This window comes from Gimesia chilikensis (assembly GCF_007744075.1).
GTDB lineage: Bacteria > Planctomycetota > Planctomycetia > Planctomycetales > Planctomycetaceae > Gimesia > Gimesia chilikensis_A.
Genome location: NZ_CP036266.1, coordinates 2754104 through 2811774 on the forward strand (window position 1 = coordinate 2754104; position 57671 = coordinate 2811774).

Annotated in this window: 49 protein-coding genes (1 of these 49 cut by a window edge); 36 read left to right on the forward strand and 13 right to left on the reverse strand. The window is 52.6% G+C overall.

Going from position 1 to position 57671, the window contains the following annotated elements; genetic code table 11:
* The 8 genes from HG66A1_RS10350 to pheA all read right to left on the reverse strand — a co-directional run.
* Positions 1-272 carry the 5' portion of a phosphopantothenoylcysteine decarboxylase gene (locus HG66A1_RS10350; RefSeq protein ID WP_145183041.1) on the reverse strand. The gene continues 355 nt to the left of window position 1, outside the view, so the window shows 272 of its 627 coding nt (coding positions 1-272); the start codon lies at positions 270-272; its stop codon lies off the left edge, out of view.
* 49 nt (positions 273-321) lie between these two features.
* Entirely contained in the window at positions 322-861 is a 540-nt protein-coding gene (coaBC, locus tag HG66A1_RS10355; RefSeq protein WP_145183044.1) for a bifunctional phosphopantothenoylcysteine decarboxylase/phosphopantothenate--cysteine ligase CoaBC, read from the reverse strand.
* Between the two features lie 37 nt (positions 862-898).
* Positions 899-1177 carry a DNA-directed RNA polymerase subunit omega gene (locus HG66A1_RS10360; RefSeq protein ID WP_145039302.1) on the reverse strand — a complete coding sequence of 93 codons (279 nt, stop codon included), beginning with the start codon at positions 1175-1177 and terminating at the stop codon, positions 899-901.
* Positions 1161-1775 (reverse strand): guanylate kinase, encoded by a 615-nt coding sequence (gmk, locus tag HG66A1_RS10365; protein ID WP_145039304.1) that lies wholly within the window; start codon positions 1773-1775, stop codon positions 1161-1163. The genes HG66A1_RS10360 and gmk overlap by 17 nt, the downstream gene beginning before the upstream one ends.
* Before the next feature lie 67 nt (positions 1776-1842).
* Positions 1843-2727, reverse strand: coding sequence for a YicC/YloC family endoribonuclease (locus HG66A1_RS10370; protein WP_145183048.1), 885 nt, complete (start codon positions 2725-2727; stop codon positions 1843-1845).
* Positions 2728-2794: 67 nt separating this feature from the next.
* Complete coding sequence (gene secG / locus HG66A1_RS10375) at positions 2795-3388, reverse strand: preprotein translocase subunit SecG (protein WP_145183051.1); 594 nt, start codon at positions 3386-3388, stop codon at positions 2795-2797.
* Between the two features lie 154 nt (positions 3389-3542).
* A complete protein-coding gene (gene tpiA / locus HG66A1_RS10380) occupies positions 3543-4316 on the reverse strand; it encodes a triose-phosphate isomerase (protein WP_197993995.1) in 774 nt (257 codons plus the stop codon).
* Between the two features lie 284 nt (positions 4317-4600).
* Positions 4601-5764, reverse strand: a complete 1164-nt coding sequence (gene pheA / locus HG66A1_RS10385) for a prephenate dehydratase (protein ID WP_145039316.1) — start codon at positions 5762-5764, stop codon at positions 4601-4603.
* Between the two features lie 688 nt (positions 5765-6452).
* On the opposite strand from pheA, the gene dnaK reads away from it, so the two are divergent.
* Together dnaK and clpB are read left to right on the forward strand one after the other, a co-directional pair.
* On the forward strand, positions 6453-8363 hold the full coding sequence (dnaK, locus tag HG66A1_RS10390; protein ID WP_145183054.1) for a molecular chaperone DnaK: 1911 nt from the start codon (positions 6453-6455) through the stop codon (positions 8361-8363).
* A gap of 276 nt (positions 8364-8639) precedes the next feature.
* A complete protein-coding gene (gene clpB / locus HG66A1_RS10395) occupies positions 8640-11255 on the forward strand; it encodes an ATP-dependent chaperone ClpB (protein WP_145183057.1) in 2616 nt (871 codons plus the stop codon).
* A gap of 161 nt (positions 11256-11416) precedes the next feature.
* On the opposite strand, the gene HG66A1_RS31930 is transcribed toward clpB, so the two are convergent.
* Positions 11417-11587: a DUF6800 family protein gene (locus tag HG66A1_RS31930; RefSeq protein WP_197997086.1), complete on the reverse strand. Its 171-nt coding sequence runs from the start codon at positions 11585-11587 to the stop codon at positions 11417-11419.
* Between the two features lie 311 nt (positions 11588-11898).
* Here HG66A1_RS31930 and HG66A1_RS10400 point away from each other — a divergent pair, with 311 nt between their 5' ends.
* A complete protein-coding gene (locus HG66A1_RS10400; RefSeq protein ID WP_145183060.1) occupies positions 11899-12996 on the forward strand; it encodes a DUF6268 family outer membrane beta-barrel protein in 1098 nt (365 codons plus the stop codon).
* A 2-nt stretch (positions 12997-12998) separates the two neighbouring features.
* Here HG66A1_RS10400 and HG66A1_RS10405 read toward each other — a convergent pair whose 3' ends face one another.
* On the reverse strand, positions 12999-14102 hold the full coding sequence (locus tag HG66A1_RS10405; RefSeq protein ID WP_145183064.1) for a Gfo/Idh/MocA family protein: 1104 nt from the start codon (positions 14100-14102) through the stop codon (positions 12999-13001).
* 29 nt (positions 14103-14131) lie between these two features.
* Positions 14132-15403 carry a CCA tRNA nucleotidyltransferase gene (locus tag HG66A1_RS10410; RefSeq protein ID WP_145183067.1) on the reverse strand — a complete coding sequence of 424 codons (1272 nt, stop codon included), beginning with the start codon at positions 15401-15403 and terminating at the stop codon, positions 14132-14134.
* Between the two features lie 291 nt (positions 15404-15694).
* On the opposite strand from HG66A1_RS10410, the gene HG66A1_RS10415 reads away from it, so the two are divergent.
* The 8 genes from HG66A1_RS10415 to hemA all read left to right on the forward strand — a co-directional run bounded on the left by HG66A1_RS10415 (position 15695) and on the right by hemA (position 25993).
* Positions 15695-16066 carry a hypothetical protein gene (locus HG66A1_RS10415; protein WP_232106796.1) on the forward strand — a complete coding sequence of 124 codons (372 nt, stop codon included), beginning with the start codon at positions 15695-15697 and terminating at the stop codon, positions 16064-16066.
* A gap of 283 nt (positions 16067-16349) precedes the next feature.
* Positions 16350-17018, forward strand: coding sequence for a TetR/AcrR family transcriptional regulator (locus HG66A1_RS10420; RefSeq protein ID WP_145183070.1), 669 nt, complete (start codon positions 16350-16352; stop codon positions 17016-17018).
* A gap of 125 nt (positions 17019-17143) precedes the next feature.
* Entirely contained in the window at positions 17144-18592 is a 1449-nt protein-coding gene (locus tag HG66A1_RS10425) for an efflux RND transporter periplasmic adaptor subunit (RefSeq protein WP_145183073.1), read from the forward strand.
* Positions 18589-21822 carry an efflux RND transporter permease subunit gene (locus tag HG66A1_RS10430; protein WP_145183076.1) on the forward strand — a complete coding sequence of 1078 codons (3234 nt, stop codon included), beginning with the start codon at positions 18589-18591 and terminating at the stop codon, positions 21820-21822. The genes HG66A1_RS10425 and HG66A1_RS10430 overlap by 4 nt, the downstream gene beginning before the upstream one ends.
* 132 nt (positions 21823-21954) lie before the next feature.
* Positions 21955-22338, forward strand: coding sequence for an aspartate 1-decarboxylase (gene panD / locus HG66A1_RS10435; protein ID WP_145039340.1), 384 nt, complete (start codon positions 21955-21957; stop codon positions 22336-22338).
* Between the two features lie 315 nt (positions 22339-22653).
* Entirely contained in the window at positions 22654-23694 is a 1041-nt protein-coding gene (locus HG66A1_RS10440; protein WP_145039343.1) for a sigma-54 interaction domain-containing protein, read from the forward strand.
* Positions 23695-23807: 113 nt separating this feature from the next.
* The gene (gene ccsA / locus HG66A1_RS10445) at positions 23808-24716 is read left to right on the forward strand and encodes a cytochrome c biogenesis protein CcsA (RefSeq protein ID WP_145183079.1); all 909 of its coding nucleotides are present in this window, start codon (positions 23808-23810) and stop codon (positions 24714-24716) included.
* On the forward strand, positions 24713-25993 hold the full coding sequence (gene hemA / locus HG66A1_RS10450) for a glutamyl-tRNA reductase (protein WP_145183082.1): 1281 nt from the start codon (positions 24713-24715) through the stop codon (positions 25991-25993). The genes ccsA and hemA overlap by 4 nt, the downstream gene beginning before the upstream one ends.
* On the opposite strand, the gene HG66A1_RS10455 is transcribed toward hemA, so the two are convergent.
* A complete protein-coding gene (locus HG66A1_RS10455; RefSeq protein WP_145183085.1) occupies positions 25973-26473 on the reverse strand; it encodes a hypothetical protein in 501 nt (166 codons plus the stop codon). The genes hemA and HG66A1_RS10455 overlap by 21 nt on opposite strands.
* 358 nt (positions 26474-26831) lie before the next feature.
* Here HG66A1_RS10455 and HG66A1_RS10460 point away from each other — a divergent pair, with 358 nt between their 5' ends.
* A complete protein-coding gene (locus tag HG66A1_RS10460; RefSeq protein ID WP_145183088.1) occupies positions 26832-29891 on the forward strand; it encodes a PVC-type heme-binding CxxCH protein in 3060 nt (1019 codons plus the stop codon).
* Positions 29892-29902: 11 nt separating this feature from the next.
* Here the strand turns inward: HG66A1_RS10460 and queA are convergent, their stop codons facing one another.
* Complete coding sequence (gene queA, locus HG66A1_RS10465; RefSeq protein ID WP_145183091.1) at positions 29903-30958, reverse strand: tRNA preQ1(34) S-adenosylmethionine ribosyltransferase-isomerase QueA; 1056 nt, start codon at positions 30956-30958, stop codon at positions 29903-29905.
* A 230-nt stretch (positions 30959-31188) separates the two neighbouring features.
* On the opposite strand from queA, the gene HG66A1_RS10470 reads away from it, so the two are divergent.
* The 24 genes from HG66A1_RS10470 to HG66A1_RS10585 all read left to right on the forward strand — a co-directional run bounded on the left by HG66A1_RS10470 (position 31189) and on the right by HG66A1_RS10585 (position 57576).
* Entirely contained in the window at positions 31189-32310 is a 1122-nt protein-coding gene (locus HG66A1_RS10470) for a glycosyltransferase (RefSeq protein ID WP_145183095.1), read from the forward strand.
* A 202-nt stretch (positions 32311-32512) separates the two neighbouring features.
* The gene (locus HG66A1_RS10475) at positions 32513-32968 is read left to right on the forward strand and encodes a division/cell wall cluster transcriptional repressor MraZ (protein WP_145039363.1); all 456 of its coding nucleotides are present in this window, start codon (positions 32513-32515) and stop codon (positions 32966-32968) included.
* Between the two features lie 611 nt (positions 32969-33579).
* Positions 33580-34500 carry a 16S rRNA (cytosine(1402)-N(4))-methyltransferase RsmH gene (gene rsmH, locus HG66A1_RS10480; RefSeq protein WP_145183098.1) on the forward strand — a complete coding sequence of 307 codons (921 nt, stop codon included), beginning with the start codon at positions 33580-33582 and terminating at the stop codon, positions 34498-34500.
* An 88-nt stretch (positions 34501-34588) separates the two neighbouring features.
* Complete coding sequence (locus tag HG66A1_RS10485; protein ID WP_145183101.1) at positions 34589-36502, forward strand: LysM peptidoglycan-binding domain-containing protein; 1914 nt, start codon at positions 34589-34591, stop codon at positions 36500-36502.
* A gap of 98 nt (positions 36503-36600) precedes the next feature.
* Entirely contained in the window at positions 36601-36921 is a 321-nt protein-coding gene (locus HG66A1_RS10490) for a hypothetical protein (RefSeq protein WP_145183104.1), read from the forward strand.
* A gap of 38 nt (positions 36922-36959) precedes the next feature.
* Positions 36960-38744, forward strand: a complete 1785-nt coding sequence (locus tag HG66A1_RS10495) for a peptidoglycan D,D-transpeptidase FtsI family protein (protein ID WP_145183107.1) — start codon at positions 36960-36962, stop codon at positions 38742-38744.
* Positions 38745-39083: 339 nt separating this feature from the next.
* Positions 39084-41684 carry a tetratricopeptide repeat protein gene (locus HG66A1_RS10500; RefSeq protein ID WP_145183110.1) on the forward strand — a complete coding sequence of 867 codons (2601 nt, stop codon included), beginning with the start codon at positions 39084-39086 and terminating at the stop codon, positions 41682-41684.
* 91 nt (positions 41685-41775) lie between these two features.
* Positions 41776-42228 (forward strand): hypothetical protein, encoded by a 453-nt coding sequence (locus tag HG66A1_RS10505; protein WP_145183113.1) that lies wholly within the window; start codon positions 41776-41778, stop codon positions 42226-42228.
* Between the two features lie 65 nt (positions 42229-42293).
* A complete protein-coding gene (locus tag HG66A1_RS10510; protein WP_197997087.1) occupies positions 42294-43730 on the forward strand; it encodes a sigma-54-dependent transcriptional regulator in 1437 nt (478 codons plus the stop codon).
* 37 nt (positions 43731-43767) lie between these two features.
* A complete protein-coding gene (locus HG66A1_RS10515) occupies positions 43768-44232 on the forward strand; it encodes a flagellar basal body rod protein FlgB (RefSeq protein WP_145039387.1) in 465 nt (154 codons plus the stop codon).
* Positions 44233-44280: 48 nt separating this feature from the next.
* Positions 44281-44694, forward strand: a complete 414-nt coding sequence (gene flgC, locus HG66A1_RS10520) for a flagellar basal body rod protein FlgC (RefSeq protein WP_145039389.1) — start codon at positions 44281-44283, stop codon at positions 44692-44694.
* Between the two features lie 58 nt (positions 44695-44752).
* Positions 44753-45067, forward strand: coding sequence for a flagellar hook-basal body complex protein FliE (gene fliE / locus HG66A1_RS10525; RefSeq protein WP_145183119.1), 315 nt, complete (start codon positions 44753-44755; stop codon positions 45065-45067).
* Between the two features lie 116 nt (positions 45068-45183).
* Positions 45184-46749, forward strand: a complete 1566-nt coding sequence (locus tag HG66A1_RS10530; RefSeq protein ID WP_197997088.1) for a hypothetical protein — start codon at positions 45184-45186, stop codon at positions 46747-46749.
* A 54-nt stretch (positions 46750-46803) separates the two neighbouring features.
* Positions 46804-47799: a flagellar motor switch protein FliG gene (gene fliG, locus HG66A1_RS10535; protein WP_145183125.1), complete on the forward strand. Its 996-nt coding sequence runs from the start codon at positions 46804-46806 to the stop codon at positions 47797-47799.
* 80 nt (positions 47800-47879) lie between these two features.
* Positions 47880-48599: a FliH/SctL family protein gene (locus HG66A1_RS10540; RefSeq protein ID WP_145183127.1), complete on the forward strand. Its 720-nt coding sequence runs from the start codon at positions 47880-47882 to the stop codon at positions 48597-48599.
* A gap of 9 nt (positions 48600-48608) precedes the next feature.
* Complete coding sequence (locus HG66A1_RS10545; RefSeq protein WP_232106797.1) at positions 48609-49994, forward strand: FliI/YscN family ATPase; 1386 nt, start codon at positions 48609-48611, stop codon at positions 49992-49994.
* Positions 49995-50071: 77 nt separating this feature from the next.
* Positions 50072-50485, forward strand: a complete 414-nt coding sequence (locus tag HG66A1_RS10550) for a flagellar FliJ family protein (protein ID WP_197997089.1) — start codon at positions 50072-50074, stop codon at positions 50483-50485.
* Entirely contained in the window at positions 50482-51129 is a 648-nt protein-coding gene (locus tag HG66A1_RS10555) for a hypothetical protein (RefSeq protein WP_145183133.1), read from the forward strand. Before HG66A1_RS10550 ends, HG66A1_RS10555 begins: the two co-directional genes overlap by 4 nt.
* Before the next feature lie 239 nt (positions 51130-51368).
* Positions 51369-53291, forward strand: coding sequence for a flagellar hook-length control protein FliK (locus HG66A1_RS10560; RefSeq protein WP_145183136.1), 1923 nt, complete (start codon positions 51369-51371; stop codon positions 53289-53291).
* A gap of 42 nt (positions 53292-53333) precedes the next feature.
* Positions 53334-53771, forward strand: a complete 438-nt coding sequence (locus HG66A1_RS10565) for a flagellar hook assembly protein FlgD (protein ID WP_145183139.1) — start codon at positions 53334-53336, stop codon at positions 53769-53771.
* Between the two features lie 194 nt (positions 53772-53965).
* Positions 53966-55657, forward strand: a complete 1692-nt coding sequence (locus HG66A1_RS10570) for a flagellar hook-basal body complex protein (RefSeq protein WP_145183143.1) — start codon at positions 53966-53968, stop codon at positions 55655-55657.
* 66 nt (positions 55658-55723) lie between these two features.
* The gene (locus tag HG66A1_RS10575) at positions 55724-55918 is read left to right on the forward strand and encodes a flagellar FlbD family protein (RefSeq protein ID WP_145039414.1); all 195 of its coding nucleotides are present in this window, start codon (positions 55724-55726) and stop codon (positions 55916-55918) included.
* Positions 55919-56031: 113 nt separating this feature from the next.
* On the forward strand, positions 56032-56811 hold the full coding sequence (locus tag HG66A1_RS10580) for a motility protein A (protein ID WP_145183145.1): 780 nt from the start codon (positions 56032-56034) through the stop codon (positions 56809-56811).
* A gap of 36 nt (positions 56812-56847) precedes the next feature.
* A complete protein-coding gene (locus HG66A1_RS10585) occupies positions 56848-57576 on the forward strand; it encodes a flagellar motor protein MotB (protein ID WP_145183148.1) in 729 nt (242 codons plus the stop codon).
* Positions 57577-57671: the final 95 nt, after the last annotated feature.

Sequence of the window (57671 nt, forward strand, 5' to 3'; positions counted from 1 at the left end):
TCGCAGACCGCGGCGGTGCCGATCACACCATCACAGTCTTTGAAGAGTTGTTCGCACTGGGAGTACATCTCATCGGTTGTCTCGACCTGATACAGCTCACAGCCTTCGGGTGCGGGGATGGTGACCGGTCCTGAAACCAGGGCGACTTCATGACCTGCCTCCAAGGCAGCCCGGGCCAGTTCGTATCCCATCTGTCCGCTGCTGGCATTCGAAAGATAGCGGACGTCGTCCAGATATTCGCGAGTAGGACCTGCTGTGATGAGAATTCGCATGGAGATGGTTCGTATTCAGGGAGCTGCAGCCTGGCCTGGCTGACCAAACTCAGCCGAGTATTTCCTCTATCTGTTTTAAGATATCCGCGGGCTCTGCCATGCGTCCTTTGCCGACGATCCCACAACTCAGCCAGCCTTCGCCGGGGTCGACAATCTGGATTCCGTCTTCTCGGAGCTGGGCTAAATTCCGTTGTACGGAAGGCTTGGCCCACATATCGGCATTCATCGCGGGGGCCAGCAGAATGGGGGCAGTGCAGGTGAGGGTCAAAGTGGAGAGCAGATCGTCGGCGAAACCATGCGCAATTTGTGCGATGACATTGGCAGTCGCAGGGGCGATTACAAACAGTTCGGCCCGTCGGGCCAGACCGATGTGCTCGCCCTGAAAATGCTCCTGAGGCGTAAAGCTGCCCTGGTAAACAGGGCGTCCTGTGAGTGCTTCAAACGTGGTGGGACCAATAAACTTCTGGGCCGCCTGTGTCATGACAACACTGACGGCGGCCCCTTTCTGGACCAGTTTACTGGTGAGATCGGCCGTTTTGTAAGCGGCGATCCCTCCCGAGACACCAATAAGAATTTCCCGCCCCTGCATGATTAGAATCCTGTCAGGAATCGTTCTGGTCTAAGAATTAGACCAGATCTTCGAGAGTCGGGCCAGCGTCGTCGTACTCGAGTTCTTCGAGTGGGCTGCCATCATCGTTGATAGCGACTTCGCCTGACTGGTCGAGGTAGATTTTATCTTCCATGATTTCTTTAACCACGATTTCCATGTGGTTCTTGGTCTGCATTTCCACCAGGGGACGTGCACCCCGATTGAGGGCTACAATCCGTTTTTGAATCAATGAAGACAGTTTGAAACGACCGCCGACTTTGTTGACGATTTCTTCTTCTTTAAATTCTTCCAGCATTAAGTTCTTGCTCCCGTTGTTTCAGGATGGTGCCGATTTCAGCAACGGCTCGATCCAGTTCGTCATTGATAATGACATGATTATAGTGTTCGGCCAGTTCGAGTTCCTTGCGGATGGTCTCCAGCCGTTTTTCGATGACTTCTTCCGACTCGGTGCCTCGACTCCGGATGCGTTTTTCGTATTCTTCATCGGAGGAGGTTCTGACAAAGAGTGTGATCGTCTGCGGAAACTGCTCTTTAAGCTTCAGTGTGCCCTGAACATCGATTTCCAGAAAAGGCCAGCCCCCTTCCTGTTCGGCGCGAGCTACCTCTGATTTTAACGTTCCGTACCAGTATCCCAACCCATGTACCTGCTCACATTCGAGGAATTCGTCATTTTTCTGACGTTCTTCGAACTCTTCCTGAGTCAGGAAATAGTAGTCTTCGCCGTCAACTTCCCCTTTGCGGCGGGGGCGGGTCGTGGCGGAGATTGCCTTGATCAGTTTGACTGGAGACTCCTGCATCAACCGGTTCACGATCGTGGTTTTGCCACTGGCTGTGGGGCCGGAAAGGACCACGATCGGTGTATCTGGATGAAGATTGTCAGAGGATGCGGACACGTCTGCTGGCTCCGGGATTCAGGAGATTGTTCTGAAGGTTTCAGGTCTGAAGAATAGTATACCGGTTTTATTCTACGTTCTGGACGTTTTCTCTGATTTTTTCAACGGCCAGTTTCATCTCGATCACAGCGTGTGAAATTTCCACATCATTGGCTTTGGAGCCGATCGTATTGATTTCGCGAAACATTTCCTGAACCAGAAACTCGAGTTTTTTCCCTTGCGAGGTATCACTGTTCAGAATGGTGTCAAATTGCTCCAGGTGGCAGGTGAGTCGGCTGATCTCTTCGTTGATATCACAGCGGTCGGCAAACAGGCTTACTTCCCGGATCATGCTGTCCGGATCCAGTTCGACTTCCTGATCTTTGAGTAAATCGGTCAATCGCTGATGCAGGCGGTCGCGATAGCTGGTGACGACCTGAGGCGCTTTCTGTTTGACCGTTTCCAGTTGTTCGCCGATCGTCTTGTTGCTGGACTGCAGGTCTGCCTGGGCAGATTCACCTTCTTTCTGACGAAACTCGGTCAGTTCGATAAGAGCCCCTTTGATGGCCTCTTCGATCAGGGGCCAGTCCGATTCGGGAGTGTGTGTACGTGAATCATTATCGATTACGGCGCCAGGCAGAGTGAGTAGTCTGTCGAGACTGTCTGGCAGGGGAAGATGGCATTCCTCTGTCAGCTTTTTGAGCTGCTCCCAGTACTGCTGGACTACCTGATCGTCGAGCAGATAGACGCTTTTACGGTTCAGGTGATCGATTCGCAACGTCAGATTCACAGTGCCTCGCGTAATGGCACTGCGTAACAGTTTTTCGATCTGGCTGCCCAGCTTGGCATAGAAGTCGGGGTAGCGGGTCGAAATTTTCAGGTATCGATTATTGACAGTTCGTATTTCAGCCTGGACCGACAGGCGGTCATTTTCGGCGGTCGAACTTCCAAAACCAGTCATGCCCAGCAGCACAACGCACTCTTTTCTGAAATACAGGAATCAATGAGGTTACAGGAAACAGTTTCAGATCACTGAAGAACTATTCCGACTTAGGCTCTGTGGCAGGCTTTCCTGTTTCAGCAGGTGTTTCCGGTTTCTTCTCGGGGGCCGGTTTGGTTTCAGCAGGCTTGGCAGAATCCGTTTTGGGTTCTGACTTGGTTGCTTCCTCAGCGGGCTTGGCAGCTTTATCAGCAGCAGGCTTTGGTTCCGCATCAGGTTTAGCTGGTGCTTCCGGAATGTTGGTATTGAATTCCGACTTGGCATCTTCCTCAGCGGTAGCGGCTTCTGCGTCTTTTTCGGTCTTGTCGTTATTGACCATTTCTGGATCTTCCGGGGTCACAGCGGCGCCACCTTTGTATTTGCTGTTAGAGCTGGCGCGGGTGACGATCCCTGACACACCGGAAAGAATTACCCAGATGACTGCCATCACAATGGTGATTTTAGTGAAGACATCGCCGGCTTTAGTACCCAGGGCGCTCTGGCCGCCTGCACCACCGAAGGCTCCTGCCAGTCCACCGCCGCGACCCTTCTGCAGCAGGATGATGATGATCAGCATGACTCCGAAGAACATCAGCAGTGTCATCAAGAGGGTTGCAGGATCCGTGATGGCATCCAGAAAAGAAGCAAGAATCATTGTTTCATCCTAGGGGTAATAATGTCCTGTGAACGTATTTATACAGACCGGCTGTCGCTCAGACAGATTCGCTGAATCATACAGTAATCGAATACGATCTGTAAATCGTATCTATAGCTTGAGCTGCAGCGAATTCGAATAAAATGGCCTGTTTTCAGCTGGCGGCCAGTCCTGCGGCAGCCTGAATGATGGGAATGAACAGCTCTGGTTTGAGGCTGGCTCCCCCCACGAGGGCACCATCGACGTTTTCCTGCGAGAGCAGTTCCTGGGCGTTGTCCGGTTTGACACTGCCGCCATACAGAATGCGTGTCGCATCTGCGATTTCAGCAGAATACTTGTCTTTCAGCCAGTTACGCAGGTACTGATGTGCTGCTTCTGCCTGGTCGGGAGTGGCGGTCAGGCCGGTTCCAATCGCCCAGACCGGTTCGTAGGCAATCACGATCTGATCGAAAGCTGAAGCATCGACTCCGTCGAGTCCACCGGTCATCTGAGTGTCGAGGACGGCTTCTGTCTGATCGGCTTCCCGCTCGCTCTGCAGTTCACCAACGCACAGAATCACCTGCAGACCGGAGGCCAGGGCTTTTTTTACCTTGAGATTAATGTCCGCGTCGGTTTCTTTGAGAATGTGGCGGCGTTCGCTATGTCCCAGAATCACAGAGCGACAGCCGATATCCGTCAGCATTTCGGTTGCTGTTTCACCCGTAAAAGCGCCGGGAGCTTCGTGGTAGCAGTTCTGGGCCCCAAAACCGACACCCGAGCCGTTAACAACATCGCCGATCGAAGTCAGGTAAGGGAAGGGGGGGCAGACTAGTACTTCAACACCTGGATTTTCAGCAGGAACTTCTGCGACCAGTGCCTGAGCCAGCTGAGTACCCGATTCTCTGGTGGTGTTCATTTTCCAGTTACCGGCAACGAGATAACGACGCATGATAGATCCTGTATATTATCTAAAAATAGTGGGTTGAGGCTCGACTCAGAATCGGAACCCGTCAGACGGGTTTTGCGGGCAGATCGGAGCGAGAAATCAGTCGAATGCAAATGAAAGCTGGAATGCGAACAATACCAGCTTCCTCGGTGTGCTGGATAAGGTATTGAGTCCGGGCGACTGATTCAAGGAATCTCGCGCAAAATCCTGAAATGCAGCCTGTTTTGGCAGAATAATGCCGTTAAAAGGACGCTGCTGAGGCTCAATCACTTATTCCGGGGTCCGATTTACTCCAGAATGCCACTTCTGGGGTAGGAGCCCATGGTTTCGAGTCGCACAACCTTCTTGGATAAATCATTCAGCGTACGCTTGATATGGGGTTCTTCCACGTGACCTTCAAAATCAATGAAGAACAGGTAACCTGGCTCTTCACCACGCAGGGGGAAGGATTCGATCCAGGTCAGATTGATTTTGTTTTTCTTAAAGATCTGCAGGGTGTCTGCCAGAGAACCGGCTTTGTGGGCAATCTGGACCAGAATCGCAGTACGGTCTTTACCCGTTGGTTCACAGACCTCTTCACCAATCACAGCGAAACGGGTCACATTGTTGGCGTTGTCTTCGATCCCTTCCACGATGATCTGCAGATCGTATTCGACCGATGCCTGGTGGCTGGCGACCGCTGCGGCACCGGGCTTGGTGGCAGCCAGCTGGGCTGCGGTCGAGGTGCTGGTCACTTCGTGCAGGTGGGCCTGTGGCATGTTTCGGGAGAGCCATTCACGGCACTGCGAGAGGGCCTGAGGTTTGCTGTAGATTTCCGTGATTTCACTGCGTTCGCAGCGTGCCAGCAGATTATGGTGTACTGCAATCAGGACTTCACCGCAGATCCGCAGCGGAAGGCGGGTGAACATGTCCAGGGTATCAACGACGCGGCCGTCGGTGCTGTTTTCAATGGGGACAACGCCGAATTCGGTGTTCCCGCGATTGACCTCTTCAAATACAGATCCGATGGTGTTGACCGGCACCATGTCGGCCTCTTCGCCGAAACGTTCCAGGGCTGCCAGGTGCGTGTAGCTGTAAGCGGGGCCCAGGTAGGCGACGCGTTGCGGGTGTATCTGTCGACGGGCGGAACTGAGGATCTGCCGGAAGACGCCGCGGATGGACGCATTGGTCATGGGGCCGGGGGCATTGAGTTTTTCGATGGTCTCGCGAAGCTCTTCATCCGATTTGGGATCGAACATGGCCTTGCGCGGTTCCGGATCGGATTTGATCTGTTTGACCGTCATTGAGCAGCGTTTGTTGACCAGCTTGATGATTTCGCGATCGATCTTTTTTAACTCAGACTGGATCGATGCGGGGCTGCTTTTGCTGGTCTTGCGAACAACTTTTTTCTGTGGAGCTGACTTCGGTTTAGTCACGGAAGCTCGCTTTTTCACCGCTTTTTTCTTGGCCATCGGAATCTTTCAGGATGTGAGTCTCGTTTCTGTCTCTCAGAAAATGAACCGCAGCCAGATCACAGCCTTCCTGGATGTGTGGTCGATGCTCACTGCCAGTTTCACTATGGAATTTCAATCCCTTAAGAATTTCTTAACTCGGGGTTTCTCCCGAGTGCCTTCCTTGAAAAGACTATCTAAGGATTTGTAAAATAATCAGTTAGATAGATCGAGGCAGGCACACGTGAAGGACGTTTTGTCCATTGCTTGAGCAGAGGACAGAGTAGTCTTCAATTGTTCTAGTTTGTACCGCCGTATCTGGGGACTGTCAAGCGGTTGGGCCTTGCGTGTGAACTGTTTAGCCCGTATTTCAGCGGTCCGGCATCAGAGACTGCCAAAATGTCATTTTGGCTGTGGCGGGCTTGACTCGGGGGTGGTGTCAATATGGCAGTGTTGCTGCCTGTCTGCTAGATTTTCAGTAAGTGTGACGTCCTGTAAGGTTATTCATATAAATATCTTACGTTAAACGCTCTTTGTCGGGGATCTGTTGGCACGGTCCTTGCATACAGTGTCAACTGTCCCGTAATTGGGCTGAATTAAATCAAAATGGAAAACAAGCCCTGATCGATGTTTCATTTACGGCCATTATGAGGGGCTTTGAATCAGTCATCGATCTGCAATCTCGATATAGAAAGAGGGGAAACTCAAAATGTCGTCTCAAGGTGAAAAAATCATCGGAATCGATTTGGGAACCACCAACTCAGTGGTTTCAGTAATGGAGGGCGGGGAAGCCAAAGTGATCCCGAACCTCGAAGGGAACCGGATTACTCCCAGTGTTGTTGCTTTCACCGATAAAGGCGAGACACTGGTCGGCGAACCAGCCAAACGTCAGGCTGTGACCAACCCCAAGAACACCGTTTACTCAGTAAAACGGTTTATGGGACGTCGTCACAACGAAGTTCAGAACGAAGAAAAGATCGTGCCTTACACGATCGTTGGTGGTCCGGAAGACTATGTGAAAATTGAAGCGGGCAGCAAGACTCTCACACCTCCCGAAATTTCCGCATCAATTCTGCGGAAACTGAAGGAAGCTGCTGAAAGCTACCTGGGACACAAAGTCAATAAGGCTGTTGTGACCGTGCCGGCTTACTTTAACGACGCACAGCGTCAGGCAACCAAAGACGCTGGTCAGATTTCAGGTCTGGAAGTATCGCGTATTATCAACGAGCCGACCGCAGCTGCTCTGGCTTACGGTCTGGAAAAGAAGAATGATGAAAAGATCGTCGTCTTCGACTTCGGTGGTGGTACGTTTGACGTTTCCGTTCTGGAAGTCGGTGACGAAGTGATCGAAACCCTGAGCACCAACGGCGATGGTCACCTGGGTGGTGACGACTTCGACGAAGAACTGATCAACTACATTGCTGATCAGTTTAAGAAAGATCAGGGAATTGACCTCCGCAGTGATCCAATGGCGTTGCAGCGTCTGCGTGAAGCAGCTGAAAAAGCGAAGAAAGAGCTGTCATCTTCTCAGACGACCGACATCAACCTGCCGTTCATCACAGCCGACAGCAGTGGTGCGAAGCACCTGCAGCTGGCGATTACTCGTGCGGAATTCGAAAAACTGATCGATCCACTGGTCGAGCGGTGCCGCAATCCGGTCGAGCAGGCGTTGAAAGACGCCGGACTGGATCCGAGTGCCATCGATGAAGTGGTACTGGTTGGTGGTTCCACACGTGTTCCCAAGGTTCAGGAATTCGTTAAGAAGATCTTTGGCAAAGAGCCTCACAAGGGTGTGAATCCCGATGAAGTGGTTTCAATTGGAGCCGCGATTCAAGGGGGGATCATTGCCGGTGATGTACAGGACGTTGTTCTGCTGGACGTGACACCGCTGTCGCTCGGTATCGAAACCGAAGGGGGCGTCATGACCAAACTCGTCGAACGTAACACAACAATTCCGGTTACCAAGGATCAGGTCTTCTCGACTGCTGCCGATAACCAGACTGCTGTGACTGTTCGGGTGTTCCAGGGAGAACGCCAGATGGCCAACGATAACCGGCTGCTGGGTCAGTTTAATCTGGAAGAACTTCCTCCGGCTCCGCGTGGGGTACCGCAGATCAAAGTGGTCTTCGATATCGATGTTAACGGGATCTTGAATGTTTCCGCTAAGGATGTGGCGACCGGAAAAGAGACCTCAGTTCGGATCGAGCAGTCCAGCGGGCTGTCGGAAACCGAAATTGAAGATATGAAAAAGCAGGCGGAAGCACACGCCGATGAAGACAAGAAGAAGAAGGAACTGGCCGAGGCCAAGAACAATGGAACTCGTCTGGTTTACGAAGTCGAGAAGCTGCTCAAAGAGCATGCTGAGAAAATCGATGATTCTTCGAAGTCTGCCATCGAAGCTTCTGTGAAGAAGGTGAATGATGCTGTCGAGAAAGAAGATGTGGCAGCCATCAATTCCGCCTGTGAAGAATTGCAGCAGGCAACTCACGCCTTTACCGAGCAGATGTATAAAGCCAGCGAAGCCGCTGGTGGCGAAGGGGCTGCTCCCGAAGGTGGTGAGAGCTCGGCTGCTGCAGAAGACGAAGATGTAATCGATGCAGAATTCGAAAAGAAGGACTGATCGAGTCTGAAGTCTTCGACTAAGAAGAACAGGGACAGGGGCTCAGCCGTCCGGCTGGGCCCCGGGCTCCCGAACAAGAGTATTTTTAACGACGCGACCGACAATTCCTACCGACCTCGGATCAGGCTCAACTGATTTCCCACCTCTCCGGGCCTGGATCAAAACAATTAAAAATTTGAGTATCTCAGCAGGCACTGCTTGCCGGCCGATTTTCTGATATGATAATCGATGCTGTTGAGTTGCTGCGCAGATGATAAATAGAATTGGAGAAGCATTATGGCATTTCGATTTGAAAAATTGACTGTGAAGGCCCAGGAGGCAGTGCAACGAGCCCAGCAGACCGCAGAAGATTTCGGCCAGCAGGAAATCAAGCCACTGCACCTGTTGAAGGCATTACTCGATGAAGAGCAGGGAGTAGTCAAACCTCTGATTCAGAAGATTGGGGCGAATCTGTCTCAGCTCCAGAAAATGGTGGATGATGAGATCAGTCGTCTGCCGAAAGTTTCGGGGGCAGCGATGCAGGTTGGCATCGGTCAGTCGCTGCTCAAGGTTTTGCAGGCAGCGCAGGATCGTGCTGATCAGATGCAGGATGATTTCGTTTCGACAGAGCATCTGCTGCTGGCATTCACCACGGTCGATGACCAGCCGAAACGTCTGCTGGAGCTCAACGGGATCGAAGAAGATGACGTACTGTCGGCGCTCAAAGCGGTGCGGGGCGGTCAGCGGGTGACGGACCAGAGTCCGGAAGAGAAGTACCAGTCCTTGCAGCAGTACGGGAAGGATCTGGTCGAACTCGCGCGTCAGGGCAAGATTGATCCGGTGATCGGTCGCGACCAGGAAATCCGCCGTGTGGTACAGATTCTCTCCCGTCGTCGTAAAAATAATCCGGTGTTGATCGGGGAAGCGGGCGTCGGTAAGACGGCGATCGTGGAAGGTCTGGCGCATCGGATCGTAATGGGCGATGTGCCTCAGAACCTCAAGAACAAACGCGTTATCGCCCTGGATATGGGGGCATTGATCGCGGGGACCAAGTATCGCGGTGAGTTTGAAGATCGGCTGAAGGCGGTTCTCAAAGAAATTGAGTCTGCCAAGGGGGAGATCATTCTGTTTATCGACGAGTTGCACACCGTTGTCGGAGCTGGGGCTGCAGAAGGGGGCGCGGATGCGTCGAACCTGTTGAAGCCGGCTCTGGCACGCGGGGAGCTGCATTGCGTTGGTGCAACAACCCTTGATGAATACCGCAAATACATCGAAAAGGATCCGGCCCTGGAACGCCGTTTCCAGCCGGTGATGGTTCAGGAACCAACGGTCGAAGATACGATTTCCATTCTGCGGGGATTGAAGGAACGCTACGAAACACACCATGGCGTGCGGATCATGGACGATGCCTTGATCAACGCTGCGACGTTGTCTGATCGTTACATCAACGACCGGTTTCTGCCGGACAAGGCGATCGACCTGGTCGATGAGGCAGCCAGTCAGTTGCGTATGGAGATGGACTCCATGCCGTCTGAAATTGATGAGGCGACCCGACAACTGACCCGGATGCAGATCGAAGCGGCTGCACTGGCTGGAGAAGATTCACCGGAAAGCCAGGAACGTCTGGCCGAACTGCGTAAGCACATCGCCGATCGGGAAGAGAGTGTCAATGCGCTGAAGACCCGCTGGGAAACGGAAAAAGAAGCCCTGGCCGGACTGCAGCCCTTGAAGGAGGAAATTGATCGGTTGAATACCGCTTATGAGCAGGCTTTCCACCGCGCACAGCAGACAAATTCCAATGAAGACTATGCCCAGGCTTACAACGCCGAACAGGAGTTGAATGCGGCCCGGCAGCGTCTGACGGAGATGGAAGCGCGTGTCGCGGAACTGGGAGATGACGCCGGTGAGCGGCTTCTGCGTGAAGAGGTGACTTCGGAAGACATTGCCAAGGTCATCAGCATGTGGACCGGAATTCCGGTATCGAAGATGCTGCAAGGCGAACGCGATAAGCTGCTGAGGATGGAAGATGAAATTCATAAACGGATGATTAACCAGAGTGAAGCAGTTGAAGCGGTTTCTAACGCGGTTCGTCGTTCGCGATCTGGTCTGCAGGATCAGAATCGTCCCATCGGTTCGTTCATGTTCCTGGGGCCTACCGGCGTCGGGAAAACGGAGCTTTGCAAGGCATTGGCCAGTTTTCTGTTTGACGATGAACGCAGTATGATCCGTATCGACATGAGTGAATTCATGGAGAAGCATTCTGTGGCTCGTCTGATTGGTGCCCCTCCGGGGTATGTCGGATACGAAGAAGGGGGACGGTTGACCGAGGCGGTCAGGCGGCAGCCTTATTCGGTGGTCCTGCTGGACGAGGTTGAAAAGGCACACCGGGATGTATTTAACATACTCCTGCAGTTGCTGGACGACGGTCGTCTGACGGATAGCCACGGGCGGACTGTTGATTTCTCAAACACGATTGTGGTGATGACTTCCAACATCGGCAGCCAGACAATTATGGATTTGTCAGGCAAGGAAGATGAGGAGCTGATTCATAATCGTGTGATGGATGCCCTGCAGCATGAGTTTCTGCCTGAGTTCCTCAACCGGATCGATGAGGTGATCGTATTTCATCCGCTGGGGAGAGAGGAGATCCGCCAGATCGTGGATCTGCAGCTCAAGCATCTCTCCCGCCTGGTGGAAGCCAACGGTTATACGCTGGAAGTCTCAACGGAAGCGAAGGATCTGCTGGCGGAAGAAGGGTATGATCCTGTGTATGGTGCTCGACCTTTGAAGCGGACAATTCAACAGCACATCCAGAATGAGCTGGCGAACAAGTTGCTCTCCGGCGATTTTACGGAGGGGGCGACGATTTATGTCGACGCCCACGAAGGGCTGTTTCTGTTCTCAGAACGATGAATCTAAGCTGGAATTGAATCGAAAACAGCCCCGGGCGAAATACCTGGGGCTGTTTTTGTTTTATGCTGGGACACCGGTTGTGCGCATGAAAAAACGACGCTCACTTCGGGTTGAGTCAGCGTCATGTTTTCACTCTGTTTCAAATCGCTGAAGCAGCGGGTTCAGGCAGATTCTTCGAGAACCGCAAAGGGGCTGATTTTGCGGACTTTCTCTTTGATCTGTTCTTTTTCAGAGGGGTCTTTGGCTTTCTCGAACTTGTCCCGGAGTTTCTTCAGTTTGGCTTTCCGGCTACGACGCGAAGCTAACTCACGCCCTTTTTGAACACGTCCCATGTCTCTCTGGTTCCTGTTAAGTGAAATTGATATGTTCTAATGTATATATCCAATGTGATGAATTTGATTCTAACATCATTGAAAGTAAGGGGCAACGATCAGAGAGCAGCATTTTCTGATAGATTTTGAGAGAAGCCGGGGCGCAAGATTCGGGTTGACCCGGAGTACCAACCCTGATATTTCACGTTTCCTTCTCTCTACTTCTCCAACCTCATATCTGATTGATTCCGTATCTGCTCGTCTTTCTGCAACTCGGGCTGCACGCAGAATTTCTATAACTCTCGCTATAATAAACAATTGGGATGATTCTCATGCTCATTCAGTCTTACCGGACTGTAGTACTGATGCTGGCCCTCGGTGCGTTCCTGTTCTGGGGGGCGATCGATTCCTGTTCTGCGCAGAACAGGAAGACAATCTTTGACGACCCGGACGGATCTGAGTATTCACCGTTGCCTCAACGTCATCAGACGATTTTTATGCCCCGCGATGAGAGTCAGATTCAACAGACCAGCCAGTCTCCTCAGATTCCCGATGTACTGGATGCTGAATCCAAGGCCGCTTTGGGGATTCCTCCCCAGCTGTTAAAAGAGGATCAGGTCTGGGGGACAACCGATGAAGAATGCGTTGATTGCGAAACATTTGTCCCCATGCTGGCCCATAAGAGCGCAACCGGTTCGGTAACCTGGTTGCCCGGAAACGACGATAACCTGGGAATATTCACTTTGTATCTTTCGGAGACGGTCGATCTGCCGCGACTGGAAGGATTTACGATTACACCCCGGTTTGGTGTGCACTACCTGGACGGCCCCGTGCGGACTGATCTGCCGGCGCGGGTGTATGATACTTCGGTTTCCTTCCGTTGGTTCAACAAGGTCAATGAGAAGTGGTCCTACGAGTTGGAGGTCGCTCCCGGGGTGTATAGTGATTTCAAGAATGTGACTTCCGATTCGCTGAGAATCACGGGTAAGGGGCTGGCGTACTATGTCCATTCCCGTGCCAAGCAGTTTGTGATGGGGGTGGTCTATCTGGACCGTGAAGACATCATGATGCTCCCGGCAGCTGGTATGATCATGTGGTTCAGTGAAGGCTCTCGTCTGGAGCTGATCTTCCCCAAGCCGAAGTTTACCTATCGGCTTGAGAAAGACGAGCATCTGGAACGCTGGGCCTATGTGGCCGGTGAGTTCGGTGGCGGTTCCTGGGCTATTCGACGCAGTCCCGGCGGGATCGACGACGTTGTGACGTACAGCGATTTACGCCTGATTGGTGGCCTGGAAACCAAACATACCAACGGAAAGATCAGTCAATTAGAAGTTGGCCTGGTATTCAGCCGCAGTCTGGAATACGAGTCAAACATTGGCAATTATGATCCTTCTCCCACCGCGATGCTGCGATACCAGCTGACGTTCTGAGATCAGAGATCGCAGTTGATGTCGATCCAGGTCCGCTTATCAAATGATTCCAGGACGGAGTCAGCGATGAGCTGGGCAGAGGCACCGTGGTCGAATCCGGGAATCGCATCGCGCTCTTCTACGATGGCCGACACAAATTCGTAGACCAGGTCGTAGCGGAACACGGTGCTGGGGACGCCGGCGTGGGGATCACGGGGGCTGCCTTCGATAACGAGATATTCTTCGGGGACGGGCAGCTTTTCCATTGTCTGTCCCGGCTTACCGATGAGGATGTTGTTGGGATCGGTCAGCTGATAAGCAGCTGAGCCTTCCGAACCGTTGACTTCAGCCCATTCATAACCGAAGCCATCGTTGTGGTAGCCTTTCATCAGGGTGCTGCCTTCCCAGACGCCGACGGCACCATTTTCAAACTGCCCGATCAGTGAAGACCAGTCGTCTACTTCAGAAGGTTCACAGGGCTGTCCCTCGGCTGTTTTGTCGCGGGGGACAAACTGCGCGACGGCACCACAGATGCTCTTAATCGGTCCGAGCAGGTCCTGTGCGAAGTCAATGCGGTGAATGGTCATGTCGAACAGGTCGCCGGCACCAGCGAGTTTCTTACTCTGACGCCAGCCCCAACTGGACTCGGGCCAGTCCAGAAAACGCTGGCTGCGGAAGTGACGCGGTACGCCGAGGGCTCCTGATTCGACCAGATGTTTCACATACCGCATCGAGGGGGCGAAGCGATAGGTGAAAGCGGTCATGTGGCGGACGTTGGCATCACGGGCGGCTCGATACATTTCTGCCGATTCCGTGTAGTTCAATCCCAGCGGTTTTTCACACATGACGTGTTTGCCTCCGTTGATACAGGCGAGGGCGATTTCGTGGTGTGTGAAGTTGGGCGTCGCGATGATCACGGCGTCGACATCGGGATCATCGGCCATTTCCTGGAAGTTTGTGGTCGCTTTGGTTTTACCCCAGTCACTTTGACGCTGGGCCAGCAGTTCTGAATTGGGGTCACAGATCGAGACCAGTTCTGCACGGGGATCGAGATTGATACCGGGGACGTGGTGGTAGTCGGAGACGGCGCCGGCTCCGATGATTCCAATGCGAACTTTGTCTGTCATGAGAAAGCCTTTTCAGGGGGTGAGAATGATTATTTCTGATTGATCAACTGATTCAGCAGGGCAAGTGCTTCCGCCTGGTCCTGGATGCGCTCTTCCAACTGGGCATCCTGAATTTGAATTAAGAGTTCTTTGAACTGCGGGCCCGATTTGATGCCGGAAGCAATCAGATCATTGCCCGTAAGCAGTGGCGGGGGATTCAAGACCTCAATGGGGGTATGATCACGATACTCTCGGCAAAATTCAAGGTCTGCCAGCGACTGATTCCGGGAACGCAGGTCTGCTTCGGCCAGTTCCAGCAGGTAAGGGAAGTTCGGATGTGCCAGCAGGCGTTTCAGCCGGGAGAGGGGGAATGCAGAGGCTCCCTGCAGGCTGTCTCTGTGTTCAATCAGCCAGTGCACCAGATTGAGTTCATGGTTGGAAAAGCGGAGCTGTTTACAGATCTCGTAGACGGTATCCAGCCGTTGCTGATCATCGGTGGCAGGCAGGTCGAGCAGCAGGGAGGCGAACGCTGGTTCAAAATGCGTTGACTGCAGGAATTCCAGCCGTTTGAGGGTCTGTTGCCAGAGTGGCTGGTTTGGCTCAGATTCCCACAGAGGAGCCAGTTCCGGGATCACAGGTTTGAGCAGACCGGCAGTGCAGGCCAGTTCCATCGCATATTCACGATTCGGGTGAACCAGCATTTTTCGCATTTCTTCTGCGATGCGCTCCGGGCTGACAACAGTGATTTCCTGAGCCATGGTCTGGATCGCATGAAATGTGGTTTCATCCAGTCGAAAACGCAGAGTGGCAGTGAAGCGGATCGCACGTAGCAGACGCAGTTTATCTTCCTGCATCCGTTCCAGAGGGTTTCCGATGGCGCGAATGAAATGCTGCTGCAGATCCGTTTTTCCGCCGACATAGTCGAAGATGGAATCGTTGATCGGATCATAGAACATGCCGTTGATTGTGAAGTCGCGGCGCTGGGCGTCTTCTTCGGCTGTGGTGAAGTGGACATGTTCCGGTCGGCGGCCATCCAGGTAAGGGCCTTCGGTGCGGAATGTCGCGACCTCAACATCGCAGTCTGGCTGGTGGCCACGAACGATGATCACACCAAAGCTGGCACCGACGGCCAGGGTTCGACGTTTTCCGAACAGATGACGCACTTCTTCAGGCAGGGCATTCGTGGCTACGTCGTAATCTTTAGGCTCTTTGCCCAGTAGCAGATCCCGCACGCAGCCCCCGGCCCAGAGAGCCTGGAAGCCGGCGTCTCTGAGTTTCTGTACGATTTCGACTGCTGCCTGATAGGGTTCTGTGTGTTTCATGAGGCTGAACGTGTCTTTGGGAATTGATCTGGGACTGTCGTCGATACGATCATAGCAAGTTCTGTTCAGATATCGACTTATGCTGGCGTTTTTTTAAGCAGGCAGTTTTAGTGATTGTAAATTCATCTGGAAAACCGTGGATTTCAGGACAGGGAAAACTGTGTTGAGGTTCAGAAACGGACTTCGCAAACAGGGGAAAATGACGTATGATGTATAGCCATTTATTTCTTGATAACTGGTAGTTCGGGTTCACTCTACAATGGAGCTCAGCATTTCCAGAACAATAACAGGATGGACGTTTTGCAAGGAACACACGGTATACGCTTTGATGGAACCCGGTTCTGGGTTCTCCACCGCAGGCGGGAATTCGGCCCCTTCGATTATGAATGGAGCAAGGATTTCTCGGGCGTGGAATTTATGTACCGTGATCAGAAATTTGGCGAATACTGCAGCTCCGAAGAGATTTTCGCTGATTTAAAACAGTTCTCGCTCCCCATGCGTGTAGTGGAAGTCTCCTGTCTGACGATCGGGATTATCCTGTATGGCATTCTGAATGGCCTCCCGGAAAGACATTGGAAAGAACTGCTGCGAGAGCGGCTCGATGAGAGCGGATTTCAGCGGTTCCGTTTTCGTGATGAAGGCCAGGAGCGTTTAACAGGCTGAAGTTGGTTCGCACCTCTTTTTCTGCGAAGATCTGCTGTTGGTTTACGAAGTAACTGTCGGCAGTCTTTCGCTTCTCTCGCTTTCAGTCTGTTTTATCTTAAGTGCTTTTTTATCATTGATTTATGGTGATTGATGGTTCCTGGGTCAGATTCCGATTGATTTTAAACACGTGTTTAATACAATTGTTTGAAACAGGTTTTTTACGGGTTCTCCCTGATAGTGCCTGTTACCTGATTGTCAAATTCACAATGCGGCGCTAAAAACGTGCAGGAGTCCGGAATTTATGTCGTCTGTTGATGTGCGAAACCGTTTGCTGGAAGCTGCGGGGCCTGTTTTTTCGGAAAAAGGCTTCGAGAAGGCGACGGTGCGCGAAATCTGTCAGAAAGCAGACGTCAACGTAGCGAGCGTGAATTACTACTTTGGCGACAAAGAACAGCTTTATCTGGAAGTCATCTGCCTGGCCAAAGAGATGGGAGTTTCTCGAGCCCCTTTGCCTGAATGGTCTCCCGAAACATCCGCCGAACAAAAATTGCGGGATTGGGTCATTACGCTGGTCAGACGAATGTTAGGAACGGGAGAACTCTCCTGGAGCAATCACCTGATTATGCGGGAGGTCCTGCGGCCGACGAAAGCCTGCGGGCATTTGATTCAGGAGCTGTTTCGTCCTTTTGTGAATATTGCTGATGGGATACTGCTGGAAATGCTGGGGGACGAAATTCCTCCCTATCGCAGGATGCAGTGTATTTTCAGCATCGCGGCTCAGTGTCAGTTTTATCGGGTCTCAGGGGGTATGGTCAGTCTGATGCTGGGGCCGGAAGAGCAGGCAGCCCACTATGATCCAGAGCATCTGATTGAGCACATTCTGCAGTTCTCCCTTGCAGCTGTTAAAAATCTGAAACAGGAATTCAGCGAACCCGTTATGGAATCTTCTTCAACACTTCACAAGATCTGAACCGGAGCAAGGCAGAATGCGACTAGATCGATAGACCACTCTCAGTTCTTCCCGGTAATCTCCCGTTGGTCGGAAGCGTCCGCAGCCAACTCTCGTAGGAATGCGATTCAGCATAGAAATCAGTCATGTCAGAAACGAAAACAAAAACATCTCAAAGCTGGTCTAAGAAGCTGAAGCATATTCTGCTGCCGATTCTGATTCTGGGGATCGGTGGTGGCAGTATGGTTGTGCTGAAAGCCATGAAGCAGGAGCCGGAACAGCAGGAAACCCTGACCGAACAGACCGCGCCCCTGGTCTCAACCGAAACGATCAAAGTTTCTGATTCCGGAGTGACTATTGCCGTCGATGGGATTGTAGTTCCCTCGCGAGAAGTGAAGCTGGCAGCGGAAGTCGCCGGCAAGGTGCTCTACACGAAAGATGGATGTAAGGTCGGTAATCTGGTGCAGAAAGCCACGCAGCAGGAAAAAGAAGCTGGCGGAGATGGAAGTCTGCTGATTCAGATCGATCCGGAAAATTACCAGTTGGAGGTGCAACGTCTGACACAGGAACTGGGGCAGGCTCAGAACGCCATCGATGAACTGGAAGTTGAAATCGATAATGCAAAGGCAATGATCGATCTGGCACACGAAGAAGTCCTGCTGCAGAAAAGTCAGTTAAGCCGGGTCGAAAAACTGCGGACGAGGAATGTCGTCTCTGATACGGAATACGAAGAAGCCAAGCGGGGTGAACTGGCGGCACGGAACGCGCTGCAGAAACTGACCAACGAAGCAGACCTGCTGCGGTCACGTCGACAACGGATGATGCATGCCCGCGATCTGGTCAAAGTACAGCTTTCCCGTGCACAGCTGGATTTGAAGCGTACGAAAATCTATTCCCCCATCAATGGTGTCATCGTGGAAGATACGGTGGAAAAAGATGGGTATGTGAAGGTCGGTGATCCCCTGGTAATGATCGAAGACACATCTTCGGTTGAAGTGCGTACCAATCTGCGGATGGAAGAACTCTATCAACTCTGGCAGCATGCGGCACGATCTGCTCAAAAGGGCAAACCTGTGCCCGTTGCCGGAAATGGCGGGCGACATGATCTGGGATACCAGCTTCCCCAGTTGCCGGTCAAAGTGAACTACGAAATTGGTGGTAGAAAATTTATCTGGGACGGCAAGCTTTCCCGCTACGATGGGATCGGACTGGATGAGAAAACTCGTACGGTTCCTTGTCGGATTGTCGTGTCTGATCCGCGGCCGACCGAAATTCTGGTCAATGGAAAACCGACGACTCAGGTTGTGGGCGCACCGCCGCTGGCGCGAGGTATGTACGTCTCGGTGGAAATTCCTCTGGAGGGTAATGTATCTCTGCTCGAAATACCGGAAACGGCGATTCGACCAGGTAACATGGTCTGGATTGTCCAGGAAGGCAAGCTGCACGAAGAAAAGATTCGCGTGGTTGATACCAGCGGCAGGCAGTTGCTGGTGGAACTGGGGGCCTCAGGGCTCAAGCCCGGCGATCGTGTGGTGACCTCGCCCTTAAGTGTGGCCAATGAGGGAATGCCTGTCCGTGAAGGAGAGTTGAAATGAAGTCGGTCATTAAATGGGCCATCAACAACTCTCCGGCGATGAACACGTTGATGGTCACTGTGCTGGGCGTAGGCCTGGTGTCGCTGATGTTCATGCGACGCGAAGTCTTTCCGGAGTTTGAACTGGAGATCATTCTGGTTTCGGTGCCTTACCCCGGAGCAAGCCCCGATGAAGTCGAGGAGGGAATCTGCCAGAAGATGGAAGAATCCGTCCGCGCGATTGACGGAATTAAAAAGATCACCTCCATCGCCAGTGAAGGTATGGGCTCGCTGGTACTTGAACTCCGCGCCGATGTACCTGACGTGCAGAAGATTTTAAACGAGGTCCGCTCCGAAATTGACCGCATCCCCAGTTTTCCCGAACTGGCAGAGGATCCGGATATTCAGCAGATTACCTTTCGTCAGGTGGCGATTGAAGTTGCCGTCATTGGGCCCGGGAACGAAGATGAGAACAGCGAACTGGAACTCCGCACGGTTTCCGAGAAGATTCGCGATGAACTGTTGCAACTGAAGTCGGTCTCGCAGGCCAACATTGCCGGAGCCCGAGATTATCAGATCGACATTGAGATACCGGAAGCGACCCTGCGAAAGTACGGCCTCACTCTGCAGGATGTGGCCCGAACTGTAAGGCGGGAAAACCTGGAACTGCCGGGCGGTAAAATGAATACCAACTCTCAGGTGTTGTTGCTGCGGGGGAAGAACAAGCATCTGATCGGGAGTGAAATTGAAAAAATTCCACTGGTAACCGAAGCGGGCGGGGTCGTGCTGACAGTCGATGACCTGGGGGAAGTACATGATGAATTTGCTGATACGACCATGATCAGCGAAATCAACGGTAAGCCAGCCATGTCGATCGCCGTCGAACGCACATCACAGGAAGACCTGCTGGCGATTGTGGAAGAAGTGCGGCAGTACGTCAAAGATGTCCAACTGCCTCCCGGATATTCGCTCAAGCTCTGGAAAGATCAGTCCATCGATGTGCGCGACCGTATGGAGTTGTTGAGTTCGAACGGGCTGCAGGGGCTGATATTGGTGTTTATCACTCTGGCCATCTTTCTGGAATCGAGGTTAGCATTCTGGGTAGCGTTGGGGATTCCAATTTCAATGTTCGGTGCCTGTATCGTATTGTATTACACGGGGCAGACTCTGAACATGCTTTCGATGTTCGCCTTCCTGATGGCACTGGGGATCATCGTGGATGACGCGATTGTTGTCGGTGAAAATATCTATGAGCATCGGCAGATGGGGAAATCGTTCGTCGTTGCCGCCGTCGATGGTGCCTCCGAGGTGCTGCCCTCTGTCTGCGCTTCTGTAACGACAACGGTTATCGCATTTGCTCCTTTGTTGTTTGTCTCCGGTATCATGGGCAAGTTTATCGCGGTGATGCCGATTGCTGTAATCGCGATGCTGCTCATTTCGCTGTTGGAAAGTACATTTATTCTGCCCTGTCACCTCGCGCACGGAAATCCCTCGAAATCCGGTGCGCAGAATGGAGAATCGGAGGGATTTGTCGGGCGGAAACTGAATGCGTTCATCGAAAAATGTTACACACCCGTATTAAAGGCTTCGCTGAATTATCCCTCTTCTACGCTGGCGGTTGCAGCGGCATTAATGCTGCTCTCTGCAGGTTTGATCATGGGCGGATTTGCCCCCTTCAATCTGTTTCCTAAAACCGATTATCGGATGATTGAAGCCACAGTAGAATTTCCTGATGGTACTCCCAAATCAATAACGGATGCCGCGACGCGTAAGATTCGCCAGGACTTTCTCGATCTGGATCAGGAGTACCAGCAGAAACATGGGCAGTCACTGATTAAGCTGACACGAAGAAACGTCGGCTTTGGTACCCGGGAAGAATCCGGAGCGCAACTGGGGGGGACAGTTGAAGGCAGTCATATCGGCAAGGTCAGCATCGAAATCGTGGAGGCGGGCGAGCGGACAATCGGAAGTGAAGCGCTGCTTGAGCTCTGGCGGGAACGCGTTGGTGAAGTGCCCGGCGTCGATCGAATGACTTTCAAATCGCCTACAATGGGACCGGGGGGCAAGCCGATTGAGTTTAAGCTGCTCTCTGATGGTTCGCATTTAAGTGAACTGGAAGCTGCGGTCGAAGCATGCAAGCGAGAGTTGGAAACCTATCCCGGCGTTAAGGACGTTAATGACGATTCGAGTCCAGGAAAGTGGGAATTCCAGATCAAAATCAAAGATAAAGCCCGCGCCATGGGCGTGCCTCTGGCGGATGTCGCTGAAACAGTTCGCGCAACGTACTACGGCGAAGAAGTCATGCGGCTGCAGCGTGGTCGTCATGAGGTCAAGCTGATGGTCCGCTACCCGGAAGAGGAGCGACGTTCGCTGATGAGCTTTGATGATATTCGAATCCGGACCGGCGACGGAAGCGAACGTCCTTTAACGGAACTGGCGGATGTTACTGTCAAACGTGGGTATTCCGAAATCAACCGAATCGATCAGCAGCGATCGATTACGGTCTATTCCGACCTCAATGAGAAAGAGGGAAATGCCCGTGAAATCGTGCAGGCCCTGAAGAAACCGGGAGGCTTTATCGATGAGCTGGCTGCCAAATACCCGAACGTGCGAGTTCGCTGGGAAGGACAGCAGGAACAGACCAACGAATCGGTGAACAGTCTGATTGTCGGTCTGATGATCGCACTGGCATCAATGTTCGCGTTGCTGACGGTTGAGTTCCGTTCGTATGTGCAACCCCTGATCATTCTTGGGATCATTCCTTTCGGGATTATTGGTGCAGTGTTTGGACATGCGATCCTGGGGATGGAACTGACCCTGTTTTCGCTGTTCGGTCTGGTGGCGTTGACCGGAGTGGTTGTGAATGATTCGATCGTATTGATCGACTTTATCAATCATCGTGTCGCTGATGGACTGCCTCTCAAGGATGCGTTGATCGATGCGGGGCGTCGTCGTTTTCGTCCGGTGTTATTGACTTCGATGACTACCATTGTGGGGCTGGCTCCCATTTTGAAAGAGACGTCTTTCCAGGCTCAGATTATTATTCCGATGGCGGCCAGTCTGATTTTTGGTCTGATGCTTGCCACGGTGCTCGTGTTATTCCTGGTTCCCACCTATTATTACCTGTATGCCCGCCTGATGGGGGCACAGCCGAATGAGCCCTGGTGGGACAAAATGGATGGAAAGCACGAGGAAGCAGCCTATAATGAAAGTGAAGGGCAGCACTCAGAGGCAGCTCCCGTTCAGGCTTGATTCTGTTTGTGAACAGGGTTACAGGCTCTTGCTTGTTGTGATGGCGTCTGGTTAGTATACGCCGTCCATTTTTAAGACAGGCCTCCAGTCAGAGTTGAAAAGAAGACGATATCTTCTTTCAGGTTGAGAAGAATGAAGCGCGTACTACTCAAATCAAAAATCCACCGAGCAACGGTGACCGAAGCGAATCTGGCCTACAATGGCAGTGTGACCATCGATCAGGAATTGATGGAAGCAGCCGACATTGTGGAGTACGAACAGGTACAGATCTACAACATTACTTCGGGGACCCGGTTGACCACCTACGCGATTGTAGGAGAGCCCGGTTCGGGAGTGATCTGCATCAACGGCGCTGCCGCACACCTGGTAAATCCCCAGGATCTGGTGATTATCGCCAGTTACGCGGAATATAAAGAGAAAGAAGCCCGCGGCCATCAACCCAAGGTCGTGCTGGTTGATGAAAATAACACTCCGATTCCCGCCAGTCAGCCGGTAGCCACCAGCTCAGAATCATGATTAGCCAGATTATTAAGCCGCGTGCTTAATAAATGTGCATGTCTGTGGCGGCCATTCGCAGTCGAATTGTATTGCGTGCAGAATTTCAAAAAAAATCGGTCTGCCACTTCCTTCCTCTTCAGTCATAGCGTATCATATTGATGCGTTCGCCATCTTTTTGAGCATGCTGGTGCAATGTTTTCATGCTGTGAATTCAGGGCTGGCACCACTTTCGGAAAAAATAATTCACCGAAATGCTTATGACTAAACTGCTTATGAACTTGTTTCGGCATCGAACAACCTTGCTGTGACTGATTAGGATTTTCCGATAAACGAATGGAAGACGATCGCCCTATTTTAGAAGATATGGTGGGGTACAGCCCTGCGATGCGTAACGTCTATCGTCTAACGCGTCGAGCAGCTGCTACTTCATCGACGGTCTTACTGACTGGAGAAACCGGCACCGGTAAAGAGCTGATTGCCCGTGGTATCCACGAACTCAGTCCGCGCGCTACGGGTCCTTTTATCCGTGTGAACTGCGGTGCTCTGAGTGAAAGCCTGCTGGAAAGTGAACTGTTTGGCCACATCAAAGGGGCATTCACCAGCGCTGTTGAGAATCGTACAGGACGTTTCGAAGCGGCCCACGGAGGAACTATCTTCCTGGACGAGATTAACTCCGTCAGTTTTACGCTACAGGTGAAGCTGCTGCGTGTTCTACAGGAGCATGAATTTGAACGTGTCGGTGACACGCGATCGATCTCTGTCGACTGTCGCATTGTCGCGGCTACCAACCGTAATCTGCTGGATGAAATCGAAGCAGGGCGGTTCCGGGAAGACCTGTATTATCGATTGAACGTGATTCCCATCGATTTGCCTCCACTGCGCGAACGTTCTGAGGATATTCCAGATCTGGTGCACTTTTTTGCGAAGCAGTTCTCTGCAGAAGAAAAGATTCCTCTGCCGAATTTCTCGAGCGAGGTGTTGAACACATTCAAGAACTACAGCTGGCCGGGCAACGTTCGCGAACTGCAGAACTATGTTGAACGTCTGATCGTACTCTCTGGTGAAGATGGTCCTTCGCTGGATTTACTGCCGGGGCATGTGACCGGTCGTTCCGCTCCACGTGCTGTCTCTGCCCGCGCACAGGATCCAGAGACGATCTGTCGTGATCTGGTTTCCATGGAGTTGCAGCGGGTGGGGGAGGATTCCACCGATGTGCATACTCAGGTTGTATCGCTCGTGGAAAAAGAAGTGATTTTGCAGGTTTTAAGGTCCTGCCAGGGTGTCCAGACCAAGACGGCCACCCGGCTGGGGATCAATCGCAATACGCTGCATAAAAAAATCTCGGAGTACGAATTAGAATCTGAAGCAAGATGACTTGCCCTTCACCAGCTGAACAGCCCTATAATAGGGTGCCGTTCTGATTCTCATCAGAAACGCCGCAGTCCCACCACTATTCAGCCCCTTCTGTTCGTGATAAAGTCGTCAGCATGTTGTCAAATGTGACTGTTTTCTGTTTCATGGCCAGTTACCTGGTAGCCTTCTGCTTAGAGTTGGCCCGGTTTCTGCGCAAGAAGAACGGATGGCTGCGACCGCTGATCATTCTGTTTTCCCTGGCGGGACTGGTGGCGCAGACTGCCTATCTATTCAATCGCTCCCATGAAACACAACTGCCGCCCCTGTTAGGCTCGACGCACGACTGGCTGGTGGTTTTCTCCTGGCTGCTGGTGGCAATCTATCTGTTTATTAACCTGATCGATGAGGAACTCTCGATCGGGCTGTTTCTGTTTCCGCTGGTTCTCGCGCTGGTTGTGGCTTCCTATTTTGTCGATCACGTGACGAATCCACTCGTGCAGCCCGCGACCCGATCCTGGGCAATGCTGCATGCTACACTGCTGGTCCTGGGAGGCGTGGGAATTGTACTCTCGTTTGTGCTCAGCGCGATGTATCTGATTCAGCACCGACGGTTGAAGCAGAAACAGAATTTTTCCGATGGATTTCATCTGCCCAGTCTGGCTAAGCTCTCGCGGTTGAATCGCTGGGCTTTGATGATCGCGGCTCCCATGCTGACGGTTGGCATGGGCATCGGAATTGGACTGGGTGTCTATGTTCGCAAGGGAGCTCAGGCCATTTCGTTTGTTGACCCGGTCATCATTGTCTATGAGATTGTCTGGGCGGCGATGCTGTTGAGTGTGATCTTTATTCTGCGAACGAAACAACCCAATCAGAAACATATTGCTCAGTTGACGATCTGGACCGGTGGGCTGTTGCTGCTGACCGTGATCGGCATTCAGATTCTGACCAATATCCGTCTGTTGAACGTGGATTCCTGGCACTCCGGAGCGGAGCAGCCGCGGATAGAATCGCAGGAGACGACTGCAGAGAGGGCCGCCTTGTGAATCTGCAGGTCGTATATTGTAACCACCAGACAGCAGGACTGGATGTGCGAGAGAAGCTGGCGTTCTCCTCAAAAGAACAGCTGGAAGAGGCATATTCCATCCTCAAAAAGTCCTATCCGGAAACGGAGATGGTGGTAATCTCGACCTGTAACCGGGTGGAGCTCTATACCGCGACGCAGGAGCCGGAGTCCGGGCCTTCCCACCAGGAACTGGCCAAATTCTTTTCGGAATTTCATCACGTTCCGGTCAGCGATTTCTTCGAAGACTTCCTGGAACGAACCGGTCCTGATGCTGTGCGACATCTGTTTCAGGTCGCTTCCAGTCTCGACAGTATGGTGCTCGGCGAACCTCAGATTGTGAACCAGGTTAAAGAAGCCTATCAGCGGGCGACCGAGAATGCCTTATGTGGACCGCTGACTCATGCCTTGTTTCAGCAGGCGATCCGGGTTTCGGCTCGGGTGCGTACGGAAACCATGCTGGCAGAGGGGCGGGTTTCGATCGCCAGTGTGGCGGTGGGGACCTTCGGGAAAAGCATTTTCGAGCGTTTTGACGACAAGACTGTTCTGATCATCGGGGCAGGCGAGATGGCCGAAGAGACTCTGACTTATCTTAAAGATGAGGGGGTCAAGAAGATTGTCGTGGTCAATCGCAGCCTGGAAAATGCCCAGAAGCTGGCGGTCAAGGTGGGAGGTGAGGCGCGTCCCTTTGATGATCTGGATGACTGTCTGGCGGAAGCGGATGTGATTGTCAGTACGACCGGGGCCTCTCAGCCGATCGTGGATGTGGAACGGTTTCAGCGGGTATTAAAAAAGTCTGGCAATAAGACATTCTTTATTCTCGACCTCGGTGCACCGCGGGATTTTACTCCTGCCGTCGGCCAGATTAACGATAATATCTTTCTGTTCGATATCGATAACCTGGAAGCGACCTGTGAAAAGAACCGGCGGGCACGTCAGAAAGAGGTTGAAAAAGCACTGACGATCATCGACGAAGAAACCGAGCGTTTCATGCACGGTGTCTATCATCGAGCGACCGGGCCGATTATCAAACAGCTCCGCGAACAGTGGCACGATGTGCGCGAGCAGGAAGTCGACAAGCTGTTCAGCAAGCTGTCCCATCTGGATGAAAAAGATCAGGAACTGATTAAACGTTCGATCGAACAGATTGTGAATAAGCTGCTGCATCCACCACTGGAAGTCCTGCGTCAGGAAGCACGCGAAGGGACGCCGCACGGCTTGCTCGACGCGCTGAAGCATCTATTCCATATTCGCGACTGATTCTTCACGAGTTGCGGGCGTCTCTCTGATTACAGGGAGATTGATCAGGATCGCAGCGATGAAAGTCAACAGGATATTAATACTGTTGATGTATTTCGAAGCCTGATGATAGTTCGTGAACTGGGCTGGCCGTGGACTGCCCGGAGGCGTAATCATGGATTCCAGCGGCTGATAGATCCAGAAGTAGTCGGCCAGGCTGATTGTCAGCGTAAGAATGACCAGTGCCAGGATCAGGTTTGCTTTCCAGCGAGGCAGCAGTTGTTTTGAGCGAATTCCCAGGCATCCCAGAAACGCTCCCACCAGCAGCACCCACTCCAGCGTATAGTAGACGGGGAAGTGCAGTGAAATCAGCTGGTCACGCACCAGTGAATCAAAGGGTTGAAAGGTAACATCCTGGACACCGTTGATCACAAAAATTACTGCGGCGCCGACCCAGGCTGAGAGGCAGAAGCGGGTTAAAATCAGACAGACAGACTGCATGGTTCAGTTCACGTTCAATCAGGAGTCAGAGATGTGTGTCAGGGGCGTGTCGTTCTATGCGGGATTCCTTTTCAGGGTAATCAATCGCGTCGCAGTCAGGAAAGCAGATTCCTCGTGGAAGCAGGAGATTTCCCGAAATACATAGCTGGAAACAGAAAATTCGGTATCGCTTCCTTTGATGATAGCCTTTGGTGCCGCCAAACGTTAATATTGTTTATAAATTCCGCAGAATCTCGAAATCGTGTCGGAAGCGAGATAGAGAATCGTCAGTCGGTCAGTTAGGATAGATTCTATCCAACCTGAATTCCTCGTTATCATTCCATCCAGATTTCTGTCTGAAATACTACGGTGATCAAACATGAAACAAGCAAAACATCTCGCGGTTTTCCCCGGTTCTCACAGACGTGCTTCGAGCACAGGCAAGAGGTTCCTTAAATGGGGACGCTGGGGATGCCTGGCTCTGCTGGCCGGTGTCTGTCTGAAATTCGCGGTGGCTGCTGAGAAGGAATCGGCAGTACCCAAGTCGCCTCTCTCACCGGAGGAGTCATTAAAACAGACGGTCGTGCATCCTGATTTTGAAATGCAGGTGGTGGCGTCCGAGCCGAACGTGGTTAACCCGGTCGCTGTTGCCTTTGATGAATCGGGTGTTCTGTGGGTGGTCGAGATGACGGACTATCCTCATGGACCTAAAGAGGGAGAAGATCCCAAAAGCCGGATTAAGCTGCTGCGGGACAAGGATCAGGACGGCTTTTACGAAACGGCTACCGTTTTTGCAGACAAGCTGTTATTTGCGACCGGGGTGCAACCCTGGAAAGGGGGGCTGATCGTCACCCTGGCCGGCAAGGTGCAGTACATGAAGGACACGGACGGCGATGACAAAGCCGACCTGGTCGAAACCTGGTTCACTGGTTTCAAAGAAGAAAACTCGCAGCTGCGTGCCAACCATCCGACATTGGGTCTGGATAATCACATTTATATTTCCAATGGTCTGCGTGGCGGATCCGTGATCGCGACCCATCCCGAGTGGACTAAAAATGCGAAGCAGGTTCCGATTAACGGTCTCGATTTCCGTTTTCATCCCTTGACCGGGAAGTACGAATCAATCTCCGGGATCGGTCAGTTCGGACTGACCTTCGACGACTACTGTAATCGGTTCGTCTGTTCCAACCGCAATCCGAACAAACACATCGTGCTGGAGAGCCGGTACCTGAAACGGAATCCTTACCTGGCTGTGAAGTCGGTCTATCATGATGTCTCTCCCGATGGAGAAGACTCCCGCGTATATGCGATCAGCCGTACCTGGACGACTTCGACATTGCACGCTGGACAGTTTACTGCTGCCTGTGGTGTGACCATTTACCGGGGAGATCTGTTCCCGAAAGCATTTTACGGCAACAGCTTCACCTGTGAGCCGACTGCCAATCTGGTGCACCGTGATGTGATGACTCCGATGGGAGCGACCTACGATTCCAAATACGGACGCGATAAAGTGGAATTCATCGCCAGCCGGGATGAGTGGTTCCGGCCCGTCAACATGTATAACGGACCGGATGGGGCACTGTATCTGTGTGACATGTATCGTGCGGTGATCGAACATCCGCAGTTTATGCCGGTCGAACTGAAAGAGCGTTCGGACCTGAATGACGGAATCGATCGCGGCCGGATCTATCGCATCGTACCTAAGAAATCCAAAATCAATAAAACTGTTTACACTGCGTTAAAAGATGCCACGCAGGCAGATCTCATCGCTGCACTGTCTTCGAAAGATTCCTGGCAGCGGGAAACCGCAGCGCGACTGATTTTTGAAGGTCAGGATGCCTCACTGCAGCCTGCTCTCGAAAAACTGGTGACGGCAGGCAAAAACGAACAGGCCCGCATTCAGGCACTCTGGTCCCTGGAAGGACTGGGAAAACTGAGTGACGCTGTTTTGATGCAGGCGTTGAAAGATCAATCACCGCGTGTGCAGGGACAGGCGGTTCGTCTGAGTGAACCGCGTCTGGCTGAAAGTCAGAACTTGAAAAAACAGGTTCTGGCTCTGGTCAACACAGCAGATCCCGCACTGCGATTCCAGCTGGCAATCAGCCTGGGAGAAGCGGGTGACAGTGGCTCGATGGTCGATGAACTGGCACAGCTGATGTTGCAGGGAGCTGATGACAGCTGGACTCGTGCCGCTGTGCTTTCTTCCGCAGCCGATCAAAGTGTGCCGATTTTCAAATCGTTCCTGAAGCAGTTAAAACAGACTGGTCAGAAAGTAACCGCTAAGTCCAGTGTGACTGACGCTGTGGGAGAAATGGCGGCAGTAATTGGTCCGCAGCTCAAGTCAGACGATATTCAGGAGACACTGTCCCTGATTGCCGGCCTGGATGCGGACTCGTATCTGCCTCTGCAGATTGCCGGCTTCGAAGGACTGGGCAACAGCCTCCGACGCCGAGGGAAATCGATCGCCGCCTATCAAACGCAGCTTTCAGAAGCGGATCAGAAAAAGCTGAATCAGTTCTACCAGAAGATCGTGGAAACGGCAGCGAATCCGAAGAGTCCGCTGGCCCAGAAACTGGAAGCGATCGGTGTGCTGCAGTTTGTTGGCTTCGATGCAGCCGGCAAAACGCTGCTGGATCTGATTCAGGGCAAGAACTCGCAGGCAGTGAAGATTGCAGCCATCGAAGCGATCAGCCCTTACGGGGAAGCACAGATCGGACCGGTTTTGATGGATGGCTTTGCCCAGCAAACTCCCGGCATGCGTCGGGCGATTCTGGATGCGATGCTGGCCAGCCAGGATCGGACGAACGTATTGCTGGATGAAATCGAAAAGGGTGAGATCAAGATTTCTGAACTGGGGCCCGCACGTTCTACTCGATTGCAACGGAACCGTGATGCTGGAATCAAGAAGCGGGCAGCCGCCTTGTTTGCTGCAGCGATTCCTGCCGACCGGAAGCAGGTTCTGGCTGACTACCAGAAGTCACTCAAGCTGAAAGCTGATCCACTGGCCGGAAAGCAGATCTTTGTGAAGAACTGCGTGACCTGTCACCGGATTGGTGAGTTGGGCGTGAATGTTGCTCCTGATATCGGCGACTCCCGGACCAAGACACCAGAGTATCTGCTGACCAACATTCTGGACCCAAACCGGGCCATCGATGCGAACTTCTTCAGTTACACGATTATCACCATCGATGGTGTGGTGCATACCGGAATCATCTCTTCTGACAGCGGCGGATCGATCACGCTGACGCAGCCAGAAGGAAAAACCATAACCGTGCTGAAGGATGAAATCGATGAAATGAAGTCCAACGGCGTTTCGCTGATGCCAGTCGGGTTGGAGAAAACCATCAACCCGCAGCAGATGGCGGATCTGATTTCGTTCATTAAAAACTGGCGTTACCTGGATGGTCAGGTACCGAAAGATATTGCCAAGCCGCAATAAGCTGGCGGCTGCTAAATAATCAACATGGCATCACCATAGCTGTAGAAGCGGTATTTCGCTTCTACAGCTTTTTCGTAGGCTTCCCGGATCAACTCGGTATCGGCAAATGCACTGACCAGCACGAGCAGTGTTGATTTCGGCAGATGGAAGTTGGTCAGCAGGCAGTCGACCGCCTGAAACTGGTAGGGAGGATAGATGAAAATATCGGTCTCACCCTGCCAGGCCTGGAGTGGCCCCTGCTGAGCCACCGATTCCAGTGTGCGGACGCTGGTCGTTCCCACAGCAACGATGCGGCCTCCCTGGTCGCGCGTCCGATTCAGTAACGCGGCGGACTCGCCTGGAAGTTCACACCACTCAGAATGCATTTTGTGTTCTTCGAGAGTTTCACAGGCAATGGGTTTGAACGTGCCGATGCCCACGTGCAGCGTGACTTTGGCAACCCCGACTCCTTTCCCGGTGCAGTTGGCTAGCAGGTCGGGAGTGAAATGCAGTCCCGCGGTGGGGGCAGCGACGGCACCAGGCTGGTTGGCATATACGGTCTGGTAGCGTTCCCAGTCTTCTTCGGTCGCCAGATCGCGTTTCATGTAAGGGGGTAGGGGCATGGTACCGAAATGTGAGAGCAGGGCGTGATGATCTTCATCAGACTGTACCTGGGCTGTCCAGTACCCCTCCTCATCTTTGGACTGCATGATCAGCGAGAGCTGTTTCTCTTCGCTGCGTGAATGTGCGGGAGTCAGTTTGATCGTCTCGCCGGGAACCAGTTTGCCTCGAGTTTTGCTCATCAGTTTCCACTCCCCCTCGGCATTGGATCCGAGGTAGAGTCCTTCCCACTTTCCTCCCGTGGCCTGGCGAACTCCAAACAACCGGGCTGAGAGCACGCGGGTATCATTCAGAACCAGGCAGTCCTGGGGATTCAGAAACTGAGGCAGATCGGAGATCATGCTGTGCTCTATGGAACGATCCTGGCGGTTGACAACCAGGAGGCGGGATTGGTCCCGCTGGCGGGTGGGCTCAGTGGCAATCAGTTCCGGGGGCAGGTGATAATCGAAGGCATCTAAACGGGGCATCGGTATTGTTTCGTTGGGCTGTGATCGAGGGAATTCAGGTTCGGCTGACGCAGAATGACCGCGAAAACGACTGAAAATGGCGGATTTTAACGAACGTTTGATATTAGTCTGGTCAGAACAAACACAATTTTTCAATCTGAGCTTGCTGCGACTGACCCTGAGGGAACAATAGAAACAGAGCCTGCCCGCCTGTCCTCAGGCGAAGTCGGTATTCTGCCAGGAGATGACAGTTGTCTGACAGCCATGCACCTTATCCGATTGCATTTTGCATTACCGGTCTGCAGCCCGGAGGGGCGGAACGTGCGCTGGTACAGATTGTCACGCGGCTCAATCGAGAACGCTGGGCTCCTGTTGTTTACTCGCTGACCGGTACCGGTCCACTGGTCGAGCCGCTGCAGCAGGCGGGGATCCCAACAGAAATTTTACAGGTGCGTTCAGCACGAGACGTCCGCATTATCTGGCACCTGGCGCAAAAGTTCAAAGCACAAAAACCGGTTTTGTTGCAAACATTTCTATTTCACGCCAATCTCGCGGGGCGGCTGGCTGCCCGCCTGTCACATGTACCACATGTGGTTTCTGGAATTCGTGTCTCTGAAAAGCGGCGGAACGGGCATCTGTTACTGGATCGGCTCACAAATCGGTTGGTGGAGCTGAATATCTGTGTCAGTCAGTCCGTGGCTGACTTTTCGATTCAAACTGGTCATTTATCGCCCACTAAAATCACAGTTGTTCCCAACGGAGTGGAATTTCAGCGGTTTGCGGAAGCGAAGCCTGCAGATCTCACATGCTGGAACATACCGACAGATGCCAAGGTGGTTCTCTCAGTTGGTCGGCTCGATCCTCAGAAAGCACCCCATGATCTGCTTTCGGCATTTCTGAAATTTGCCAGCCAGGCACCTGAGTTTCATCTTCTGTTTGTAGGAGATGGTCCCCTGAGGGGTGAACTTGAGCAGAGAGTCTCTGAATCTGGATATTCCAGTCAGGTTCACTTCGCTGGATGGCAGCCCCAGATTCCGGAGCTGATGCGGGCGGCAGACTGCCTGGTGCTCTCTTCTCTGTGGGAGGGGATGCCTAACGTGGTGCTCGAGTCGATGGCTGCTGGATTGCCCGTCATATCGACCAGGGTTGATGGGATTTTTGAACTGATTCAACCGGGAGAGCAGGGGACACTGGTGGAAATCGGATCCATTGATCAGCTTCACCAGGCACTGGTCGATTTCAGGACCTCTCCTACCCAGTTTGTCAAGATGGCTGAGAATGCGCAAACTCTTGTAGAACAGGAGTTTACTTGGGAGTCAATTGCCCGGAAATATGACCAGATTTATTCCCAGATCCTGTCTCTGACTGACTGATTTTCTACCGGTTATTCACACCAGAATCACCCCCCCTCAACAAAATTTAAAAATCATCAAAGTCGCAATTCCAATCCAGATAAGTATCTAGGACGAATCCGATTCCAGGAATCGGATTTACGCATTTAATCATGCTTGACGATTTCTTTCTGGGTGGTAAATTCAGCACTCTGTGGTGAGAAGTGGTGACGGGTGGGGACCAATGGCGTTAACGGGAACTTTCAATAAGATTCTGGATGGAAAGCGTCGACTGGCAATCCCCAAACGGCTCAAGGAAGAGCTTATCACCGAAGACTTCACCCAGATTTATATCGCACCTGGTACTGCATCGTCTTTGTTGCTTTTCTCAGAGAAAGGATTTGAACAGCAGGCACAACGATTGAAAGAATATTCCAGGAATGGCCCGGAGGCAGCCCAGTATCTGCGGTTGTATTATGCACGGGCGGAGAAGGTGGAAGTCGACTCTCAGGGGCGCATCTGTATCCCCGAACGACTCGCTGAACTGGCCAGCCTGGAAGTGAAACAGGAAGTGGTTCTGATTGGAGTTCAGGACCACGCTGAGATCTGGAATACCGAGCGTTGGAACACCTATCTGAACGACCATGGTCCTCATTTCGATGAGATGGCTGCGCAAGCATTTGGTCAAATGCCCTGGTAATCCATTTCACGTGACAATTCATTGATGTTCATCATTGCTGACTGAGTGTATCAACAAATCTAAATCTCATGTTGTTCAAGGAGGACAATCTGGAACTCTTCCGCTGGCTACCGGGCTTTGCGGATTGAAGGTGAAATGGATGTCACCTGCGTGTGCTCAGAATATTGGGTTGGGCCACCGGTCGTTCGTCTCCACATACAGGTAGAATGGATGCTGCCTGGAGCGGATGGCTTCAGGGTTCCCTCCTTGGACAGGACCCGCGAGATCAGTTTATAACGAAACCTGTTAGTTTCCGAATCGCCTGCCTGAGGCTCAATTTGTTTCAGGCAGGCGATTTACGTTACTGCCTTCGGTCCTGTTTTAAAAATCTTTAACTGATCTTGTCAGAAAATCAGAATTTTCCTAAACTTCCCGCGCTTGAGAGTCAGATAGAGTTCTTCCCTCTGGTACTCGGGCGATCGATCTCTCTAAGAGTGACACTTCTCAAGTTTCTACCCCCACCATAAAAAATCAAATCAGAATTCAGTGATCAGAATCGTGATGATTTTCTGTCTGAGAAAATGATCAGCGACTGATTGAGCTGTTTTATTTTTAGAATCGTAGCCAATTACATGTCAGGGAAATCCGGTGATCAGAAAAGGCCCGTACATATACCGGTCCTGCTCCGTGAAGTCATGGAGCAACTGGATTTGTCGCCCGGACTGGTCGTCGTAGATGGCACCGTTGGCGCAGGTGGTCACAGTCAACATATCCTGAAACAAATTGGAACAACTGGAACTTTAATCGGTCTGGATCGTGATGAGATGATGCTGGGATTTGCCAGAGAAAAATTAGGAGTGGAAACATTGCCGGACGGACAGTGTTTTCTCAGGCAGGCCAGCTATGCAGAGCTTCCCGCGGTGCTGGAAGAGCTACAGCTTCCCTCGGTCGATCGTGTTCTGCTGGACCTGGGGCTCTCTTCCGATCAACTGAGTGATGAAACGCGCGGCTTCGGTTTTGAAACACCGGGCGATCTGGATTTGCGATTTGATACACGACAGGGCATTCCTGCCTGGCAGTTACTGGAAACACTGTCTGAAGCGGAACTGGTTGAGATTATGGAAGTCTATGGCGAAGAGCGATTCAGTCAGCGGATTGCCAGCCAACTGGTTCAGCAACGGAAAACGAATCCTGTCCGGACAGCTGCGGACCTGATTGCAGCGGTACAGGCGGCAATGCCCGCCAAGGCCCTGGCGACGGCTCGCAAAAATCCGGCAACACGCGTCTTTCAGGCGCTGCGGATTGCCGCCAATCAGGAACTGGAACAACTGGAAACCATGCTGGACGCGGTCTTGCCTCAGGCGCTGAAGCCCGGAGGAAGAGCGGTCATCATCAGCTTTCATTCATTAGAAGACCGGATGGTCAAGCAGGCGTTTAAAGACCGGGATCAATGGAAAAACCTGACAGCCAAACCGATCACAGCGACGCAGGCCGAGCAGCGGGTCAATCCTCGCTGCCGCACGGCCAAGCTGCGGGTGGCGGTCAAAACATAGTTTGCGTGAGTTATTTCACAGGGTGACGGGCGGGAGACTGCCTGTCTGAAAAATAAGAACAGTTTTTATTTCGAATTGGTTCAGTGCCATGACTGAAGAAAAGAAAACAGAAGAGACAGCAGAAGAGGACTGGGGTGTCGAGAAGCCTAAGGGCGGAATCGCCATCGAGACCAAAGTAGGGCTTTGCCTGATTTGTATTCTGCTGAGTGCCTTTGGTCTGGTTGTCTATCAGAAAATCAATCGTCCCCAGGAAGCACTGGCTGTCAACAGCCCTGCCGAAGATGGTACGGGGGAGCAGGCGCCGGGTGAAGCGGATCCCTTCGCCGAGGGAAACGGAGAAAATAACGGTGCTGCAGAGGTTACAGAGCAGTCCGCTGACTTCAATACGGGCGGCGGTGATTCCGGATTTTCTACCCCCCAGGAAAATCAAAACCAGGACAATGCGTTTGGTACCCAGGAGCAGCCCGCCGGTGATCAGTTCGCCCAGAACGGCTTCGATAATTTTGATAATCAGTCAACATTCAATAATCAGAGCGAGCCTGCGCAATCAACGGAAATGGCTGCCAACCAGACAAACAATGGTTTTGAGTCGTTTGACCAGCCTGCTGCAGGCAACAATGAATTTGGTAATCCGGCACAAAATGATTTTAATGCCGGGATGCAGAATCAGGCGGAGCCAGCGACATTCGACAACGCTCAGGCAGATCCTTTTGCCGGCGGCGATCAGTTTGCGCAACAACAGAAGCAGCCTCAGGCAGCTATGCAGAATGATTTCAACTCAGGAGCAGGTTCTGAGTTTAATGCTCAGGAAACGGGTTCAGGCTCAGGGCTGATGGAACAGCCGGCTGCGAATGAATTTGCACAGGCTGAGACAGGTAACACTGCTGCAGTGCAGGTGGAAGAAGATCCCTTTGGTGCCTCCAGCGAGCCGACACAGGCCATGCCTCAGCAGGCTGAACCTGCGAGTGATAATGAGTTTGGTAACTTTGACCTCGCCGAAGATGGTGCCGGGGGGCAGATGCAGAACTCAGGCGGATTGCCGCAAAAGACGGCTAAAGTCAATATCACCGAAATCTCCAGCCAGTCGGAGCCTGATCCTTTCGGGAATGCCGGTTTTGATCAGCCGGAACCCCAGGCTTCCACCGGTCAGATGGAGAATCCAAACGAATTTGGGGCAGATGTTTCTACTGCCAATGCAGGGAACTTTGAACAGCCTCAGGTTTCCGAATTCAGTGAAACACAGGAGACTCAGGGTACTGATCGTTTCGGTGATTTTCGGGCAGAAGAATTTTCAGCCCAGCAGGCGGAGAGTGTGACTACAGTCAAACGACCGGCAGCCAGTATCGATTCGGGATCCTTCGAAGAAACAGCGATGACTCCCGAGCCGGCTGCACAGGCACGAGGGCTGTTCGATGGACCTGCACCAACTCAGAGTGTCTCGGTTCAGGAAGAGTTCGGTGCGTTGCAGGAAGAGAGCTTCAGCCAGCCGGTCGCAGCAGCGACGGGGGGAGAGTATGTCGTTCAGAATGGCGAAAACTTCTGGACGATTTCCAAGAAGCTGTACGGCAGTGGAAAGTATTTTCAGCTGCTGGCCCGGATTAACAAGAGTCGCGTCAGTGACCCCCGGACGATGCGTCCGGGATTAAAGCTGATTGCCCCGGATCGCTCTGCGATTGAAGCCCAATACCAGGCGATTCATAAAACCAGTAATCAGACTACTGTCAGCGAGTTCAGCGGCAGTAACACTGTGCGAAAGCCAGGCAAAGCATCAGGGTTTTTCATCAGTCAGGATGGGCGCCCGATGTATCGCGTGGGCAGCAATGATACACTGACAGATATTTCCCAGCGTCATCTGGGGAGATCTTCCCGCTGGTTTCAGATTTATCAGATGAACCGGCAGAGGCTGCAAAATCCGAACAAGCTTCAAATTGGTACGGAATTGCAGCTCCCGACCGATGCCAGCCGGGTCAGTCTTGTGCCCGGAAACTCTTCCAGCCGATAAGAGATAAAGCGTCTTTAGTTCGTCTTTATCACTCCAATTTCTGAACTGGCGGCGAGGCAGCAGGCCTGTGTCCGCTGGTGCGGAAGAGGCTGGAATCGATGTTATTCCGTTTCATCAGTGCCATTTTGCTGGCAGTGGCCGTCTCTCTGATCGGCATTGCGCTAGAGAAAGAGAGCCTGAAGCTGAAACGGCAGGTCAGCCGACAGCATTTTCAGCTGGAAGTGTTGATCAATTCGCATGCTAAAATGAAGCTGGCAACGCAACGCGCCAGTTCGCCGCGTAAGGTTCTAAACTCAATGGAGCGGGGAGAGCTGGAGGTCGAGTCCAGTTCAGAGCCTGCGCTGACGAATCGTCGCGAAATGCCGTTGCTACAGTGGCATCTGCAGCGAACGCCACAGCAGGCGACACGTCAGAAATAACAGATTTATCCCGGTGTAGAGGACAGGTGGGCAGTTTCTTGAAATCCGGTATCTCTCAATCTCGAATCAGCTGGCGGAGCTGGAGCCTGATCGTACTGGTGGTCCTTGCCTGGCTGGTCATTTCCGGACGGCTGGTTTATCTGCAGTACGTCGGGCATCAGCAGTTCAAAACAGTGGTTGCCCGTCAGCAGGTGTTTAAAGAAAAAATACCGGCCCGGCCCGGCGATATCCTGGATCGCAACGGACGCCTGCTGGCAACGACAATTGTCACCAACAGTCTCTACGTGGTTCCTCAGCGGCTGAAGGGGAATCAGAGTGTGATTCCAGTTTGCGAAGCTTTGGGGCTGGATCAGAGGCACTTTCTCAAGCGGCTGAAACAGAACGACGACAAACTGTTCCTGTGGGTCAAGCGGCGACTGTCGGATACGGAACTGAAGAAGATCCGTGCACTGAAGCTGGCCGATGATGCGTGGGGCTTCCGTCAGGAATATCGCAGGCAGTATCCACAGGGGGCACTGGCAGCCCATGCACTGGGATTACGTGACATCGACGGCAAAGGGCAGGGAGGGCTGGAAGAGGCCTTCGATCACATGATCTGTGGACAGGATGGCCATCGGTTCCTGGTTCGCGATGCTCATGGCCGGGTGATTGAGGTTCGCAATGATTCCCGGGTGGCGCCGCGGAATGGCGAAACGCTGGTTGTCTCACTGGATTCAATCATTCAGCTGTATACCGAACGGGAATTGCAGGGGATCGTCAAAGACTGGAAACCTAAAAGTGCCTGTGCCATCGTGATGGATGTTAAAACATGCGAAGTACTGGCACTGGCTTCTGTGCCGACCTTTGATCTGAATCATCCGGAAGAGATTAGAGAAACTGCCTGGAAAAATACCGCGATTGCTTCCATCTATGAGCCGGGCTCAACGCTCAAGCCGTTTATCGTTGCTGCCGCTCTGGAGAAAGGGCTGATCAGTAGGGATGAAGAATTCGATTGTGAATACGGCGAATACCGGATGGGCAAACGTCTGCTGCACGATCATCACAGCTATGGCATGTTGAGCGTGACAGATATTCTGGTGAAATCCAGTAATATCGGGATGGCGAAAATCGGGGAACGTTTAACGAACGTGGGGCTGTATGAAGCGGTCACGGCTTTTGGCTTTGGGCAGAAGACAGGCATTCAACTGCCCGGTGAGTTGACGGGGATTGTCAGGCCCCTGAAATCCTGGAATATCTATTCGACCGGTTCGGTGCCGATGGGGCAGGAAATCGCAGTGACACCGATTCAGCTGATCACCGCCCATGTGGCCCTGGCCAATCAGGGGAAACTGCTCAATCCCCGGCTGATTCGTGACCAGATTGACCACAACTATTTTCCCCGTTCCGAGGATGAGCCCGCTCAGGTGCGTCCGCTGGTTTCAACTCCACTCGTCTCACCTGAGGTGGCAGACTGGTTGGTCCAGGTTCCCATGCTGGAAACAGTTGAACGTGGAACGGGACGACGGGCGAAACTGGACGAATATAAGGTCTTTGGAAAAACGGGCACCGCTCAGAAACCGGATCCGAAAACGGGGGCTTACTCCTCGCAGTTGCACGTCAGTTCTTTCATTTGTGGTGCGCCGGCTCATGATCCGCGGGTACTCGTTCTGGTGGTCGTTAATGAACCATCGGTCGGAGAAAACCACTACGGCGGGACAATTGCTGGTCCCCCTGCAGCTGAGATTCTGAGAAAAACCCTCTTGTACCTCCACGAGCCGTTCGACGAATCGGGCTCACGCTTTGAGGAACGGTCTGCCAGCCGGGTTCGTAATATCCTGCGTTAAGGTTTTCCAGTACCCCCGTCTTACCTGGTTTGGTGGTGGGGCATTGGTTTTGCGGTATTCGCCTCTCCGGGAAGCCCCTGGACTTGAAGTAATATTGACAAAAAACGGATTTTTTTACTATTAATCCCGTCATATCACCTCTCTCAAGAACATTTCAAACACACTAACAGCTTCCTCTCCGGTTTTCTGTCTCTCTGATTCAGGTTGTCAGGAAATCTACTTTTCGTTTTGGCGTTTCCGCCACAATTCACACATTTCCATTTCGAATTGATCTGACATTCACAGCAGATCGGATCGTTCTATGCAGGATCTCCCGATTTTTGATCGGGCAGTTCTATCATGGCAGAAGAAACAAACAAACAACCAGAATCCGAAGCAGACCCGCAATCCTCAGCGATGGCTGCTGAGGCTGAAGTTACCGAGGCTGGTGCTTCAGTCAGCGAAGATGGTTCGCGCGCTCTGCCTCAACGTCTGCTGCAGTTTTTCAGTTCGCGCTGGAAGCTGGTTGGGATCGCCGCTTCGGTTCTCGTGCTGTTGACCATTTACCTGATGAGTGGATCCAGCGAGCCGGAAAAAACGCCTCAGGAGATTCTGGCCGAATCGCTGGAACTGCTGGAAGATCGGGAAGATCCGAAGTCGTGGACCATCGCGCAGGACCTGGCTTACTCGCTCAAGAAACAGGAGTATCAGGACCCGGATTTTCCTGGTGCTTTATACTACATTTTTGGAGTGGTTGCCTTTCGCAATGCGGAAGAGCTGACAGGAGAGTCCCAGGATCATCAGTACCTGATTGCCAGCCGCTATCTCAAGGAAGCGGAACGTAGAGCGATCATTCAGAAGTACCGACCCGAATGGTGCTTCGCGTATGGCTCCAGTCTCTATCAGCTCGGTTCGACGAAACTGTCGCGACCGTTGCTTGAAGAAGCGGCCGAGACCTGGCCGCATGGTAAACTCAAAGCATCCATGATGCTGACTGATATCTACCTGGATCACAAAGCGGACGCGGAACTGCAGAACGCATTCAAGTTGAACTCCGCAGCACTGCAGTCAGACAATCTTAACCCCGTGACGCAGGATCGCCTCTACCTGCAACGTGCTCAGATCATGCTGGCCCAGGGGAAAAACGATCTGGCTGAAGAAGTGCTGACGAAGGTGCAGGAGCGGGACTCGGTCAACCAGGTGACCCTCGTCTTCCAGGCGCAGACGTTGATGGCTGAGGGTAAGTATCAGGAAGCACTGACCATCCTGGCGCCGCTCAAAGATAACCTGGGACTGGACCGCAAGTTTTCCCGGCAGGCATCCTATCTGATGGGGCTGTGTGCGGAATCATTGAATGATGAAGAGGCGGCAATCGGCTTTTATGAGCAGACTACCCACCGCTATGCGGGGACCCATGAAGGGCTGGCTGCGTACCTGCATCTGGCCGAGTTGCTCCGCAAAAATGGACGTACAGAAGAAGCATTGATCGCCTACAGGACGGCGCTGCGGTCAGTCAGCAGTCCGGAAGATTTTCGCAATCGCTGGATCAGCCTGGAAGGATTTCGGAAGTATGCACTCGATGCCTGGAATGACTGGGTTGATGAGGAAAAAATCAAAAATGGCGTGACCTGTTTCAGTGCAGCGATTCAGTTGTCGGAATATCTGCCCCCCTTGTTACCTGAAGTGCAGGCACGGGAACTGGCAGCGAATGCCAATCGGCGGTGGGCGGAATATCTTGAACGCAGCTACGAACAGACGACCGTCAGTGAGCGGGAGAGACTGAAGCATGAACTGCAGGACCACTGGATTCAAAGTGGTAAAGCATATTATGAACTGGCCCGCCATCTGAAAACGACGGATCGTTACGGAGAGATTCTGTCCATTTCTGCAGAGCATTTTCAGAAAGGTCAGGATTATGAAACTGCACTCAAGGTGCTGACCCGGTTTATCAATATCAACCCGGATAAAAAAATGCCCCAGGCACTTGTTCGTCGTGGGGAAATTCTGCTGGAACTGGATCAACTGGATGAAGCCATCAGTCATTTTGAACGGGTGATGACGAACTATCCCACCGATGTGGCTGCGTTCCAGGCAAAGTATCTGCTGGGCGTCGCGCACCTGGAGCAGGATCAGCTCGAACAGGCTCAAGGGGTCTGGAAAGACATTCTGGAGAACAGCAATTTAACGCCTCAAGCGAAACAATGGTCGGATTCTCTGTTTGCACTGGGCAAGTTGAATTTTCACCTCGGGAAGATTGCGGGCCAAAAGCCCCAGGCGGCAGGTGGCACAGCACAAGGTGAGAAGTCGACTGCACAGCCAGGACCCTATTTTTACTTTGAGGAATCGACGCGACGACTGCGGGAATACGTGAATCGGTACCCGGAATCAGAAAAGGTGCATGAGGCACGGTTCCTGCTTGCCCGGGCTTTGCAGAATCTGGCGGATGAACCCTTGCAGGAGATGAAAACTGCCCGAACTGAAAACGCCCGCCAGGAACTGCAGCGGAAACAGTATCGTTTTTTGAATATGGCGATTGAACAGTTACAGAGTCTGAATCGCGATCTCCGCCGGCTCGAGAGTCAGGATCGCCTCGATCCCCTCGGTAAGCGACTGTTGAAATCAACCTGTTTCGGCAAAGCGCATCTGCTGTACATGACCGGTGAGTACGAAGACGCGATTAAGTCGTATCACGATGCCGTCAATCGCTATCCACAATGTACGGAAGTGTTGATTGCCTATATGAAAATGTCAGGCTGCTATGAAAGCCTGGGTAAAAAAAATGAAGCCAAGAGCATGCTGGAGCAGGCCAAGATTATCCTGAAACAGATGCCCGATAAAGTGTTTGATTCCCGGGACAGTAACCTCGGGCGTGAGGAATGGAATCGCTGGCTGGACTGGTCGCGGGAGTTGCGCTATTCCAATCAGCAGGCGACCACAGCCAAAACTGGAAATGGTGCCTGACAAATAAGATTAACCTGTCTGCGGTTCAGTCGGAACTGTGTGATGCAGTTCGGGCAAACCGGAAACGATTTAGAAAAATGTTAAAAGTGTTATGACTTCCACACACATGATTGATTATCCGAAATTGTTTGCGGTGCGTCTGGAATACTCCAAGGCCCTGTTGAAGCTCTCCCTTCAGCAGCAGGATCTGATCGAGCAGGATGATTACACGCAGCTGCTGGATGTTCTGGGGCAGAAACAGCGGTTGCTGGGACAACTGGATCAGTATACCAGGCAGTTGCCTCAACTCTGGGAAAAATGGAAGGCCGACCGGGATCAGCTGCCGACAGATCAGCGGGAAACTTGTGAAACCATTTTACAGCAATCGGAGGCAGTGCTGTCCGAGTTGTTGCAGAACGAAGATACCAGCACGCAGTCGATGGTGCATCGACGCGATCAGACTCGTGAGCAGTTAAAGTCACTCAATCAGGGTGGCAGAGTGGGTGAAGCCTACCGGGACAACCTGGCCCCAGTGACGCATCGCCATTTGAATATCGACCAGTAACGGTCACTTAAAACAATACGTAACGTTAATCTTTCAGAGATTGGTTTTTAATAATGAAGCAGAGTATGATTCATCAGGTAACATCACGCGGCGTGATCCAGGTCGTATCCGAAGATCGGATCCGCCGACTGGAAATCTGTACGCAGTTGTCAAATCTGGGCTACACGGTCGTGCCGCTGGCAGAGATTGTTCTGTCTCCAGCACCACAGCACTCCGAGGCAGATGTTTGTGTATTGCTCGATGCGAAAGGGATTGCCGAGTACGCCTTCAAGGCAGAGACACTCCCCGAGCAGAGTTTGATCCCGGTACTGTTTTATCCCGCTTTCACAGCCGGACAGACACGTGACGCCCGGCAGGCAGGCGGAACGGGGAGTCTGGCTGGCATGGTTCCCTTTGCAGAACTGAAGCCGGAAGACTCGCTGGAAAGCGTTGGCCGTCTACTCGATTCCGCGATCAGATATTCTCGCCTGTCGCGAAAGTGTACCGGACTGATTCAGGAACTGAATACGCGATCTACGCGTAAGCTGATCGGTTACAGTCAGGCGATCCAGAATCTGCGCGACCGGATTGCCGACACGATTCATCTGCTGACTCCCGTTTTGGTTCAGGGCGCTCCGGGGACGGAATTAGCACTGGTGGCGGAGATGATTCATGATGCCATGTTTCTGGAGACGCGACCTTTTATCAAGGTGAACTGCAGCAGCCTCACGATTGAAAATGTCGAGCGGGAACTGCTGGGGTATTTTACTGATGAGCAGAGCAGCTACACCGATGAGCCCAAGTGGAACCCCGGTCGCCTCGAGCAGGCCGAAGGGGGAACCCTGGTCCTGGATCAGATGCAGCTTGCCTCTCTGCCGGTGCAGTCAGCGATTCTGAAAATCGTGGAACGGAAAGAGTATCTCTCTCCCGAAGACGGTCTGCTTAAAAAACTCAACTGCCGACTATTGACGTTAAGTCATGTTCCGCTGACCGAACTGGTTGCTCAAAATCAGTTCAAGCGTAAACTGGCTTCTGTGCTGGGTGAAACGACGATTACGGTTCCGCGGTTGAATGATCGCAGGGAAGATCTGGCATTGCTCACGGAATACCTGTTGAGCGAAGTTGCCCGCAGCGAGGGGACTGTTCCCAAGCTGCTGACACTGGATGGCCTGGAAACCCTGAAGCGGCACAACTGGACCGGCGATGTGCAGGAACTGCGAAACCTGCTTCAGCATGTCAGTCGTGTAGACAATGGTCCTCGCCTGGATGCTGCCAGCCTGCAGCCCTGGATTGGATCCGAGGCATTGGCAGATCCCGAGGCAATGGTCGGTATGACCTTGCGGGAAATGGAACAGAAGTTGATTGAAAGTACGTTTGCCCGCTGCGGGGGCAATCGTGAAAATACGGCCCAGATGCTGGACATCGGCTTGAGAACGCTTTCGGGAAAACTGAGATCGTACGGTTATCCGCCACGGGGAGGCCCAGATTCAAAACGGAACTTCACGGTCCGGCGTGCAGCCTGACCAGCGGCAGCGTTTATTGTTTATTAAGGTGTAAATCATGTTAGATCAGATTCTGAATTCGAATTCGTTGCCACTGCTGGAGAAAATGGCCGCGTTCTCAGAGCGTCGGCAGGAAGTTCTGGCGGGAAATATCGCGAATATTGATACCCCCGGGTACAAGATGCGCGATCTCCCGGTGGCCGAATTTCGACAGGCATTGCAGGAAGCCGTTCAGTTGCAGGAAAAGCTGGCTCAGCCTGCCAACCGTTCGTCGCTGTCGATGCCGGTGACGCTGGGAGAGACACGAAATCCGGAAACAGAGCTGCAGAGACTGTTTCCGCGGAGTCTGTACGAGGCCCGGGAAACGTCGCCTCAGAATCTGACTTTTAATGATGATAATAATCGGAGCATTGAAGCACAGGTGATGCATATGACCAAAAACTCGCTGATGCAGCAGTTTGCGGTTGAGACCATGATGGCTCAGATGAATCAGCTGTTAACGGTAATCTCTGAAAGAGCTTAAGGCCTGTAATCTGAGTGAACTCGGGAAGATCAGGTAAAGGAGCGAGGTATGTTTAAGGGAATTGATATCAGCAGCAGTGCTCTGGTGGCACAGCGTCAGAGAATGAACACAATTGCAGGTAATATCGCTGCGGTGAATGTGTCTTATGATCCTGCCAGCGACAAAGAGCCTTATTATCGGCGGATTGTGACCTTCCAGGCAGATACGGAGAGCCTGGACCAGGAGAAGACAGGAGTTGGTGTTCAATATCATGTAAAAATTGATACAGACACACCTTTAAGAAAAACGTATGATCCCGGCCATCCTCATGCAGACCAGGATGGAAATGTCACCTATCCTAACATTGATATGGTCAACGAGTTCGTCAACGCCATGGAGGCAGGACGTTCATACGAGGCCAATATTTCCGCAATGCAGATGTCGAAAGAAATGTTTAATACTTCGTTGCGGATTCTGGCGTGAGGTGAGACTTTCATAATCGTAAAATTCAACTTCATCTGATCTCAGGGAAGGGAACAGGATGACGAATTCCATCAGTCATATCGGAAATGCATTTGTGCCGGGGATTCCCCCGACAGGCATTCAGGAAGCAGGCACTGCCAACCCATCGGGCGGTCCTTCCTTCAAGGAACTGATGCTGGACTCACTGCATAACGCCAATCAGATTCAGCTGGACTCGCAACAGGCTATTGAAAAAGGGCTGCTGGGAGGCGATATCACCCAGGCAGAAGTCTTTACTTCGGTGAAGAAGGCGGATCTGGCTCTGAAGATGATGGTGCAGATGCGAAATAAACTGCTGGAAGCCTACAACGAAGTACAGCGGATGCAGCTCTGATCAACCGCACTCAATAGCGATTCTCTTACCATTTTGACATGGACTAGTCGATTGGTTACCCCGGTATGGATACGATAAAAAAAATATATCAACAGTTCGCAAGCTTATATCAGAACATGACGGGCAGTCAGCGGGCGATTCTGCTGGCCGTCCCCCTGTTGATGATGGTTGCGTTTGGCTTCCTGTTCTTTCGCGAAAGCCAATCCAGTTATGTGTCACTTTCGCTGGGGAAAGATTTCACCACGGAAGGTGTGATTCATGCTGAAGAAGTCCTGCTGCGGGCGGGATTGACCGACTTCACCCGGAAAGGACAGCGGATCATGGTCCCGCAGTCCGAAGTGACCCGCTACAATGCAGCGCTGATTGAAGGTGGCGGGCTACCGACTGACTGGGCATCCGAATGGCAGGAGCAGTTTGAGAAATCGAGCATGTTCGTCAGCAAGGACCAGTTGCAGGTCATGCGGGATATCGCTTTAGGGAATCAGCTGCGCAGAATGATCCGGGCCATCCCCTCGATTGAAGATGCGAGTGTAATGTGGGCCCGTTCCAAGAAACGGCTTCGCTGGAATAACACCACTCCCGAAGTCACAGCAACCGTGATGGTCAAGCCACGTCCTGGACGGGAACTCTCTCCGACTCTGGCGAGCAGCCTGCGGGCAGCGGTTTCCACCATGGTACCTGACCTGACTGCGGAATCGGTGACCGTCTTCGACCAGTCCACCGGAAACTCTTACACCGCGGAAGATAAGAATGCCGCCTTCGATGGTAAATTCATCAGCTGGGTCAACAAGCATACCCGAAATTACCAGACCAAGATTCTGGATTCTCTCTCTTACATTCCCGATGTAATCGTGAATGTGAACGTTGATGTAGAAAACCTGAAGCGCTACGTTGAACGCAAGCAGGAAATCAACACCGATGGCACGGTCGCACTGCAGTCGAAAGAGCAGTCGACAGAGCGGAATATCACTCAGAAGCCGGCCCGGGCCGAACCGGGGGCCCGTTCCAATCAGCCTAATTCGCTGTCGGTTGCACGCGGTAATGAGAAGAACGAGAAGGTAACCGAAACGAATTCAGAATCGCTGTCGGCGCCTTCCTTTACCTGGACGGAAAAAGAGTTTGTCGCTGCGATGCCGAACACGGTTCAGGTTTCAATTTCCATTCCCGAAGACTATTACGCTGCCGTTGCAATCAAACGAGGCATCCAGAAGGGAGAGTCGGATGCAGATCTGGCCACCTTCAAACAGGCGACCGATACGATCAAAGCTGAGGTGGAAACCAGTATTCAGAAACAGGTTCAGAAGCTGATTCCCTCCCAGTCCGCTGAGAATTCCGTAAGCGTCGCTTCATTCGTTCGTGTGGATCAGCAGGTGCCGGAAGTGGCATTACCGATAACGGAAACCGTAGGTGAATTTGTGAGCCAGTGGGGCAGCACCATCGGTTTGGGGCTGTTCGCTCTCTGGGCACTCTGGATGCTCAATAAGAGTATGCCGGAGATTGAAGAAGTCAATACGGAGGAAGTAAACATGCCTCGCGAAAAACCGACTCCCGCGGAAGACGAAGAGGAAGAGATTCGCCCCCGCAGGCAACCGACACAGCGGGATGAAGTGCAGTTACTCGTACGCGACAATCCAGAAGCCGCGGCCCTGGTGCTGCGAAAGTGGATCCAGTCCAAGTCGTAGACAGGTGCTCCTTCGGGAGTCGATCAGTAATACAGTTAAAGAGTGGATAGAAACATGGATGATCTCCAAAAAGCAGCTGTGCTGTTACTGAGTCTGGACAAACCGCTGGCTGCAGAGGTCTTAAGTCTGATGTCCAAAGATGATGTCGAAAAAGTGACAATGATGATTGCCCGGATGCAGGATGTCACCAAAGAGCAGCAGTCCAGCGTATTGAACGAGTTCACTTCTCTCAGTGGTGAGCAGACCAACATGGAACGTGGTGGTCTGGATGCGGTGAATGAACTACTGGAACAGTCGCTGGGGAAAGAAGGCGCCGGTTCGATTCTGGACAGTATCAATCAGACGATGAACTCGGTTCCTTTCGGGTTTTTACAGAAGTCCGGAGCAGCGAACCTGCTGACTTTTATCATCGAAGAACATCCACAGACCATTGCCATGATCATGTCGCATCTGCCCAGTAACCTCGCGGCAGAAGTACTGGCAGGGCTCCCTTCCAACAAGCAGATGGATGTGATCAAGCGGATTGCCAATATGGAGCAGACCAGTCCAGAGGTCATTCGTGACGTTGAGAAGAGCCTGGAACATCGAATGAAGAATACATTCAGCCAGGGGACAGAAAAGGCGGGTGGTGTGGAACTGGTGGCTGAAATCCTGAACGTAACCGACCGGATGACCAACAAGGGGATTCTGGAAAATATGGATCAGGAGACACCCGATCTGGCAGACGAGATCAGAAGACTGATGTTCGTCTTTGACGATCTGGTCAAACTGGACAACAAGGCCATTCAGGCTCTGCTCAAAGAGGTTGATACCAACCAGTGGGCGGTGGCTCTTAAGGGAGCTTCCGAAGAGATCAAGCAGAAGGTGCTCAGCAATCTGTCACAACGGGCGGCTGACATGCTGCGGGAAGAAATGGAATACCTGGGGCCGATCAAGGTCAGCGATGTCGAAGCCGTTCAGCAACAGATTGTCGACAGCGTGCGGCGGCTGGAAGATGCCGGTGAGATTGAAGTCGCCTCCGGAAGCGAAAGCGAACAGTACATTACCTGATTCCGATCAGGGAACGAGTTTGATGTCAGGCGGTTCTGGACGCAGAGGCAGCCTGACAGAATACAGATAAAGATGGAATTATGGCGGAACTGGAAACAGCTAAACTGTTAAAAGCAGAAGCCTTTCGAGCATTGGGTTCGAAGGTGGCTTACAGTTTTAACGACATCGAAAAACGATGCGAAGACTACATTCAGAAGGTGCGCGACCAGACGCGCCAGATGATTCTGGATGCGCAGCAGGAAGCGGAACAAATCAGACAGACTGCCTACCAGGAAGGTCATCAACAGGGGGTGACCGAAGCGCAAATGGAACAGGAGCAGTTGGTACAGACCCGGGCCGAGCAACGGGCCAGCCAGATGGTTCAGGAGCAACTGGGAACCGTTTATCCTGCGATGCAGCAGGCCGTGGAAGCCTTGCAGCACGAACGTGTGAACTGGAGACAGATCTGGGATAAGAGCGCTATCGAAATCTGCCTGGGGATTGCCGAGAAAGTGATCCGCGCGGAACTGAATGCGAAGCCTGAGTCGGTGCGTCCCATGATGAGTGAAGCGCTGAAGCTTGCTTCCGGCACGCAGCAGATTCGCTTTCATCTGAATCCTGTCGATGTTGAACATCTGGGGCAGAACACCAGAACTTTCATCAGTAATTTAACCGGGTGTCAGAGCTGTGAGATCATAGAGGACGAAACTATTTCTCCCGGTGGTTGTATTGTCGAGACGCAGCATGGCACCATTGACGCGACCCTGGAAACGCAACTCGAGCGAATTTCAGAGGAGCTGATCATTCAGAATCAGGAATAGTCTTTTCGGATGTTTGATGTATCCCAGCAGATAAAACAGATTTTGCCCTTTCGCCTGACCGGCAGGGTGACCCGTGTCGTGGGACTGACGGCTTCGGTCTCCGGATTTCCGGCACCGCTGGGGGCCGTTTGCGCTATCGATCGGGAGAATGGTCACGCCATCGAAGCGGAGGTCGTCGGCTTCCAGGATGAAGAAACGCTTTTACTGCCTTATGAAGAACTGACTGGAATTCGTCGTGGAGACCGTGTGTCACTGATTCAGTCGGTCCCTGCCGTGGCGGTGGGGGATGAAATTCTGGGACGTGTCCTCGATGGACGCGGACGATGTATCGATGGCAAAAATCAGGCGATGCTTGCGGAACGGGCCAATCTGAAGGCGAAGCCGATTTCGCCTCTGGATCGTCCGCGAATCGATACGCCGCTGAGCACAGGTATTCGGACCATTGATGGGTTGCTCACTTGTGGCAAAGGTCAGCGACTGGGGATCTTCGCGGGCAGTGGTGTTGGAAAAAGTACTTTGATGGGACAGATGGCTCGCCAGAGTTCTGCGGACGTGAATGTGGTCTGCCTGGTGGGTGAGCGAGGCCGTGAAGTTCGAGAGTTCCTGGATCGCGACCTGGGGCCGGAAGGGCTATCCCGTAGTGTGGTGATTGTGGCAACGAGTGATGAACCGGCGTTGATTCGTCTGCGCGCCGCGCATCTGGCAACCGCCGTCTCGGAATACTTCCGTGATAACGGCAAGGATGTGCTGCTGATGATGGACAGCGTGACCCGTTATGCCCTGGCTCAACGGGAAATCGGCCTGGCGGCCGGTGAGCCTCCGGCGACCCGTGGCTATCCACCCAGCGTGTTTTCCCTCCTGCCCAAACTGCTGGAACGGAGTGGTCGGACCGATTCAGGAAGTATTACCGGATTCTACACTGTGCTCGTTGAAGCCGACGATGCGAATGAGCCGATTTCAGATACCGTGCGCGGGATTCTGGATGGCCATATTATGCTGTCGCGTAAACTGGCTCACGAATCTCATTGGCCTGCGATTGATGTATTGCAGAGTATCAGTCGTTCGATGAATGACATTACTTCACCGTCTCATCAGGCGGCCGCGTCACAACTGAAAAAACTCATGGCCGCTTATCAGCAGTCTGAAGATTTGATTTCGATTGGCGCCTATCAGACGGGCTCGAATGCGGAAGTTGACCTGGCGATTAAATTGCGACCAATCTGGAATGAATTCCTGCGGCAGGGGAATACGGAAAACTCGAACTTTGACCTGGCAACCCAGGGGCTGGCCAATCTGACGGCACGGATGGAACAGCTCAAACCCATGCATACAGAAGGCCCTGAAGCAGCTGCAGACGTAATGTCTCCGGCTGAGGCGGCGGGCAATCTGAACTGAAGGTAAACGGAATCTGACTCTGACCTGAGTTTGCGATCATGAAAAAATTTCGCTTCCAATTTGAATCTGTTCTGAAAATGCGACGGCATAAGCGCAGTCTCTGTCGTCAGCTGCTCGGGGAGATTCTGCAGGCTGATCAGCGTCTGGTCGAGGAGTCTCGGCGCCTGGATGCACTCCGGCAGGAACAGATTCAGGAGATCCGGCAGCGACAGGAGCCGGGACGCTTAGACATCGATGCCGGTGCGAACCTGCGTTCTTACGTAGGACAGTTGCAGGCACAGTTACGGACGGTTCAGGCCAATCGCCGGCTTTTAGAAAAGCAGCTAACTGCCTGCAGACAGGCTCTGGCGAAAGCGGAGCAGGAAGTCAAGGCGATGGAAAAACTGTCAGATAAGCACCGCGAGGCATTTCAGTTTGCCCAGATCCGTAAAGAATCTCTGGAACTGGAAGAAACCTGGGCCGCGACACAACAGTCGGGAGGTCTTCGATGATGCGTTCTCTGGCTGTGATAGTCAGCGTGTTCTGTGTGGCTACGATCATTTCGCAGCTGCTGGGCGCGGGATTTCTCTGGTTCCGGGGGCATCTGAATGCGGACGCTGTGAAAGATATTCGGCTGATCGTAACCGGCCAGACTCTGGACGAAGTGGAGCTGGTCGAAGATGAAACGGTGCTGCCTTCCCGGGACGAAGTGACGGAAAAACGCGCCATGCGGATTCTGGAACTGGTGGCCCGTGAAGATGAAATCGATATGCTGAAAAGCTCGATCACGCAGTCTTCCGATGCTTTGAAACAGGATCGGCTGGCCTTTGAAGCGGCCAAGCTGAAATTTGAGGAAGAGCTGGCTCTTTTAAAAGAACAGAGCCAGAGTGTCGCGACGAAAAAGACACAGTCCGTGTTGATGGCATTACCATCTGGTGATGCGGTGCAGTATCTGATGCAGGTCTCACTGGAAGAGAATCTGCAACTGCTGAAGGGCATGGATGGCAAATTTATTGCCAAGCTGCTCAAGGAATTCCTGGTGGCCCCCGATCCGATGGTGATCAAACGCGGGAAGGAAATCTTTAAGCAGATGTCACAGGACGAGCCCTTCCGAAGTTTCGCTGACGATACCCTGGATCAACTCTCTCAGAACTGAATCGCGGTTCCGTATTTTCTCAGCTGATAGACAGCTGCTGCTCCTGAATCGGACTAATGCGGTTTTTCGCTAAAATTGTTCTATATTACGTATTCTGACGTCATGTCCCAGGGTTAATCCTGTCGAATATGATAGTGGTGAATTCGTCGATTCCTGTCGCGTTCACCACTGCGCAGTTCTCTCTGGAGGACTGAAGGCGATTGTATTCGGATACCTGTTTAACTCTGAGGTGATGAGGAATGCCAGACGCTCCCAAGTTTTCCCTGCTGGATTTGCAGACGCCAGATGTGAGTCAGTACGGCAGGCAGAACCTCGGTTTGCAGCGAGAAGCAACTCGTTCCACCGACTCTACTTATCGTAAGCAGCTTGCGGACTCGCTGTCACAAAAGCAGCAGCGGCCTGGCTCTGAAAAACCACAGCCAGATTCCCGTACCAATAACGAAGTGAAATCGGACCGGGGTCGTCCGGAGCCTCAAACACCGCAGGCACGTTCTACCAGTGAGACACCCACTCCGGCAGAGCGAGAGCAGCAGACGCCGCGTTCTCAGGAAAATCGTAATGATGCGGTTGAACCCAGTCAGAACGCTGTTGAGCAGTCAGCGCCAGTTCAGGATACGAAACCTGTTGCAGAAGACAAGCCAGATACTGGTGAAGTCAATGAGAGTGCCGTCCCGGTAGAATCGGGAACGCCGGTCAAGGAAAAGTCGCCCCGTTATTCACTGTTTCAGGGGAGTGCCGCGTCTGCAACCACTCTCGAACAGGAAGTGACAACCGGAGATACGGAAATTCGTCCACCGGCCAATTTTCAGTTCTCAGAGAATCAGAACCTGGTCAAACTGCAGACCGATGTGACGGAAACCAGACCGGTGGAGTCCCTGCCGATTCCAGAAGGGTTGGCCGAGCTGTTCAAGACTCAGGAAGTCTCTACGAATCAGACTGAGACAACGTCCCTGAATGAGACTCCCGGTGATGTCGAGGGGGGGCAGCAGCTCCAGGACGCGGGACAGTCAGAGGAAATCATTGATGCTGTTGCCGATAATCAGCAGGCTGCTGAAGAAGGGCAGTCAGTAGAGTCAGCGGAGCAACTCAAAGGGGTTAAGCAGACCGAAGATCAGCAGGCTGCGAATCAAAAGTCCCAGGATGAGCACTCAAGCTCAGACAATGTGAAAAGCGATGTCTCCCAGGCAGCGCAAGAGGCTGCTCAGCAGCAACGTTATCTGAAAGCCCAGCAGCAGAATCCAAATGAAAATCATCCACAGCAGGGACAGGATGCCGGTGACGCGAATCCGGGTCAGCAGGTCGCACAGGCGGTGATTGATCAGGTTCAGGAGCAGACCGAGAAAGCCGGTCCTGACAAGACGGAGTCGACAGACGAAAAAACAGAAAAGAAGGTCGATGGGGACAAGGTGCTGCCAGAGCAGAGTGCGCTGAACCAGACGAATCTGCATCCTGCAGCAGCCTCAGCGACGACTGATGCCTTACAGAAGGCCCTGACCGAGGCAACCAAACCTGGTCCGCTCGCGCAGGAACAGCATGCCGGCAATCAGAATAGTCACGATCAGACACAGACTCCTGCTACAGGGCTGGGACAGACGACGAACGTTGCCACAGAGAATCAGGCAGCTGCTCCGACCGGTCCGGTGGTTGACGCGAAGCAGGTTGAGCAGTTGATGGATCGAATCGCGAGTGCCGTGCGGCAGTCTCAATCGACGGGGCAACAGCTCAAGATCCGGTTGAGCCCACCCGAACTGGGAGCACTGCAGATCGAGGTCTCCCTGAAGAACGGTGAGTACTCCGCCAAACTGGAAGTTCAGAACAGGCATGCTCAGAAAGTCATTAACGATAACCTGACCCAGCTGAAAGAAGCCCTGGTCAAGACGGGTGTCTCGCTGGATCGGATCGATGTGCAGATCAATACCCACTCCAGCGAGGATCAACGCTCGTCCCAGTCTGATTCGCAGCAACAGTCAGGGGCCGACTTCAATTCCAACGACTTCTCAGATCAGTCGGGGGATGCAGAGCAGGGTCACGATGAGCGTGCGTTTGCTGACGAAACCATACAGCGTGAGGATGTCGAACAGGAAGAACAGAACCGACCCCATGTGACCCGATCGCAGGGAGTCGAAACCGAGAATGTCGAAGAGATCGACGTTCAGATCTAATAGTCCCCCCCCCTTGTTAACGGAATTTAAGGAGTTGCCAGGATGGCAGTCGATGCAGTGAGCGGAAGCAGTGGAGCCAGCAGTTCCACAAACGTGAAGGTGGTCGATGCCGATGAAGTCGGTTTCAATGGTTTGACCGCCGATAATTTCATGAAGTTGCTGATTACCGAGTTGCAGAACCAGGATCCGACAAACCCGATGGGGAATGAAGAGCTTCTGGGACAGATTTCCAGCATGCGGGAACTTCAGTCGAATATCGAGCTGTCAGATACGCTGAAAGAGATTACTTCCGGCCAGTCACTGACTCAGGCCGCTGGTCTGATCGGTAAGCAGGTGGAAGGCAAGGACAGTTCCGATAACTCTGTGTCCGGTGTGGTGGAACGTGCTTTCGTACGCGATAGCAAAGCCTACGTTGCCATTGGTAATTCCGAAGTGCCGGTGTCGTCGATCACCTCGGTACAGGAACCTGCAAGTGAATGATATTTCGGAGGTTACAGAAGCAGCTTCATTTGAAGCTTGCCTGAACCGACCGAAATTTACGAAAAATGGGAAGATGATCAGGATCAGTTTAGACGATACACAGAATACTGCTGTAGTACGGTTCTGACTGATGCTGCGCAAAAACGAACCTAAGGATTGGGTATTAACCTGGTTGATTCAACCGAGGAGTTGTCATGGGATTGACGTCTGCATTAAATACATCATTGGGTGGTCTGAGCCTGAATGAAACCAGCATCGATGTGTTGGGTAACAATATCGCCAACGCTGGCACCAATGGTTTTAAAGCCTCTAATGTGCTGTTCACGACGCAGCTTGCTCGAACCTTGAGTGTGGGTTCACGTCCTTCCTCCTCAAACGGCGGTACGAATCCCCGACAGATCGGTCTGGGGGCCTTGAGTGCTTCGATTCGTAAAGACTTCACCCAGGGGAGTGTGACCAACAGTACCAGCCCCTCCGACCTTGCGATTCAGGGGGATGGTTTCTTTATTCTGGACAGCCCCGATGGTCAGGTTTACTCCCGGAATGGTAACTTCGAATTGAACAGCTCGAGTCTGTTGACCAACCAGAGCGGTTATCTGGTACAAGGGTATGGCGTCGACGAAGACTTCAACCTGGTTAAGACCACTTTGACAGACATTAAAGTTCCCCTCGGGGACTTGAACGTGGCCCAGGCAACCAAGAATGTTGAGATTGGTGGTGCATTACTGCCGACCGGGGAAATTGGAACCCAAGGCTCGATCTTGACGACAGGGAACTTAACCGATGCCGGGAACGCGAACGCTGCCATTACTGGTACGACATTGCTGACCGACATTGAAGAAACGATTGGTACGCCGCTGTTTACCCTGGGAGAAACACTGTCATTTACGCCCAGCAAAGGGGGGCGAACTCTGGAACCATTGACCATGCAGGTTACGGGAACCACGACTGCCGCTGATTTTGCCAGCTTTATGGACCGAACCCTGGGGATTCAGAATGGCGGTGGCATTCCCAATGATGCGACCACTGGCGCTCAACCAGGAGTGACGGTAACTGCCGGTGGTGCTTTTCAGATCGTGGGGAATTCCGGGAGCGTGAATGATATCTCGGTGACCATTGGTAATATTACTTCCGATGGCTCAACTGTTCCGATGGCATTCACGAAAAGTGAGTCTGCGAATGGTGAAAGTGCCATTACCGACTTCGTGATTTTTGACTCGCTGGGTGAACCGGTGACGATGAAGATGACCAGCGCGCTGGAATCACGCTCTTCCAACAATACGGTCTTCCGCTACTTCCTTGAGAGTGCAGATGACAATGATGGTGATATCGCGGTCTCCAATGGGACGATTACGTTCGACAGTAAGGGGAATGTGACTAACTTCACCCCTTCTACATTCGGGATCAGCCGGGTCAATACCGCTGCTGATGAAATGGATGTGTCCATCGACCTTTCGAACATCTCCGGTATTTCGTCTGCGTCGGCAGGGAGTACTTTGAAACTGGACCTGCAGGATGGTTCGGATCCGGGAACGCTGTCCAGTTTCGTGATTGACGAAACGGGGATTATTAACGGCGTGTTTGACAACGGGATTATCCGGACGCTGGGACAGGTGACACTGGCCCGATTCTCCAACCCACAGGGTTTACTGGAAAGTGGGAACTCCACGTTCCAGGAAGGGGTCAGTTCCGGTCCTCCGTTCCTGGTGACGCCGGGTAACTTTGGTGCCGGTACGATTCGTGCCGGTTCAATTGAACTTTCCAACACCGACGTCGGTCGAAACCTGGTTGACCTGATCGTGGCTTCCACGAACTATCGAGGGAACGCCCGTGTGATCAGTTCCGTACAGCAGCTGGTTGACGAACTGCTGGTGCTGGGACGTTAATCGGATGGTTAAGCAGGGTTCCGGCAGAGGGGCTGGTTTGACCACCGCCCCCGGGAGACTGGTGGCATGATTAAATTGACCCGACTGAATGGTGAAGAGTTTGTTGTCAACGCGGAACTGATTCAGAGTATTGAAAGCAGACCCGACACGTTTATCACTTTAACTTCGGATGATCGCCTGATCGTGCGGGAAAGCGTGGAAGAAGTTGTAAAACGTGCGATCGCTTATTCGCGTGCGATTCGACTGGCGCCCGGGCTGTGAGACAGATTCTGAGTGATTGAGCAATTATAACTTGTGATGGTGAGGGGCCTGCTCTCCGGTTTGCTGCGATCCGGATTTGAGTGAGTCCACTGACATCAGGGACCTTGATAGAAATGGATAAGGCAACAGCCGGCGGACTCGTTTCAGGCATCATTTTGCTGCTGCTGGCGATTTTCATTGCGCCAGGGTCAAGCTTCAGTGCCTTTATCGATATTCCCTCAGCTGCAGTGGTGGTCGGGGGGGCGATCGCAGCCTGTTTCATTGCCTTTCCGGGGGCAGCGATGCTGCTGTTTCCGAAGGTGCTGAAGAAGGTATTCTTCCCCAACCAGCCGGAACTGGCTCCCGTGATTTCTCAGATCGTTGAGTTTGCTGAAATCGCCCGTCGCGACGGTATTCTAGCTCTGGAAGCCAAAACGGAAGAAATCGAAGACCCTTTCATTCTGCTCGGCGTTCAGATGGCGGTGGACGGGACCGACGTGGATCTCATGGAACAGATTCTCCGCACGGAAATGGAAGCTGTGGCCGGCCGTCATAAAAACGGCAAATCTCTGATGGATACTGTTGGTCGATATGCACCGGCATTCGGGATGATCGGAACCCTGATGGGGCTGATCATCATGCTGGGAAACATGGATGACCCGGAAGCCATCGGCCCCGGTATGGCGGTGGCGTTGATCACGACCCTGTACGGGGCACTGGTCTCGAACCTGTTCTTTCTCCCTTTTGCCGACAAGCTGGCTTATTACAGTAAACAGGAATTCCAGGTTCGGGAAGTCATCATTAAAGGGCTGATTGCAATTCAGGAAGGGGATAATCCCCGAGTGATTGAGCAGAAGCTGAATACCTTCCTGCCGGCAGACCAGCGTGTCAGCAAAGACGGTCAGGCTGCCTGATGTTCTCAATCGGTCGAAGGAAAGGAGGCAATTCAGATGGCGATGCCTGAAGAAGACGGACCTCCTGGCGTTCCGGAATGGGTGGTCACCTATGGTGACATGATGTCGCTGCTGCTGACCTTCTTCATCATGCTGGTGTCCATGAGTGAGATCCGTAACGACGAAGGATCCGTGCGTGCCATGCTGGATTCGCTGCGGGAGCGATTCGGAACGCATCACGGCACAGCCGCCGTGCCGGGAAAATCGCTGGACCCTACCAGTAACCGCAGTAAGCCCGCCTCCAAGGGGACCAGCTCTGACGGGGGGACTAAAATGGGTAAAGCGGACTCATCGGGAGGTGGAGGTCCTTTCAATACCGTAGAACGAATTAATTCGGGAACCGAGGTGACCCTGGGGGGGGCTGCCTGTTTTGATCGGTTTTCTGCGGAGCTGACTCCTGCGCTGAAGAAAAAACTGGATGTGATTGCGGAGGTGCTGCTGCCCACTCCCAATCGGCTGATCGTACGGGGGCATGCCTCGCCCGAGCCTTTGCCAAAGGACTCAAAATTCCTGGATTCCCAGGAACTCTCTTTCTATCGGGCCAAAAATGTGGCAGAGTACCTTAAGGACAAGGGAATTGCACCCGAACGACTGATTGTCAGTTCAGTGGGAGATGCTGAGCCACGGACCATCACACGCGACCCGCAAGAGCAATACTTGAATCGTCGGGTTGACGTATTTTTGATTGATGCGTATATAGACACTCCGCAGACAGGTAAGCGTTGAGTTCTACAATCAATTCTGCCTGATCGGCATTCCGGAAATCGCTTTGTAATCAAATACAGAGCCTGATTGGTCTAATCAAAACCGCCGAAGTGGAT

What these genes read in the sequence shown, in the direction of transcription:
- coaBC (WP_145183044.1), bottom strand. Translation starts at nt 861, where the DNA reads ATGCAGGGGCGGGAAATTCTTATTGGTGTCTCGGGAGGGATCGCCGCT.
- HG66A1_RS10360 (WP_145039302.1), bottom strand. Translation starts at nt 1,177, where the DNA reads ATGCTGGAAGAATTTAAAGAAGAAGAAATCGTCAACAAAGTCGGCGGT.
- secG (WP_145183051.1), bottom strand. Translation starts at nt 3,388, where the DNA reads ATGATTCTTGCTTCTTTTCTGGATGCCATCACGGATCCTGCAACCCTC.
- tpiA (WP_197993995.1), bottom strand. Translation starts at nt 4,316, where the DNA reads ATGCGTCGTTATCTCGTTGCCGGTAACTGGAAAATGAACACCACCAGA.
- pheA (WP_145039316.1), bottom strand. Translation starts at nt 5,764, where the DNA reads ATGGCCAAGAAAAAAGCGGTGAAAAAGCGAGCTTCCGTGACTAAACCG.
- dnaK (WP_145183054.1), top strand. Translation starts at nt 6,453, where the DNA reads ATGTCGTCTCAAGGTGAAAAAATCATCGGAATCGATTTGGGAACCACC.
- clpB (WP_145183057.1), top strand. Translation starts at nt 8,640, where the DNA reads ATGGCATTTCGATTTGAAAAATTGACTGTGAAGGCCCAGGAGGCAGTG.
- HG66A1_RS31930 (WP_197997086.1), bottom strand. Translation starts at nt 11,587, where the DNA reads ATGGGACGTGTTCAAAAAGGGCGTGAGTTAGCTTCGCGTCGTAGCCGG.
- HG66A1_RS10400 (WP_145183060.1), top strand. Translation starts at nt 11,899, where the DNA reads ATGCTCATTCAGTCTTACCGGACTGTAGTACTGATGCTGGCCCTCGGT.
- HG66A1_RS10405 (WP_145183064.1), bottom strand. Translation starts at nt 14,102, where the DNA reads ATGACAGACAAAGTTCGCATTGGAATCATCGGAGCCGGCGCCGTCTCC.
- HG66A1_RS10410 (WP_145183067.1), bottom strand. Translation starts at nt 15,403, where the DNA reads ATGAAACACACAGAACCCTATCAGGCAGCAGTCGAAATCGTACAGAAA.
- HG66A1_RS10415 (WP_232106796.1), top strand. Translation starts at nt 15,695, where the DNA reads ATGGACGTTTTGCAAGGAACACACGGTATACGCTTTGATGGAACCCGG.
- HG66A1_RS10420 (WP_145183070.1), top strand. Translation starts at nt 16,350, where the DNA reads ATGTCGTCTGTTGATGTGCGAAACCGTTTGCTGGAAGCTGCGGGGCCT.
- HG66A1_RS10425 (WP_145183073.1), top strand. Translation starts at nt 17,144, where the DNA reads ATGTCAGAAACGAAAACAAAAACATCTCAAAGCTGGTCTAAGAAGCTG.
- HG66A1_RS10430 (WP_145183076.1), top strand. Translation starts at nt 18,589, where the DNA reads ATGAAGTCGGTCATTAAATGGGCCATCAACAACTCTCCGGCGATGAAC.
- panD (WP_145039340.1), top strand. Translation starts at nt 21,955, where the DNA reads ATGAAGCGCGTACTACTCAAATCAAAAATCCACCGAGCAACGGTGACC.
- HG66A1_RS10440 (WP_145039343.1), top strand. Translation starts at nt 22,654, where the DNA reads ATGGAAGACGATCGCCCTATTTTAGAAGATATGGTGGGGTACAGCCCT.
- ccsA (WP_145183079.1), top strand. Translation starts at nt 23,808, where the DNA reads ATGTTGTCAAATGTGACTGTTTTCTGTTTCATGGCCAGTTACCTGGTA.
- HG66A1_RS10455 (WP_145183085.1), bottom strand. Translation starts at nt 26,473, where the DNA reads ATGCAGTCTGTCTGTCTGATTTTAACCCGCTTCTGCCTCTCAGCCTGG.
- HG66A1_RS10460 (WP_145183088.1), top strand. Translation starts at nt 26,832, where the DNA reads ATGAAACAAGCAAAACATCTCGCGGTTTTCCCCGGTTCTCACAGACGT.
- queA (WP_145183091.1), bottom strand. Translation starts at nt 30,958, where the DNA reads ATGCCCCGTTTAGATGCCTTCGATTATCACCTGCCCCCGGAACTGATT.
- HG66A1_RS10475 (WP_145039363.1), top strand. Translation starts at nt 32,513, where the DNA reads ATGGCGTTAACGGGAACTTTCAATAAGATTCTGGATGGAAAGCGTCGA.
- rsmH (WP_145183098.1), top strand. Translation starts at nt 33,580, where the DNA reads ATGTCAGGGAAATCCGGTGATCAGAAAAGGCCCGTACATATACCGGTC.
- HG66A1_RS10485 (WP_145183101.1), top strand. Translation starts at nt 34,589, where the DNA reads ATGACTGAAGAAAAGAAAACAGAAGAGACAGCAGAAGAGGACTGGGGT.
- HG66A1_RS10490 (WP_145183104.1), top strand. Translation starts at nt 36,601, where the DNA reads ATGTTATTCCGTTTCATCAGTGCCATTTTGCTGGCAGTGGCCGTCTCT.
- HG66A1_RS10500 (WP_145183110.1), top strand. Translation starts at nt 39,084, where the DNA reads ATGGCAGAAGAAACAAACAAACAACCAGAATCCGAAGCAGACCCGCAA.
- HG66A1_RS10505 (WP_145183113.1), top strand. Translation starts at nt 41,776, where the DNA reads ATGACTTCCACACACATGATTGATTATCCGAAATTGTTTGCGGTGCGT.
- HG66A1_RS10510 (WP_197997087.1), top strand. Translation starts at nt 42,294, where the DNA reads ATGATTCATCAGGTAACATCACGCGGCGTGATCCAGGTCGTATCCGAA.
- HG66A1_RS10515 (WP_145039387.1), top strand. Translation starts at nt 43,768, where the DNA reads ATGTTAGATCAGATTCTGAATTCGAATTCGTTGCCACTGCTGGAGAAA.
- flgC (WP_145039389.1), top strand. Translation starts at nt 44,281, where the DNA reads ATGTTTAAGGGAATTGATATCAGCAGCAGTGCTCTGGTGGCACAGCGT.
- fliE (WP_145183119.1), top strand. Translation starts at nt 44,753, where the DNA reads ATGACGAATTCCATCAGTCATATCGGAAATGCATTTGTGCCGGGGATT.
- HG66A1_RS10530 (WP_197997088.1), top strand. Translation starts at nt 45,184, where the DNA reads ATGACGGGCAGTCAGCGGGCGATTCTGCTGGCCGTCCCCCTGTTGATG.
- fliG (WP_145183125.1), top strand. Translation starts at nt 46,804, where the DNA reads ATGGATGATCTCCAAAAAGCAGCTGTGCTGTTACTGAGTCTGGACAAA.
- HG66A1_RS10540 (WP_145183127.1), top strand. Translation starts at nt 47,880, where the DNA reads ATGGCGGAACTGGAAACAGCTAAACTGTTAAAAGCAGAAGCCTTTCGA.
- HG66A1_RS10545 (WP_232106797.1), top strand. Translation starts at nt 48,609, where the DNA reads ATGTTTGATGTATCCCAGCAGATAAAACAGATTTTGCCCTTTCGCCTG.
- HG66A1_RS10550 (WP_197997089.1), top strand. Translation starts at nt 50,072, where the DNA reads ATGCGACGGCATAAGCGCAGTCTCTGTCGTCAGCTGCTCGGGGAGATT.
- HG66A1_RS10555 (WP_145183133.1), top strand. Translation starts at nt 50,482, where the DNA reads ATGATGCGTTCTCTGGCTGTGATAGTCAGCGTGTTCTGTGTGGCTACG.
- HG66A1_RS10560 (WP_145183136.1), top strand. Translation starts at nt 51,369, where the DNA reads ATGCCAGACGCTCCCAAGTTTTCCCTGCTGGATTTGCAGACGCCAGAT.
- HG66A1_RS10565 (WP_145183139.1), top strand. Translation starts at nt 53,334, where the DNA reads ATGGCAGTCGATGCAGTGAGCGGAAGCAGTGGAGCCAGCAGTTCCACA.
- HG66A1_RS10570 (WP_145183143.1), top strand. Translation starts at nt 53,966, where the DNA reads ATGGGATTGACGTCTGCATTAAATACATCATTGGGTGGTCTGAGCCTG.
- HG66A1_RS10575 (WP_145039414.1), top strand. Translation starts at nt 55,724, where the DNA reads ATGATTAAATTGACCCGACTGAATGGTGAAGAGTTTGTTGTCAACGCG.
- HG66A1_RS10580 (WP_145183145.1), top strand. Translation starts at nt 56,032, where the DNA reads ATGGATAAGGCAACAGCCGGCGGACTCGTTTCAGGCATCATTTTGCTG.
- HG66A1_RS10585 (WP_145183148.1), top strand. Translation starts at nt 56,848, where the DNA reads ATGGCGATGCCTGAAGAAGACGGACCTCCTGGCGTTCCGGAATGGGTG.